Annotated in this window: 54 protein-coding genes (1 of these 54 cut by a window edge); 28 read left to right on the top strand and 26 right to left on the bottom strand. The window is 61.0% G+C overall.

The window, feature by feature from the left end; genetic code table 11:
- Both PMI11_RS15990 and PMI11_RS15985 read right to left on the bottom strand, forming a co-directional pair.
- Positions 1-143, bottom strand: partial view of a glutathione S-transferase family protein gene (locus PMI11_RS15990; protein ID WP_007818834.1) — the beginning only. It extends 523 nt beyond the left edge of the window; 143 of the gene's 666 nt are visible here — the first part of the coding sequence; its start codon is at positions 141-143; its stop codon lies beyond the left edge, outside the window.
- 96 nt (positions 144-239) lie between these two features.
- Positions 240-1,622, bottom strand: coding sequence for a TIGR03808 family TAT-translocated repetitive protein (locus PMI11_RS15985; protein WP_007818833.1), 1,383 nt, complete (start codon positions 1,620-1,622; stop codon positions 240-242).
- A gap of 225 nt (positions 1,623-1,847) precedes the next feature.
- Here PMI11_RS15985 and PMI11_RS15980 point away from each other — a divergent pair, with 225 nt between their 5' ends.
- A complete protein-coding gene (locus PMI11_RS15980; protein WP_037071509.1) occupies positions 1,848-4,145 on the top strand; it encodes a putative bifunctional diguanylate cyclase/phosphodiesterase in 2,298 nt (765 codons plus the stop codon).
- On the opposite strand, the gene PMI11_RS15975 is transcribed toward PMI11_RS15980, so the two are convergent.
- Positions 4,146-5,117 carry a glycerophosphodiester phosphodiesterase family protein gene (locus PMI11_RS15975; protein WP_007818831.1) on the bottom strand — a complete coding sequence of 324 codons (972 nt, stop codon included), beginning with the start codon at positions 5,115-5,117 and terminating at the stop codon, positions 4,146-4,148.
- 110 nt (positions 5,118-5,227) lie between these two features.
- On the opposite strand from PMI11_RS15975, the gene PMI11_RS15970 reads away from it, so the two are divergent.
- Positions 5,228-5,824: a dienelactone hydrolase family protein gene (locus PMI11_RS15970; RefSeq protein ID WP_081493254.1), complete on the top strand. Its 597-nt coding sequence runs from the start codon at positions 5,228-5,230 to the stop codon at positions 5,822-5,824.
- A 5-nt stretch (positions 5,825-5,829) separates the two neighbouring features.
- Here PMI11_RS15970 and PMI11_RS15965 read toward each other — a convergent pair whose 3' ends face one another.
- Positions 5,830-6,426 carry a DUF922 domain-containing Zn-dependent protease gene (locus PMI11_RS15965; protein WP_037071517.1) on the bottom strand — a complete coding sequence of 199 codons (597 nt, stop codon included), beginning with the start codon at positions 6,424-6,426 and terminating at the stop codon, positions 5,830-5,832.
- Between the two features lie 128 nt (positions 6,427-6,554).
- Here PMI11_RS15965 and PMI11_RS15960 point away from each other — a divergent pair, with 128 nt between their 5' ends.
- From PMI11_RS15960 to PMI11_RS15940, 5 genes are all read left to right on the top strand, one after another.
- Positions 6,555-7,565 (top strand): ligase-associated DNA damage response exonuclease, encoded by a 1,011-nt coding sequence (locus PMI11_RS15960; RefSeq protein ID WP_037071515.1) that lies wholly within the window; start codon positions 6,555-6,557, stop codon positions 7,563-7,565.
- A 3-nt stretch (positions 7,566-7,568) separates the two neighbouring features.
- Entirely contained in the window at positions 7,569-9,194 is a 1,626-nt protein-coding gene (locus PMI11_RS15955; protein WP_007818824.1) for a cisplatin damage response ATP-dependent DNA ligase, read from the top strand.
- A gap of 115 nt (positions 9,195-9,309) precedes the next feature.
- Positions 9,310-10,233 carry an alpha/beta hydrolase family protein gene (locus PMI11_RS15950; protein WP_037071507.1) on the top strand — a complete coding sequence of 308 codons (924 nt, stop codon included), beginning with the start codon at positions 9,310-9,312 and terminating at the stop codon, positions 10,231-10,233.
- Positions 10,234-10,377: 144 nt separating this feature from the next.
- On the top strand, positions 10,378-11,190 hold the full coding sequence (locus tag PMI11_RS15945) for a L,D-transpeptidase (protein ID WP_007818820.1): 813 nt from the start codon (positions 10,378-10,380) through the stop codon (positions 11,188-11,190).
- Positions 11,191-11,466: 276 nt separating this feature from the next.
- Positions 11,467-12,192 (top strand): L,D-transpeptidase, encoded by a 726-nt coding sequence (locus PMI11_RS15940; protein WP_007818818.1) that lies wholly within the window; start codon positions 11,467-11,469, stop codon positions 12,190-12,192.
- A 144-nt stretch (positions 12,193-12,336) separates the two neighbouring features.
- On the opposite strand, the gene PMI11_RS15935 is transcribed toward PMI11_RS15940, so the two are convergent.
- Positions 12,337-13,299 carry a LysR family transcriptional regulator gene (locus PMI11_RS15935; RefSeq protein WP_007818817.1) on the bottom strand — a complete coding sequence of 321 codons (963 nt, stop codon included), beginning with the start codon at positions 13,297-13,299 and terminating at the stop codon, positions 12,337-12,339.
- A 123-nt stretch (positions 13,300-13,422) separates the two neighbouring features.
- On the opposite strand from PMI11_RS15935, the gene PMI11_RS15930 reads away from it, so the two are divergent.
- Entirely contained in the window at positions 13,423-14,823 is a 1,401-nt protein-coding gene (locus tag PMI11_RS15930) for an MFS transporter (RefSeq protein ID WP_007818816.1), read from the top strand.
- Positions 14,824-14,885: 62 nt separating this feature from the next.
- On the opposite strand, the gene PMI11_RS15925 is transcribed toward PMI11_RS15930, so the two are convergent.
- Entirely contained in the window at positions 14,886-15,362 is a 477-nt protein-coding gene (locus PMI11_RS15925) for a MarR family winged helix-turn-helix transcriptional regulator (RefSeq protein WP_037071505.1), read from the bottom strand.
- A 127-nt stretch (positions 15,363-15,489) separates the two neighbouring features.
- On the opposite strand from PMI11_RS15925, the gene PMI11_RS15920 reads away from it, so the two are divergent.
- Positions 15,490-15,912: an organic hydroperoxide resistance protein gene (locus tag PMI11_RS15920; protein ID WP_007818814.1), complete on the top strand. Its 423-nt coding sequence runs from the start codon at positions 15,490-15,492 to the stop codon at positions 15,910-15,912.
- A gap of 58 nt (positions 15,913-15,970) precedes the next feature.
- On the opposite strand, the gene PMI11_RS15915 is transcribed toward PMI11_RS15920, so the two are convergent.
- A complete protein-coding gene (locus PMI11_RS15915) occupies positions 15,971-17,269 on the bottom strand; it encodes a cytochrome-c peroxidase (RefSeq protein ID WP_007818813.1) in 1,299 nt (432 codons plus the stop codon).
- A gap of 211 nt (positions 17,270-17,480) precedes the next feature.
- Here PMI11_RS15915 and PMI11_RS15910 point away from each other — a divergent pair, with 211 nt between their 5' ends.
- Positions 17,481-19,025, top strand: a complete 1,545-nt coding sequence (locus tag PMI11_RS15910; protein WP_007818812.1) for an acid phosphatase — start codon at positions 17,481-17,483, stop codon at positions 19,023-19,025.
- A 63-nt stretch (positions 19,026-19,088) separates the two neighbouring features.
- Here the strand turns inward: PMI11_RS15910 and PMI11_RS15905 are convergent, their stop codons facing one another.
- The 3 genes from PMI11_RS15905 to PMI11_RS15895 form a co-directional block, all read right to left on the bottom strand.
- Positions 19,089-20,084 (bottom strand): aldo/keto reductase, encoded by a 996-nt coding sequence (locus PMI11_RS15905; RefSeq protein WP_037071503.1) that lies wholly within the window; start codon positions 20,082-20,084, stop codon positions 19,089-19,091.
- A complete protein-coding gene (locus PMI11_RS15900; protein WP_007818807.1) occupies positions 20,053-20,460 on the bottom strand; it encodes a MerR family transcriptional regulator in 408 nt (135 codons plus the stop codon). The genes PMI11_RS15905 and PMI11_RS15900 overlap by 32 nt, the downstream gene beginning before the upstream one ends.
- Before the next feature lie 110 nt (positions 20,461-20,570).
- Positions 20,571-21,017 (bottom strand): MarR family winged helix-turn-helix transcriptional regulator, encoded by a 447-nt coding sequence (locus PMI11_RS15895; protein WP_007818805.1) that lies wholly within the window; start codon positions 21,015-21,017, stop codon positions 20,571-20,573.
- Between the two features lie 90 nt (positions 21,018-21,107).
- Here PMI11_RS15895 and PMI11_RS15890 point away from each other — a divergent pair, with 90 nt between their 5' ends.
- The 3 genes from PMI11_RS15890 (at position 21,108) to PMI11_RS15880 (ending at position 23,293) form a co-directional block, all read left to right on the top strand.
- Positions 21,108-21,851: a DUF899 domain-containing protein gene (locus PMI11_RS15890; protein WP_007818803.1), complete on the top strand. Its 744-nt coding sequence runs from the start codon at positions 21,108-21,110 to the stop codon at positions 21,849-21,851.
- A gap of 89 nt (positions 21,852-21,940) precedes the next feature.
- Positions 21,941-22,405 carry a DUF1579 domain-containing protein gene (locus tag PMI11_RS15885; RefSeq protein WP_007818801.1) on the top strand — a complete coding sequence of 155 codons (465 nt, stop codon included), beginning with the start codon at positions 21,941-21,943 and terminating at the stop codon, positions 22,403-22,405.
- Between the two features lie 111 nt (positions 22,406-22,516).
- Positions 22,517-23,293, top strand: a complete 777-nt coding sequence (locus tag PMI11_RS15880; RefSeq protein WP_007818799.1) for a VOC family protein — start codon at positions 22,517-22,519, stop codon at positions 23,291-23,293.
- Positions 23,294-23,336: 43 nt separating this feature from the next.
- Here PMI11_RS15880 and PMI11_RS15875 read toward each other — a convergent pair whose 3' ends face one another.
- Positions 23,337-24,863: an ABC-F family ATP-binding cassette domain-containing protein gene (locus tag PMI11_RS15875; RefSeq protein ID WP_007818797.1), complete on the bottom strand. Its 1,527-nt coding sequence runs from the start codon at positions 24,861-24,863 to the stop codon at positions 23,337-23,339.
- Between the two features lie 383 nt (positions 24,864-25,246).
- On the opposite strand from PMI11_RS15875, the gene PMI11_RS15870 reads away from it, so the two are divergent.
- From PMI11_RS15870 to PMI11_RS15860, 3 genes are all read left to right on the top strand, one after another.
- Positions 25,247-25,750 carry a GNAT family N-acetyltransferase gene (locus tag PMI11_RS15870; protein ID WP_007818796.1) on the top strand — a complete coding sequence of 168 codons (504 nt, stop codon included), beginning with the start codon at positions 25,247-25,249 and terminating at the stop codon, positions 25,748-25,750.
- A 51-nt stretch (positions 25,751-25,801) separates the two neighbouring features.
- Positions 25,802-26,302, top strand: coding sequence for a metal-dependent hydrolase (locus PMI11_RS15865; protein ID WP_007818794.1), 501 nt, complete (start codon positions 25,802-25,804; stop codon positions 26,300-26,302).
- Between the two features lie 169 nt (positions 26,303-26,471).
- Complete coding sequence (locus PMI11_RS15860; RefSeq protein WP_007818791.1) at positions 26,472-26,774, top strand: alkylphosphonate utilization protein; 303 nt, start codon at positions 26,472-26,474, stop codon at positions 26,772-26,774.
- A 108-nt stretch (positions 26,775-26,882) separates the two neighbouring features.
- On the opposite strand, the gene PMI11_RS15855 is transcribed toward PMI11_RS15860, so the two are convergent.
- Positions 26,883-28,436, bottom strand: coding sequence for a helicase HerA-like C-terminal domain-containing protein (locus PMI11_RS15855; protein WP_007818786.1), 1,554 nt, complete (start codon positions 28,434-28,436; stop codon positions 26,883-26,885).
- Between the two features lie 231 nt (positions 28,437-28,667).
- Between PMI11_RS15855 and PMI11_RS15850 the strand changes: the two genes are divergently transcribed.
- The 5 genes from PMI11_RS15850 to PMI11_RS15830 all read left to right on the top strand — a co-directional run bounded on the left by PMI11_RS15850 (position 28,668) and on the right by PMI11_RS15830 (position 34,529).
- Entirely contained in the window at positions 28,668-29,063 is a 396-nt protein-coding gene (locus PMI11_RS15850) for a hypothetical protein (protein WP_007818781.1), read from the top strand.
- An 85-nt stretch (positions 29,064-29,148) separates the two neighbouring features.
- Complete coding sequence (locus PMI11_RS15845; protein ID WP_007818780.1) at positions 29,149-30,507, top strand: metallophosphoesterase family protein; 1,359 nt, start codon at positions 29,149-29,151, stop codon at positions 30,505-30,507.
- Between the two features lie 81 nt (positions 30,508-30,588).
- The gene (locus tag PMI11_RS15840; protein WP_007818779.1) at positions 30,589-31,467 is read left to right on the top strand and encodes a MurR/RpiR family transcriptional regulator; all 879 of its coding nucleotides are present in this window, start codon (positions 30,589-30,591) and stop codon (positions 31,465-31,467) included.
- Between the two features lie 347 nt (positions 31,468-31,814).
- Positions 31,815-33,983 (top strand): TonB-dependent receptor family protein, encoded by a 2,169-nt coding sequence (locus PMI11_RS15835; protein ID WP_007818776.1) that lies wholly within the window; start codon positions 31,815-31,817, stop codon positions 33,981-33,983.
- Positions 33,984-34,235: 252 nt separating this feature from the next.
- The gene (locus PMI11_RS15830; RefSeq protein ID WP_007818771.1) at positions 34,236-34,529 is read left to right on the top strand and encodes a hypothetical protein; all 294 of its coding nucleotides are present in this window, start codon (positions 34,236-34,238) and stop codon (positions 34,527-34,529) included.
- 23 nt (positions 34,530-34,552) lie between these two features.
- Here the strand turns inward: PMI11_RS15830 and zwf are convergent, their stop codons facing one another.
- Entirely contained in the window at positions 34,553-36,061 is a 1,509-nt protein-coding gene (zwf, locus tag PMI11_RS15825; RefSeq protein ID WP_007818763.1) for a glucose-6-phosphate dehydrogenase, read from the bottom strand.
- Positions 36,062-36,210: 149 nt separating this feature from the next.
- Here zwf and PMI11_RS15820 point away from each other — a divergent pair, with 149 nt between their 5' ends.
- A complete protein-coding gene (locus PMI11_RS15820; protein ID WP_007818761.1) occupies positions 36,211-36,828 on the top strand; it encodes a LysE family translocator in 618 nt (205 codons plus the stop codon).
- A gap of 60 nt (positions 36,829-36,888) precedes the next feature.
- Here the strand turns inward: PMI11_RS15820 and PMI11_RS15815 are convergent, their stop codons facing one another.
- From PMI11_RS15815 to PMI11_RS15800, 4 genes are all read right to left on the bottom strand, one after another.
- Positions 36,889-37,596 carry a hypothetical protein gene (locus PMI11_RS15815; protein WP_007818760.1) on the bottom strand — a complete coding sequence of 236 codons (708 nt, stop codon included), beginning with the start codon at positions 37,594-37,596 and terminating at the stop codon, positions 36,889-36,891.
- A gap of 218 nt (positions 37,597-37,814) precedes the next feature.
- Positions 37,815-38,585, bottom strand: coding sequence for a trans-aconitate 2-methyltransferase (gene tam, locus PMI11_RS15810; protein WP_007818758.1), 771 nt, complete (start codon positions 38,583-38,585; stop codon positions 37,815-37,817).
- Between the two features lie 501 nt (positions 38,586-39,086).
- A complete protein-coding gene (locus tag PMI11_RS15805) occupies positions 39,087-40,223 on the bottom strand; it encodes a hypothetical protein (RefSeq protein WP_007818756.1) in 1,137 nt (378 codons plus the stop codon).
- A 155-nt stretch (positions 40,224-40,378) separates the two neighbouring features.
- Entirely contained in the window at positions 40,379-40,846 is a 468-nt protein-coding gene (locus PMI11_RS15800) for a cupin domain-containing protein (RefSeq protein WP_244430583.1), read from the bottom strand.
- Between the two features lie 281 nt (positions 40,847-41,127).
- On the opposite strand from PMI11_RS15800, the gene PMI11_RS15795 reads away from it, so the two are divergent.
- Positions 41,128-41,946: a sugar phosphate isomerase/epimerase family protein gene (locus tag PMI11_RS15795; RefSeq protein WP_007818754.1), complete on the top strand. Its 819-nt coding sequence runs from the start codon at positions 41,128-41,130 to the stop codon at positions 41,944-41,946.
- 56 nt (positions 41,947-42,002) lie between these two features.
- Here the strand turns inward: PMI11_RS15795 and tet are convergent, their stop codons facing one another.
- Positions 42,003-43,181 carry a Tet(A)/Tet(B)/Tet(C) family tetracycline efflux MFS transporter gene (gene tet / locus PMI11_RS15790; RefSeq protein WP_007818753.1) on the bottom strand — a complete coding sequence of 393 codons (1,179 nt, stop codon included), beginning with the start codon at positions 43,179-43,181 and terminating at the stop codon, positions 42,003-42,005.
- A 90-nt stretch (positions 43,182-43,271) separates the two neighbouring features.
- On the opposite strand from tet, the gene tetR reads away from it, so the two are divergent.
- A complete protein-coding gene (gene tetR, locus PMI11_RS15785; RefSeq protein ID WP_007818752.1) occupies positions 43,272-43,883 on the top strand; it encodes a tetracycline resistance transcriptional repressor TetR in 612 nt (203 codons plus the stop codon).
- 3 nt (positions 43,884-43,886) lie between these two features.
- Here tetR and PMI11_RS15780 read toward each other — a convergent pair whose 3' ends face one another.
- Together PMI11_RS15780 and PMI11_RS15775 are read right to left on the bottom strand one after the other, a co-directional pair.
- Positions 43,887-44,792, bottom strand: coding sequence for an adenylate/guanylate cyclase domain-containing protein (locus PMI11_RS15780; RefSeq protein WP_007818751.1), 906 nt, complete (start codon positions 44,790-44,792; stop codon positions 43,887-43,889).
- 105 nt (positions 44,793-44,897) lie between these two features.
- Positions 44,898-45,938 carry a zinc-dependent alcohol dehydrogenase family protein gene (locus PMI11_RS15775; protein WP_007818748.1) on the bottom strand — a complete coding sequence of 347 codons (1,041 nt, stop codon included), beginning with the start codon at positions 45,936-45,938 and terminating at the stop codon, positions 44,898-44,900.
- Between the two features lie 252 nt (positions 45,939-46,190).
- Between PMI11_RS15775 and PMI11_RS15770 the strand changes: the two genes are divergently transcribed.
- Complete coding sequence (locus PMI11_RS15770) at positions 46,191-47,078, top strand: branched-chain amino acid aminotransferase (protein ID WP_007818747.1); 888 nt, start codon at positions 46,191-46,193, stop codon at positions 47,076-47,078.
- A gap of 11 nt (positions 47,079-47,089) precedes the next feature.
- Here PMI11_RS15770 and PMI11_RS15765 read toward each other — a convergent pair whose 3' ends face one another.
- From PMI11_RS15765 to PMI11_RS15755, 3 genes are all read right to left on the bottom strand, one after another.
- On the bottom strand, positions 47,090-48,289 hold the full coding sequence (locus tag PMI11_RS15765) for an adenylate/guanylate cyclase domain-containing protein (protein WP_007818745.1): 1,200 nt from the start codon (positions 48,287-48,289) through the stop codon (positions 47,090-47,092).
- Between the two features lie 26 nt (positions 48,290-48,315).
- On the bottom strand, positions 48,316-49,938 hold the full coding sequence (locus PMI11_RS15760; protein ID WP_007818743.1) for an MDR family MFS transporter: 1,623 nt from the start codon (positions 49,936-49,938) through the stop codon (positions 48,316-48,318).
- Between the two features lie 77 nt (positions 49,939-50,015).
- The gene (locus PMI11_RS15755) at positions 50,016-51,230 is read right to left on the bottom strand and encodes an HlyD family secretion protein (RefSeq protein WP_007818742.1); all 1,215 of its coding nucleotides are present in this window, start codon (positions 51,228-51,230) and stop codon (positions 50,016-50,018) included.
- Positions 51,231-51,367: 137 nt separating this feature from the next.
- Here PMI11_RS15755 and PMI11_RS15750 point away from each other — a divergent pair, with 137 nt between their 5' ends.
- Positions 51,368-52,270, top strand: coding sequence for a LysR family transcriptional regulator (locus PMI11_RS15750; RefSeq protein ID WP_007818736.1), 903 nt, complete (start codon positions 51,368-51,370; stop codon positions 52,268-52,270).
- A gap of 42 nt (positions 52,271-52,312) precedes the next feature.
- On the opposite strand, the gene gstA is transcribed toward PMI11_RS15750, so the two are convergent.
- Positions 52,313-52,996, bottom strand: a complete 684-nt coding sequence (gstA, locus tag PMI11_RS15745; protein ID WP_007818734.1) for a glutathione transferase GstA — start codon at positions 52,994-52,996, stop codon at positions 52,313-52,315.
- Positions 52,997-53,107: 111 nt separating this feature from the next.
- On the opposite strand from gstA, the gene PMI11_RS15740 reads away from it, so the two are divergent.
- Entirely contained in the window at positions 53,108-53,716 is a 609-nt protein-coding gene (locus PMI11_RS15740) for a TetR/AcrR family transcriptional regulator (RefSeq protein ID WP_007818733.1), read from the top strand.
- A gap of 3 nt (positions 53,717-53,719) precedes the next feature.
- Here PMI11_RS15740 and PMI11_RS15735 read toward each other — a convergent pair whose 3' ends face one another.
- On the bottom strand, positions 53,720-54,949 hold the full coding sequence (locus PMI11_RS15735; RefSeq protein ID WP_007818732.1) for an MFS transporter: 1,230 nt from the start codon (positions 54,947-54,949) through the stop codon (positions 53,720-53,722).
- A 193-nt stretch (positions 54,950-55,142) separates the two neighbouring features.
- On the opposite strand from PMI11_RS15735, the gene PMI11_RS15730 reads away from it, so the two are divergent.
- Positions 55,143-55,490: a nuclear transport factor 2 family protein gene (locus tag PMI11_RS15730; RefSeq protein ID WP_007818731.1), complete on the top strand. Its 348-nt coding sequence runs from the start codon at positions 55,143-55,145 to the stop codon at positions 55,488-55,490.
- On the opposite strand, the gene PMI11_RS15725 is transcribed toward PMI11_RS15730, so the two are convergent.
- Positions 55,487-55,984, bottom strand: a 498-nt coding sequence (locus tag PMI11_RS15725; protein ID WP_007818730.1) for a sulfite exporter TauE/SafE family protein, incomplete at its 5' end; no start/stop codon positions are given. The genes PMI11_RS15730 and PMI11_RS15725 overlap by 4 nt on opposite strands.

The raw sequence follows: 55,984 nt of genomic DNA, 5'->3' as shown, positions 1-55,984 counted from the left end.
TTGACAGGCGCATCCGGCGAAAGCGGGTTCGCAAGTCGCTTGGCCTGCAGCACCGGTACCGACTGGAATTCGATCCCCAGTTCCTCGGCCATCCAGTAAACGCGCGCGGAGCGCGAGCGATAAACCCCGTAGATTGTCAACATGGCATGTCCCCTTCCGTTTCACGCCGACCCTAAAGCCAGCGCCGGACTGAAGAAAGCACCTGCGGATGATATGTCGATGAAAGCTTTTGATAGCGCTCAGGAAATCCGGTTGCGGCCGACGGTCAACTGGCCGTAGCGGGAGCTATCGTCCGCAAGCTCATCCGAGACCTGCTTCTCCCATTCGAAACCCAGTACAGCGCCCTTGCCCATCTCCTGGAAGATGTTGTCGGTGATGACGGCCGAACCTGCGCCTTCAGCAACCGAGACCGCGCAGCCGACCGGGGACTTGCGCACGACATTGCCGTTGACGACGACGTTGCGCAGGTAAGGCCCCCAGCCGATCTGCAGCCCCCAGCGCGGCGCATCTTCGATGACATTGCCTGACACCAGCGAATCGGCCTCCGCCGCAATACCGATGCCGAAACCGACCTCGTGTTTGTAAGGCCCTTTGAGCGTCAGGTTGCGGATGACGTTGCCCGTCACACTTGCCAGCCGGCCGCCCTGGTCGAAATTGGCAATCGATATGCCGTTCGCCGCCCCGTCGATCACGTTGCCTGACACGACCGCGCCGACGAATTCGAACTCCACATAGATGGCCGTCTCGCCCGAGCGGTGGCACTGGTTGTTGCTGATCAGGATGTTGGAGCCGGAATTGGCACGAACCGCGGTAAAGGCGCAGTCGGAGATCTGGTTGTTTGTCACCGTTACGCCGTCGGCGCGGAAGATATTGATGCCGTTGCCGTTTTCGCCGGTGCCGCCATCATTGGCGCGGATATTGGAAACGCGGTTGCCGGAAACGATCGTGCCATCCTCGGCCTTTTTCCAGCGATGCACCAGAATGCCGCCATTGCCGCAGTCCGAAACCGTATTGCCTGATATCGAAAGCCCCGCAGATTCCACGGCATAAATGCCGGACTGCCCTGCGCCGGAGATCTTGCTGCGCTCGATCCGCCCGCCGCAGCGCTCGAGCTGCAGCGCGTGCTTGCGGCTGCCGACGATTTCACAATTGTCGATCAGCACCTCACCGACACCGGTGAACTGGACAAGGGCACCCGCATAGTCCGCAAGCCAATGGTTCGATCCGTCGATCACGAGGTTGGAAAGCTCGATACGGCCGACATTGTCAGCTGCAAAGAGGTGGCCTTCACCGGTATAGACGATCCGTGTCGCACCGGGCACGCCTGATATGCGCGTATTGTCCGGCAATGTCAGGTTGGAAATGCGATAAGTGCCAGGCGGCAGAAAGACCGGCACGTTCTCACGCGCCGCTTTCTCGATCATCTGCTGCAGGTTGCGGTTTTTCTTGTCGCCGCTTTCGGGAATGGCGCGGTACTGCACCGCATCGATCGAGCCGCGCATGTCGGGCTGCTCCGCACTGAGCGGAGCCGCAAAAGCGCGCGGCGCCGTCATGGCCGCTGCGGAGGCCGCCAGCACGCCAAGTATATCCCGTCGGGAGACTTTGCTGAAATCCTTCTTCATAGCGGTGTCCACGCAGGATTCATGCCAGCAGAAATGCCTCTTTTCGACACATACCCGCAGAAAAAGAAGAACCATCGGTCGAGTAGCAAACGCAACCTCTCGAATATTGTCGTCTTGTTCACCTTTCCATTTAAACACCCCGAAGGAAATACTCGCTATTTTAGAAAGCGGTTTCAATTATGACTATTGTGGACAGGCCTGCGGTTACCGGGAGAGAACAGCGTCATGAATGGAATGGGGGTCCGACGTTGGGAATCTGGTGATAACTTCAGTGCCGAGACACAACGTATCGTAGCTGCCACGGAGGCAATGATGGCGGCGACTGCCCATCATCTTTCCGAAGGCATTGAGAACCTCCGCCTCAAGGCTATCGTCCACGAGCTTCCCGATTTTCTTTACGTCAAGGACCGCGACGGCCGCTTCGTCTTCGCCAATGCTGTCATGGCGCGCAGCCACGGGCTGGAGAACGCTGCGGAGATCGCCGGCAAGCGTGACTTCGACCTGTTCGATTTTGAGACGGCCCGCCGGTATTTCGATGTCGAGCAGGAGATCATGTCGGGTGGAGAGCCCCGCATCGACATGGAAGAACTCGTGCCGCAGCCGGATGGCGGCATCATGTGCCGCCTGACCTCCAAGATACCGCTGCGCAACGATCGCGGCGAGGTCGTCGGCCTCATCGGTGTGTCCCGCGATATTACCGAGCGCAAGCGGCAGGAGGAGCTCTATCGAGGCCAGGCGAACCTTCTGGAAATGATCGCCCGCAACGAACCGCTGCCGATGATCCTCGAGGCGCTGGTGCTGATGATCGAGCGCCAGATGACCGGCATTTCCGGCTCCGTGCTGCTGCTCGACAGCGAGGGCACGCGGCTTTACCACGGCGCGGCGCCCAATTTGCCCGGCGCCTACAGCCGCATGATCGACGGCGTTGCCATCGGCCCGAAGGTGGGCTCCTGTGGCACGGCAGCCTGGCGTGGTGAAACCATCATCGTCGAGGACGTCATGGCCGATCCGCTCTGGGAGGATTTCCGGGCGATGGTCAGCCAGTTCGGCTTCCGCTCCTGCTGGTCTACGCCGATCTGCACCTCGCAGAAGAATGTGCTCGGCACCTTCGCGCTTTATTCGAAAGAGACGCGACGCCCGACTGAACACGAGATGAAGCTGGTGGCGCTCGCCACCCATATCGCCGGCATCGCCATCGAGCGTAAGCGCGTCGATGACCGCATCCATTTCATGGCCCATCACGACGATCTTACGGGCCTGCCGAACCGCGCCTTCCTGAAGGAGCGCATGGCGAAGATCCTCGATCAGGCCCGGCGCAACAACCGCAAGGTCACGGTCGCCTATATCGATCTCGATAATTTCAAGGAGATCAACGACACGAGCGGCCACGCCGCCGGTGACGAGGTGCTCAAGGAGACCGCTGCCCGCATGGCGAACTGCGTGCGCGCCTCTGATATGGTCGTGCGGCTCGGCGGCGACGAATTCCTCGTCGTGCTCGTCCACCAGTCCGGCCACGATGCCGGCATCATGCGGCGCCTGCGTGACCTGCAGAAGGCGATTTCCAAGCCAGTGCGCTCCGGGGTCACTGAGATCGCCGTCACCTCGAGCATCGGCATTGCAGCCTTCCCGTGGGATGGTGCGACGCCTGAAGAGTTGCTCGCCAATGCCGACCGCGCCATGTACCGTGCCAAGCAGCTCGGCCGGAACACGCTGCAATATCACGACGGCGTCGTCAGCAGTTCCGTCGACCTCCCGCTCAGCGAACAGGAGGAACTGCGCCAGGCGATCGTCGCCAACCAGCTTTTCCTGCTCTACCAGCCGCAGGTGGATGTCGCCACCGGCCGCATCACTGGCCTGGAAGCCCTGGTGCGCTGGAACCACCCGACGAAGGGCGTGATACCGCCCGTCAATTTCATTCCCCTTGCGGAAGAAACCGGTCTCATCGTGCCGCTCGGCCTCTGGGTGTTGAATGAGGCCTGTCGCCAGGCTCGTGCTTGGCAGGACATGGGCCTGACGCCACTGACCATTGCCGTCAATGTCTCGCCCAAGCAGTTTGCCGATCCGGATTTCGCCTCCCACGTCGCCGAAGCGATCGATAGCCATAGGCTCGATGCGCGCTGGCTGGAGCTGGAGGTGACCGAAAGCGTCATCATGCATGATGCCGCCCGTGCGCTCGCCATCATGCTGTCGCTGCGTGCGCTCGGCCTCCGCCTGTCGATCGATGATTTCGGTTCCGGCTATTCCTCGCTTGCCGCACTGAAAACCTTTCCTTTCGACAGGTTGAAGATGGACCGCTCATTGGTCGAGGCATTGCCTGCGGATAAGACCGCCGTCGCCATTGCGTCCGCCGTCATTTCGCTCGCCCAGACTTTGAAGCTCTCGGTGCTCGCCGAAGGGGTGGAAACCGATGCGCAGCTGGAATTCCTGCGCCATGCCAGATGCGAGGAGGCGCAGGGCTATCGCTTCTCGAGGCCTGTCGCGCCGGAAGAGATCGTCGTCATGCTGCTGGCGCGAGGCGCCTGATCACTTCACCAGATCGGCGATTGTCTCGATCTCGTTCGTCCATATGCCGCCTGAATAATTGGCGGGCAGTTGTGCGAAGCGTTCGGCATTGTCGATGCCGGTCGAGAAGCCGCCGCCGTGATAGGGGCCGATGACGAAGACCTGCGTATTTGCGTCCTGCATGCGGTTGAGGAACCTGTCCGGCCAGCCCCACAGCCATGGCGCATAATTGATCGGAACCAGCATCATCACATTCTTGCAATCATCAGGCAGAATGCCCGTCCAACCGTAGCCGATATAGCCGGTGAGGCAGCCCATCAGGCTGGCGCGTGAAGCCGTGCGGATATCGGGCGCCAGCTGCCGGATCCGGTCGATCGGCTCGTTGCCGCCATAGACGATGATCTTCGCGCGCCGTTCAGCCGGCAGGCCGTTCAGCACGACCGCGAGCTTTTCGCCTTCCGAGGGATCGCGGCTTTTGACGTTAATGAGCAGATGTTTGTCTGGAAAGGTGGAAAACACCTCATCCAGGGTTGGCATCAGGCCGATGCCTTTGCCGCGGAAGGGGAAACTCTTGCCACCGTCGGCGGTATAGCCGTAACCGATGTCGAGCAGCTTCATCTCGGTCATCGAGTGTTGGCGCGTGACGCCATGCCCGTCCGTGCGGCAATCGAGCGTCCAATCGTGGAAGACGGCGAACCGCCCGTCGGTTGTCGGATGCACGTCGACCTCCACCACATCGGCACCTGCATCGAATCCCGCCCGCATGGAGCGGATCGTATTCTCCAAAAAATCATGCTTCGCTGGCAGCATGCGCGTGGCCGTGCAGGTATCGTTCTTCAGATCCGTCTCGTCGAAACGCTGGGCGATGCCGCGATGCGCCAGAAGCAGAGGTTTGCCCTTCCGTTGTTCGGCTAAAAAGCTGGTATTGTTGAGATAAATTGCGGCGGCAAAGGCGAGAACCGCCACGCCTGCATATGTGAGCTTCCGTCCCATCATCCCCTCCGGTCGTACCTCGGCAAATGGCTAGAAAGCGATTCCGGTGGTTCTTTGGCTCATTTGGGGCTTTTGTGGGTTAAGGCTCGCCTTCACGTTGCAGAAACCCTATGTTGACCCCGCAAAACAGGGAGGTAGCGATGGCGGCGATTGCACTTTTTCATTCGGTCTATGGATTTCGGTCTCTTGAACGAAGTGCCGCGGAACTTCTGCGCGCAACGGGCCATCAGGTCGTAACGCCCGATCTCTACGGAGGCAGGGTAGGGCAGACGCTTGAGGAAGGGTTCTCCATTCGCAAGGAGATTGGCTGGGCCGAACTTTGCAGGCGCGCCGAAAAGGCGGTCGCCGACTTGCCGGCATCCGCCGTCCTCGGCGGCTTCTCCATGGGCGCAGGCATCGCCGCAAGCCTCTGGCCGGGCCGACCGCAAGCGACCGGCATTCTCTTGCTGCACGGTATCGCAGACATTCCGGCCAATGCGCGCGAAGGCATTCCTCTGCAGGTCCATCTGGCAGAGCCCGACGAGTTCGCGCCGGCGGACGAGATGGCGGCGTGGCGTGCGCATGCTGCGAGAGCCAATATCAGCCCGGAGGTCTTCCTCTATCCCGGCGTCGGTCATCTCTATACCGATCAGTCGCTGCCTGACTACGATGCAAAGGCGGCGGAGGCCACCTGGAGCCGCGTCGACGCTTTCCTCGCCGCGCTCTGAACCGGTCAGGGACCGTTCACCAGCTTCAGGATGAGCTGCTGGATGTTGCCACCCTCGCTCATTTCCACGCGGTCGAAATCCCGGCCGCGCTGGCGTTGCTTGTTGGAGAGCTCCCCGAGCCGCACCGTCAGTTCAGGCCTGATTTTCTTGCAGCCGGGGTCATCGGGCACGGAGAAGCCGTTGCTCAGCGTCTCGATCTCCTTGACCATTTCGATGATCGTCTGGCCATGCCAGCGCTCATGCGTGCGCACACCTGATATGAAGCTTTCCCAGCTTGCCTTGGTGGCCGCCGACAGGTCGCTCGGCGCTTTCGGCAGCGTGTAGATGATGGTGAGCTTCGGTCTCGCGAAGGTGAGTGTGCAGGCGCCGCCCTGTTGCTCGTATTTGCGCGTCCAGGTCAGCTTGAAGGTCGTATGCGCGATCACCCGCCCCGGGCCGGCCTGCGGTCCGCGTTCGCCGATGGAGCGGTAAAGTTCCATGCCGGTGCGGCCGCTGATTGCGTAAGCCTTTACTTCTTCACTCGGCTGCCAGTCGGTTGCCGAGGCGGCGGCGGGCGGCATCAGCCCGAGCGCCAGTAGTCCAAATCCGAAAACAGTCCGCATGCGCCCCATTCGCTTCCTTGCTGCAGCGCGGGCGAAGCTAGCGAGCCTGACGGGATGATGCAATGAAGGAAAAGACGTGTCTCGCCATCCCTCTGGCGCAAAACGCAATTCCCACTATCTTTGCTGCCATGAGACCTGATGCGCTCCTCTATCCTGCCCCCGAAGGGCTCTATTGCCCGGAAGGCGGCTTTTATGTCGATCCGGTGCGGCCGGTGAAGCGGGCGTTGATCACCCACGGCCATTCCGATCATGCCCGTCCGGGCCATGCGAATGTGCTCGCCACCCGCCAGACGCTCGACATCATGCGCATCCGCTACGGCGACGGCTTCTCAGCCAGCGAACAGTCGGTCGCTTTCGGGGAGGAACTCGTCGTCAATGGCGTGAAGGTGAGCTTCCATCCCGCCGGCCATGTGCTCGGTTCGGCCCAGATCGCCATCGAGAAGAATGGTACACGCATCGTCGTGTCAGGCGATTACAAGCGCCGCCCGGACCCGACCTGCGAGCCCTATGTGCCGGTGCCCTGCGATGTCTTCATCACCGAGGCGACCTTCGGCCTTCCGGTCTTCCACCATCCCGATCCGATCGACGAGATGGGCAAGCTGCTTGCCTCCTTGCGCCAGTTTCCCGAACGCACGCATCTGGTCGGCGCCTATGCGCTCGGCAAGGCGCAGCGCGTCATCCGCCTGCTGCGCGATACCGGCTACGGCGAGCCGATCTATATCCACGGCGCCATGGAACGGCTCTGCGATTATTACATCAGCCAGGGCATCGATCTCGGCGAATTGCTGCCGGCCACCATCGAAAGCCGCGACAAATCCGCTTTCAAGGGCGCCGTCGTCGTCGGCCCGTCTTCGGCTTTCGCCGACCGCTGGGCGCGCCGCTTCAACGATCCGCTGCCGTCCTTCGCCTCCGGCTGGATGATGGTGCGCCAGCGCGCCAAGCAGCTCGGCGTTGAACTGCCGCTCGTCATTTCCGATCATTGCGACTGGCCGGAACTGACCGAGACGATCACCGAGCTTGGCCCCCAGGAGGTCTGGGTTACCCACGGCCGCGAGGAGGCGCTGGTGCGCTGGTGCGAGTTGCAGGGCATCAAGGCCAAGCCGCTGCATCTGGTGGGTTATGAGGACGAGGGGGATTGAAGCATGAAAGCCTTCGCCGACCTCCTAGACCGCTTGGTCCTCACCCCCAGCCGCAACGGCAAACTGAAGCTCCTGACCGACTATTTCCGCGACACACCGGACCCCGATCGCGGTTACGGCCTTGCTGCGATTGCCGGCACGCTGGAGGTGCGCAACGTCAAGCCCGCCATGCTGCGCGAACTGGTTCTGGAGCGCATGGACGAAGTGCTCTTCCGATATTCCTACGACTATGTCGGCGACCTCGCCGAAACCATCTCGCTGGTCTGGGACAATGAGCGCGATATCGACCGCTCTGCACTCGCCCAGCCGCGTCTTGGCGAAGTCGTCGTCAGGATGAATTCGCTTGGCCGCACCGAGGTGCGCAGCTTCGTGCGCGACCTGCTCGACCGTTTGGATTCTTCCGGCCGCTTCGCCTTCATCAAACTCGCGACCGGGGCGCTGCGTATCGGCGTGTCTGCGCGCCTTGCCAAGCAGGCACTCGCCGATCTCGGCGGCAAGGACGTCACCGAGATCGAAACCCTCTGGCACGGCCTGCAGCCGCCCTATGAATCGCTCTTCAAATGGCTGGAGGGCGGCGAGGAAAAGCCGGTGCTTGCAACGCCTGCCATCTTCCATTCCGTCATGCTCGCCAATCCGGTGGAGGAGGGTGATCTTGATAGCCTCGACCCCGCCAATTATGCCGCCGAGTGGAAATGGGACGGCATCCGCGTCCAGCTCTCCCGCTCCGGCGAGACGCGCAGGATCTACTCCCGTTCCGGCGACGACATCTCAGGGGCCTTTCCGGATATCCTGGAATCGATCAGCTTTTCCGGCGTCATCGACGGCGAACTTCTGGTCGGCGGCACGGCGCGTTCGAATAATCCGACCCGCACCTTCTCCGACCTGCAGCAGCGCCTGAACCGCAAGACGGTGACGTCAAGGATGCTGGAGGAATATCCGGCTTTCATCCGCGCCTACGACATGCTTTTCGACGGCGAGCAGGACGTGCGCGGCAAGAACTATATCGAGCGTCGCGATCGGCTCTCGGAAATCATCGACCGCGCCCCGCATGACCGCTTCGACCTCTCGCCTCTGGTGCCTTTCTCCACCTGGGAGCAACTGGACGATCTGCGCGCCGCCCCGCCCGATCCTGTCATCGAAGGCGTGATGATCAAGCGCCGCGACAGCATCTATCAGGCCGGCCGCATGAAGGGGCCGTGGTTCAAGTGGAAGCGCCATCCCTACAATGTCGATGCGGTGCTGATGTATGCCCAGCGCGGCCACGGCAAGCGCTCCAGCTATTATTCGGATTTCACCTTCGGCGTCTGGGCGGATGACGAGGATGGCGAACAGCTCGTCCCCGTCGGCAAGGCCTATTTCGGCTTCACCGATGCCGAGCTCGAAGTGCTGGACAAGTTCGTACGTAACAACACGACCGAGCGCTTCGGCCCGGTCAGGGCAGTGCGCGCGGATAAGGAGTTCGGCTTCGTCGTGGAGGTCGCCTTCGAGGGAATCAATCGCTCCACTCGCCACAAGTCGGGTGTCGCCATGCGCTTTCCACGCATCGCGAGATTGCGCCCCGACAAGCCCTCCTACGAGGCCGATCGCCTGCGCACGCTCATCGCTATGATCGACGCCAAGGCGGGTTGACGATATCTGCCTGCGCAAAAATGACGCAGGCCCCCGGTTTTCAACAGCATGTGTATTGGCGGCAACGCTCTTCCGGTGCAGATTTTTTGAGCCGGGGAAATGATGGGTGACGCGTATGAGCTCGCAAGAACGAAATGCCTTTTTCCGTCAACGCCGCGGCCTGCTTGCAGGCATGGCAGGCTCTCTTTTGCTGCCTCGCCTTGCGAATGCCTTCGATGTTCCCGAAGTTCCGAGGCTCGCCAAACATGACTATGCCGGTGTCCGTCATCACTTCCGCACCAAGCTGCTGCAGAAAGGGCCGGCGCCGGACAAATACGAGCCGCTGACAGCACCCGCCGATGCTGACCGGATCTTCTATCGTTCCGGCTATGGCGGTGAGCTGGAACTGACGGCCTGGGTGTCCAAATACAAGCGCGAGAGTAAGCCAAAGCCCGGCATCCTCTTCCTTCACGGCGGCAATGCCATGGGCATGGGCCACTGGCAGCTCATGAAGCCCTACATCGATGCCGGTTATGTGGTGATGATGCCGTCCGTGCGTGGCGAAAACGGCCAGATGGGCAATTTCTCAGGCTTCTATGACGAGGTGGACGACGTGCTCGCCGCGACCGAGCGCCTGCGCCATCTGCCGGGCGTCGATCCCGGGCGCCTCTTCATCGCGGGTCACAGCGTCGGCGGCACGCTGACGATGCTGACGGCCATGAGTACACATCATTTTCGGGCGGCCGTGCCGATTTCAGGTAACGCAGATGCCTTCCGTTTCTTCAACCGCTATCCTGAAGACATTCGCTTCGACGATTCGAACGCGCATGAGTTCGAGGTGCGCACGGCGCTTTGCTATGCACATAGCTTCAAGTGTCCGGTGAGGGTGCTGCACGGCACCGAAGAATCGCATTTCAACGACCGGGCCGATCTGCTCGTCTCGCGTGCTCGCGCGGCAGGCACTCATATCGAGGCGGATACGGTTGACGGCAACCATACCTCGGCGCTGCCGGCGGAAATCGCACAAAGCATCCAGTTCTTCCATGGCGTCGCGGCCTGACAGCCGCCGGATGCAGGTCCGGCAAAGGCCTGCATCCACTGCTTACGGGGCCGTTCCGCCCTCTGCCACCAGCCTCGCGCCAGCCGCGAATGCCATCCTGCGAGCAGATATGCTGTCTCGACGATCGCTGATGAGGATGGTTTCATGAATTTTCTGCGCCGGGCTTTCCCGTTTGCCGGGCTCGCGGCTGCTGCAATGACGCTCAGCGGCTGCAACATTCTGGTTCCGGATGTCGCGGCCGATTCCCCTGCGCGCTTCGTGCAGGAAATCTCGCCCGTCTTTTACGAGCCGCCGGGCGTCGATCCGCGCCGCGTCAAGCCGATCCCCGATCAGCCGGTGCCGCAGACGCGCGAACTCTACAAAACGCAGTTCCACCAGACTTACGGTCTGCCGGTCAGTAACCCGCTGAACCTGGATATGGGCATGTATGGCCAGTTGAAGGATGGCGACTTCACGCTGCCTGCAATCCCCGCCACTCGCATCCATCCGGAATATCTGCGCCAGGAGGTTGATTACCAGACCAACGAGCGCCCGGGCACGATCGTCGTCGATACCAAGGATCGCTTCCTCTATTTCGTCGAAGGCAACGGCAAGGCGATGCGCTACGGTGTTGGTCTCGGCCGCGAGGGCTTTGCCTGGAAGGGCCGCGGCGTTATCCAGTGGAAGCAGAAGTGGCCGCGCTGGACACCGCCGGTCGAGATGGTTTCCCGCCAGCCGGAAGTTCGTCCCTTCTCTGCGGAAAATGGCGGCATGAATCCGGGTCTTGCAAATCCGCTCGGCGCCCGCGCCATGTATATTTTCAAGAACGGCCAGGACACGCTTTATCGCATTCATGGCACGCCCGACTGGCAGTCGATCGGCAAGGCGGTTTCCTCCGGCTGCGTCCGCATGCTCAATCAGGATGTCGTCGATCTTTACGACCGCGTGCCGGCCAAGTCCGAGATCGTTGTGATGTAGGGCTGCAACAGGCAGGCGAGATCGTCTGCCTGGAGCTGGACACGTCTGCGTGATGCTATGGTTTATTTAGTATAAGCCGATAGATTTTTTCCTACTGCATAATTCCTTAAATCGGAATCGCTTTAAGGATAAAATTATGCAGCAGTTTAAAGTGCTACAGCGTCCTTTGCGCGTCTGAAGACGCGCTGCGCTGTAGTCGATTTCGGCATTGGACGAATCAGGGGTGAGCTGCGTTTATGGCAAGCCCCGCATCACGAAGGAAATCAGTCCCGCGTCATGAGCCTCGATAACCCTCTCTCCCGTCGTAGCTTTCTTTCCTTTTCGGCTTTGACAGCGGCTTCCGCGCTGGCAGGCTGTGCCTCCACTTCGAATACGGTCGAAAATGGCGGCATGTCGATCAGCTACCGTTCGCCCTTCCGCGCGTTCCAGACGACGAGCGCGCCCGGCGAAGCAGAACTTGCCGTCATGTACGGCCCAATCGAAGATGGCGGTTTCCTCATCCCCGCCGTTCCCTACCAGCAGATCGATCCGCGCTATTATCGCCAGCAGGTCGTGGATCCCACGGGCCAGCCGCCCGGCACCATCGTCGTCGATACGCCCTCGCGCTTCCTCTATCTCGTCCAGCCCGGCGGCATGGCGATGCGTTACGGCGTCGGCATCGGCCGCGAAGGTTTCGCCTGGTCAGGTAACGGCGTGATCCAGTGGAAGCAGAAATGGCCGCGCTGGAAGCCGCCGAATGAGATGGTTGCCCGCCAGCCGGAGCTTGCGAAATATTCGATCGACCGCGGCGGCATGGAGCCAGGCCTCCTGAACCCGCTCGGTGCGCGCGCGCTCTACATCTTCTCGAACAACGAAGATACGCTCTACCGCCTGCACGGCAATCCGGAATGGCGCTCCATCGGCAAGGCCGTCTCGTCGGGCTGCGTGCGCCTGCTCAACCAGGACATCATCGACCTCTACGATCGCGTCCCGAACAAAACCCCGATCGTTGTTTGGCAGTGAGGAACGGTCGGGCGAAGCCCGAGCAATCGATCCAGTGAATCGATTGCAGTGACGAACGCCCGAAGCGCAAGCGCAGGGCCAGAGGGTGCCTCGCCCAAAACACAAAAACCGCCCAACACGGGCGGTTTTCTTTTGACTTGATAGTTACGCCGCCTCGGCGCAAATCCCAGCCTTGCATCCCGAAGCAAGCAGCGCCTTGTCCGCCACCTCGACAAACAACTGCCGAAACCAAGACGCCCGCTCGTCCGCCCTGTCCACCCGCCGATACAGCATCGACACTGGGTCGGCCGGCAGCTTGATCGGCGGCATCGACACCTCGAGATTATGAAGCTGCGCCATGCAGCGTCCCAGCGATTCCGGCACGACGGCGATCGACGGCATGGCCCTCAGCGCCGGCGGCACGGCCGAATAGCGGGGAACGGTCGCCACGACGTTGCGGCTCAGGCCCACCTTGTCGAGCGCAGCATCGACCGCCGTCGTCGCACTGCCGACGAAGGAGATGGCGATATGCGGTGCTGCGACAAAATCTTCGACACTGATGGGCGGCTTCAGCTTCAATTGCTGCGGATCGTAAATGGCGATCGAGCACTGCTCGAACAGCGGCATGCGGATATGCCAGGAGGCCGGTTCGCCATGAACGGAGATGCTGAATTCATACGCGCCGTCATCGAGCATCTGCGCCGCATCGCGCTTGTCGGCAGCGACGCCCACGAGCCGCGCGCCCGGCGCAAGTTGGCGCAGCCGCGCGACCAGAGGGCCGAAGAAGGCCGTTTCCAGATTGTCGCACATGCCGACGCGGAATTCGCCCTGCCAGGTTGACGGGTCGAAGCCTGTGGGCGGGCGGATCGCCCGTTCGATGCCGGAGAGCGCATCCTCGATCGCCGGAGCGATGGCGAGCGCCCGCGCCGTCGGCTGCAGGCCGCGGCCGACGCGCACGAACAACTCATCATCAAGTGCCTCGCGCAGCCGCTTGAGAGCGGCCGAAAGTCCGGGCTGGCCGAGCAGCAGCCTTTCGGCAGCGCGGCTGACATTGCGCTCCTGCATCAACACCGAGAAGGCGAGCAGGAGGTTCAGGTCAATTTTGCGAAGGATAGCGTCATTCATCATTATCAGTAATACCTGACATGGGTACTATCAATTTGCAATAGGGTTGGAAGCTGTACATTTTCTCGTTCCCTGCCGCCGGCCAGCCTCCCGGCAAGAGCGGCAGCAAAGAAGGAACTGAGATCGATGACCAATTCCCCATCTCCACGCGGAGCCGGCCTGGCGTTGCTGCTGCTCTGCGCTGCGAATTTCCTTGACGCCATGGATGTGTCCACCATCGGGGTCGCCCTGCCTGCCATCCAGACCGAACTTGGTATGCCCGCAACCTCGCTTCAATGGGCCGTCAGCGCCTATGTGCTGGGTTATGGCGGATTCCTGCTGCTCGGTGGCCGTGTCGCCGACCTCTTCGGCCACCGCCGCGTTTTCCTCTGGTCGCTCGGCATCTTCGCGGCCGCCAGCATTGCCGGCGGCTTCGTGGATAGCGGGCCGACGCTGATCGCTGCCCGCCTAGTGAAGGGCATCGCCGCAGCCTTCACCGCCCCGGCGGCCCTTGCCCTGCTGCTCTCCGTCTTCGGCGAGGGCGAGAAGCGGGCAAAAGCGCTCGGCGTCTTCGCCTCCACCGGCGCCACCGGCTTCGTGCTCGGCATGGTGCTCGGCGGTGCCGCCACCCTGGTGAGCTGGCGGGCAACGCTCGTCATGGGCGCTCCGGTCGCCATCCTCACGCTGGCGATCGCTCCCTTTGTCCTGCCCCCGGATGCGCGGCGCGGTGAGGGACGCAAGCATTTCGACTGGGCGGGCGCCTTGACGATCACCCCCGGCCTGCTGCTTTTCGTCTTCGGCATCACCAATGCTGCCGCAGCCGGCTGGAATGACTTCTTCACCTGGGGCTCGCTCGTTGCCTCCGTGGTGCTGATCGCACTCTTCCTGATCGTGGAATCGCGCCATGCCGATCCCATGGTGCCGCTGCATATCTTCCGCAGGGCAAAACTCAGCCATGCCAATGCCATCGCCGCTTTGTTCCAGGGCGCCTATGTCGGCTTCCAGTTCATCGCCACGCTCTATTATCAGGATGTCATTGGCTGGTCGGCCTTTGCCACCGGCTTCTGCTTCGCCTTCGGCGGCGTCTGCGTCATGTTCCTGGCACCGCGTTTTGCCACTGTGGCGCAAAACCGCGGCACGACGGGCCTGATGGCTGTCGGCGTCGGTCTGCAGGCGACAAGCTACATCCTCTGGGTAGCGCTGGTCGGCCATATCGATCCGATCATCCTGGTTGCCCTCAACCAGATCCCGCTCGGCGTCGGTTATGCCATGACCTATCCGGCGATCCAGGTTGCCGCACTGTCTGATGTTGAAGAGGACAAGTCCGGTCTTGCCTCCGGCCTGCTCTTTGCCTCTTTCCAGATCGGCGGCGGCATTGTGCTGGCGGCGGCCTCCGCAATCTTCGCCGCAGCCCCGCACGTCGGCTGGGATCCCTATGTCGGCGGCATCGTCTTCGTGGCGCTGCTGGCGATCCTGATCACTCTGCTTGCCGCCGTCGGCCCGAAGACCGCCACGCTTCGCCCGCAGGCCTATCAGGCAGCAGAATAATGCAAATTGCCCGCGCCAGGGTGGCGCGGGCATCCTCTTTCAGCCCATCATCAAGTCCCGGCCTATATGCTTGCGTTGAGATTCCCCCTGAGTCGGCTCAGCATGTCGCGCATGACGGCCATTTCCTCCAGTGTGCAGCCGATCGCCTCGCCGATAGAAGACATGATCGTATTGACCTCGCCCCTCATCGCCTGACCTTTCGGCGTCAGCGACACGATGACCTGCCGCTCGTCGCGGGAATCGCGGGTGCGCTTGATGAGGCCGTTCTGCTCCAGCCGCTTGAGGAGGGGCGAGAGCGTGCCGGAATCGAGATCGAGCTGCTCGCCGATCGTCTTGACCGGCAGTTCGGCTTTTTCCCATAGAACCAGCATGACGAGATATTGCGGATAGGTGAGGCCCACCTTGTCGAGTATGGGCTTGTAGGCGCGGGTAAAGGCATGCGCCGTCGCGTAAACCGCGAAACAGAGCTGCTTCTCCAGTCGCTTTTCCTCTTCCGGTATTTCCATCACTTTCGCCGTTCTCGCTTTCATCGCTGTCATCCTCAGAGGTCTCATTGTCCTCTTTTCAAATTCCGAATGCAATTTGCAAAATTCACTTGCGTACAATTTAATTGGGCGTTATTAAAAACTCAACCCGAACGAACGGGGCCAACCAAAGGAGATTGTCATGCCTATTCTCTATACGACCAAAGCTTCCGCCACCGGTGGCCGCGCAGGCCGAGCCGTTTCCGAAAACGGCGTTCTCGACGTCACGCTGACCGTGCCGAAGGAACTCGGCGGCGACGGCGCAACGGGCACCAATCCCGAACAGCTCTTTGCGGCCGGTTATTCGGCCTGCTTCCTCGGTGCTTTGAAATTTGTGGCCGGCAAGGAAAAGGTCAAGATTCCCGAGGAAACCACCGTCTCCGCAACCGTCGGCATCGGCCCGCGTGAGGATGGCGGCGGCTTCGGTATCGAAGTGGCCCTGACCGTAAACATCCCGGGCGTCGACCGCGAAACCGCTGAAAAGCTCGCTGCTGCGGCCCACATCGTCTGCCCTTACAGCCACGCCATGCGCACCTCGACCGAAGTACCGGTCACGGTCGCCTGATTATTTTGCAGTGCCAGTGAAGAAAGGCCGGGGCAACGCTCCGGCCTTTTCTTTTGAATTAATGTGCTGCCTGCTGCGTTGAGCCGGGCAGCTGGTCCGCGTCAGTCAGCGTGCCTAAGAAGGCGACGATGTCGTCGATTTCCGATTCCGTCAGCGCCGGCGGGTCGCCGGGCTTGCGGCCGAAGGGCGGATCCTGGTTGAGATTGTCCCAATAGACCTGCGGAACGTCATCATATTTGCGGATCGTGCCGTCTGCATTCTTCGGATACCAGCGGCCGGGATCACTGTCGCGCGTGGCGTAGAAGGAGACGACGTCACGCAGCGAATGGAAATAGCCATTGTGGAAGAAGCTCTTCTTCAGCGCCACATTGCGCAGCGTCGGCGTGCGGAACAGGCCGCAATATTCCGGCCGGTTGCTGAAGTCGGTACGCTGAGGGCCGCAGAGGCCGAGATCGTGATAATCAGGGTCGCTGTTGGCGGGGATCGCCATGTTCCGCGGCACCGCCAGCCCCAGGAAGCCGAAGTCGGAAAATTGCGGCGGCTCGCCATCATTGGCGGGCTCGCTCAGATGACAGCTCGAACAGTTTCCCTTGGCCGGATCCTCGAAGAGTTCGCGCCCATGCAGCTCCTGCGCCGTCAGCGTTCCCTTGCCGGCAAGGAAGGCGTCATAGCGGCTGGAGTAGGGGTAGAAATCCGCGCCGCTCTGCTCGAAGGTGCTGAGAGCCTCGACCGCACCCTGGAAGGCATCCCCGGCACTACCGAATATGTCCTGGCCGAAAATCTCCCGGAAATCCTCCGCATAGACCGCCTTGCGGAGCGAGGCGACGACCTGGGCCTCATCCTTGTTGCCCATTTCGAAGGGCGAAAGCAGGGGGATCTTCGCCTGGTCGGAACCGTGGTCCACGCGCCCGTCCCAGGTCAGGCCGCCCGTTGGCCCGTTGTCGACGCTCTCGTCGCCTTCGTCTTCGGAATCGTAGAAATGCTCTGTGAACGAGGGTATCGCCTGCAGGTAGCGCAAGGTTGGCACGGCGCGCTGTCCCGGCTGATCCATATGCGGCCCGCCCATTTCGACCGGTGTCGCGGTAGCAGGTGCAAAAGCATGATGCGGATCGTGGCAGGAGGCGCAGGCCTGTACGCCGGAGGCGGAAAGCGAAGTGTCGGAGAACATCTTGCGGCCGAGTTCCGTCAGCGCTTCGGCGCGGGCATAAGCTTGCGTCCGTGACATGGGGCCAGGATGCACGCCGCCGGTGACGGCCGCGCTGCTTTGCCGCAGGGGCAGAATGGCAAAACCGATCGCCGTCGCCGCCAAACCGAGCGCCATACCAGACCGGAGGAGCCAGATAATCTTCGTCGCCATGCCAGGGATTCCAATGGGTTAACATTGTGGGCCCTCATGATCGAACCTGACTGCAACAGATTGATGACGGGCGCGTACCGGCCGCAGGCGCAACCCGCTCGATGTCACAAAGTTGATAGATGGCGGGAATAGCGTCTCGCCTGCGCTTGGCCATTCCACGTCCGCCCGGCGCCCCTCTAGCCACGCCCCCTTAGCCATGAGGTATCCCGCCATGACCAGACTGAATCTCCTCCGCAATCTCTCGTTGGCCGGTTCGGCCATGCTACCGCTGGCGCTTGCCACGGCCGCCCATGCAGCACCCGCCGGCATGGACAAGATCCAGAATATCGTCGTCATCTACGCCGAAAACCGCAGTTTCGATAACCTCTATGGCAGCTTTCCGGGTGCCAACGGCCTTGCCAATGCAAGCGAAAACCAGGCACGTCAGCTCGATCGTGACGGCGCGCCGCTTGCAGAATTACCGCCGGCCTGGGGCGGCCTGACCGCCAAGGGTGTCACGCCCGCCATCACCGAGGCCCAGTCTGCTCACCTCGCCAACGCCGTCTTCTCGATCGACGATCCCAAGGGCTTTGCGCAGGCGACAAACGTCATCACCCGCGACCTCTGGCACCGCTTCTACCAGGAGCAGATGCAGATCGATGGCGGCAAGAACGATAAGTTCGTTGCCTGGGCCGATTCCGGCAGCCTCGTCATGGGCCATTATGACGGCTCGATCCTGCCCATGTGGCAGGTCGCCAAAAAATACGTCCTGGCCGACAATTTCTTCCAGGGCGGCTTCGGCGGCTCCTTCTTCAACCACTTCCAACTGGTCTGCGCCTGCGCGCCCTATTATGCCGATGCCGACAAGAGCCCGGCCAAGCCGACGATCGCCAAGGTCGATGCCGACGGCATTTCGCTGACGGTTGCCGACAATGCACCGAAGTCCGCCCTCGACGGTGCTCCGAAGTTCGTCTCCGACGGCAACCTCACGCCGGATTTCTACGCGGTCAACACCATGCAGCCGCCTTACCAGCCGAGCGCCAACGCCCCGGCCAAGGACGGCGATGCCGCCTATGCCGATCCCTCGCAGCCGAACACGCTGCCGCCGCAGCACGAGATCACCATCGGCGACCTGCTGTCGCTGAAGGGCGTCACCTGGGCATGGTATGGTGGCGCCTGGCAGGCAGCCCTCGATGGCAAGAATGCCACGCCGGTGCCGAACTTCCAGTTTCACCACCAGCCGTTCAACTACTTCGCCAATTTCGCGCCGGGCACATCAGCCCGCGCCGAGCACCTGAAGGACGGCGGCCTCGGCGGCGAGGCCTTTATCAAGGATATCGACGACGGCAAGCTGCCGGCCGTTTCCTTCTACAAGCCGCAGGGCAACCTCAACGAGCATGGCGGTTACGCCGATGTTTCGAGCGGCGACCAGCATCTTGCCGATCTGGTCTCGCATTTGGAGAAGAGCCCGCAATGGGGCCACATGCTCGTGGTCGTTACCTATGACGAAAACGGCGGTTTTTGGGATCACGTCGCCCCGCCGAAGGCCGATCGCTGGGGGCCGGGCAACCGCATTCCTGCTTTCATCATTTCGCCTTACGCCAAGGGCGGCATGGTCGATCATACGCAGTATGACACGACCTCGATCCTGCGCCTGATCACCACCCGCTACGACCTGCCGGTTCTGCCGGGCCTGCTCGCCCGCGACAGGGCGCTGGCGCTGAACAACGAGCCGCCGATGGGCAACCTGACGGCATCGCTCGACCTGACCCGCTGATCGTCGCGACAACGCTATGTCTTCTCCCCACAGATTGGGGAGAAGACTTCGACTTCCGGATGTTTATCCGTTGAGCGTCCGCATGCCGATTTCGCCGTAGCGATCTCCGACGGCGCGGGGCAGGGCCCTCGCGATTTCCTCGATATCTCCAGGTGTAAGATCAACGCCAGCCGCTCCAAGATTCTCGTCCAGTCGCGCGCGGCGGCGAGTGCCGGGAATGGGCACGATATTTTCGCCCTGAACCATCACCCAGGCGAGAGCCAGTTGCGCCGGTGTAGCGCCCTTGCGGCGCGCAATCTCTTCGAACACGGCGACGAGTTCGAGATTGCGCCTGAAATTGTCACCCATGAACCACGGCGAGGTCCGCCTGTAGTCATTGGGCGCAAGTTCGTCGACGGACTTGATCGCGCCGGACAGGAAGCCGCGTCCGAGCGGCGAATAGGCCACGAGCCCAATCCCGAGTTCACGAAGCGTCTGCAACACGCCGTCTTCCGGATCGCGTGACCAGGGCGAATATTCGCTTTGAACGGCGGTAATGGGATGCACGGCATGTGCCCGGCGGATTGTGTCAGCGCGGGCTTCCGACAGACCGATATGTCTGACCTTGCCGGCTTCGACGAGTTCCTTCATCGCGCCCACGGTCTCTTCAATCGGCGTATCGGGATCGACACGGTGGAGATAGTAGAGATCGATATGGTCGACGCCGAGCCGCCGTAGAGACCCTTCGCAGGATGCTTTTGCATATTCGGGCCGTCCGTTGGCCGTCTGGGCGCTGACGCCTGGTATCGCTCCAGCTGCGCGCACGATGCCGAACTTGGTTGCCAGTACCACTTGATCACGCCGGCCCTTGATCGCCTCCCCCACGAGTTCTTCGTTGGTGTGCGGGCCATAGCTGTCGGCCGTATCGAGCAGGGTTACGCCACGATCAAGCGCATGGTGGATCGTGGCGATTGCCTCGCCCCTGTCGGCGGCGGTCGCGCCATAGGCCCAATTCATACCCATGCAGCCGAGGCCGATCGATCCGACCTCAAGTCCTTGCCCGAGCCGGCGTGTCCGCATTGTTGAGTCTGTCATCTCTCATCCTTTCTTCCGCCTCTTCATAGGAGGCGATTTTGCCGTCGAGGACGCGAAGGCAGGTTTCGAGATCGGCCACGTGGGCCCGGACACGCTCACGATGCTCCCTGAGCATCTCGCGACGCTCGCTGAAAGTGGCTTTCCCGTTATCGGCAAGCTTCGCATAATGGAGCATGTCGCGGATCGGCATGCCGGTCGTCTTCAGACGGCCGACAAACTCGATCCAGGAAAGGATGGAAGCGTCGTAGTCGCGTTGTCCGGATCGGTCGCGATCGGCATAGGGGAGCAGGCCGATACGCTCGTAATAGCGCAGCGTATGAGCCGACAAACCGGACCGTTTCGCAAGGTCACTGATCTTCATGAGACACCTGTTCTCGTCACGACGCCAAGGAAGCTACGGCTTTGAGCGCACTCTAAGTCAAGAGGCTTTTTGCGGCTAATTTCGCGACCACCCATGCAGACTCTGCAGGGTCACGTTAGGTATTGCAGGTCGCGTCTCAGGTGATCGCCGTTGCCCTCAGGCAATTTCGTCTCGAGTGCCGCATGCGTGCTTTCCCAGATTGGCAGCGCCTGTCGCAGGACTGCCCGCCCGTCATCCGTCAGGCGCAGAAGACGGCCACGCCGGTCCCTCGGGTTCGGTACTATATCGACTAAACCCTTGCGTTGCAGTGGCTTCAGTGCCGCCGTCAGCGTCGTCTGATCCATGGCGAGCAGGCTCGCGACCGGTCCCATCGGTGGCGGCTCCGGCCGGTTCAGGGACATCAGCAGGGAGAACTGGCCGTTGGTGAGGCCGACGGGCCGCAGCGCATCGTCGAACAGCCTTGCGAGCGCGCGCGCCGCGCGCTGCACATGCAGGCACAGGCACGTATCCCGCACCAGAAGCGTCGTGGAAAAAGGAATCGCGATCGAGTTTGACATGATCTATTTCTATTGATATCAATGTATTTAGTCAAGAAGAGGAGACTATCTGCCGGAAAATGCCGGCCGCGCCGGAGGAGGGCGTAGATCATGTTGAACAAGGTTACCCAAAATCCCGTCGTTTCCCGCGAGGAATGGCTCGAAGCCCGCCGAGCTTTGCTCTTGAGGGAGAAGGAGGCGACCCATCTCAGAGACAAGGTGAATGCCGAGCGCATGACGTTGCCCTGGGTGAAAGTAGACAAGAACTACACGTTCGACACGCCGCAGGGGCGGAAATCGCTCGCCGACCTTTTCGATGGCCGCAGCCAGCTCATGGTCTATCACTTCATGTTCGGCCCCGAATGGGAGGCCGGTTGCCCCGGCTGCTCATTCCTCGCCGATCATCTCGACGGCACGCTGCCGCACTTGAACCACCACGACGTTACACTTGTCGCCGTCGCCCGCGCACCGCTTGCCAAGATCGAGGCCTACAAGCAGCGCATGGGCTGGAAGTTCCCCTGGGTCTCGTCCTTCGGCAGCGATTTCAACTTCGATTATCACGTATCTTTCACGCCTGAGGACCTTGCCAAAGACAAGGTCTTTTATAATTTCTCTCCGACAGCGCCCTCTGACGCCAATGACGAGCTGCCCGGACTTTCGGCCTTTTACCGGAATGAGAAGGGCGAAGTGTTCCATACCTATTCGAGCTATGCCCGCGGCGCGGAAGAAATCCTTGGTACGCTGATGATCCTGGATCACGCACCCAAGGGCCGCAACGAAGATTCGACCATGGATTTCGTAAAGCGCCACGACGAATATGAGGAAAGCCCCCAGGCCTCGTCCTGTTGCCACTGACGCAATTCCAGCAAAAGTGCTGCGCGGTTTTGCGTTCGGAATTGCGTGAAGCATCCAGCCAGCCATCCATCATCCGCAGGAGAAGGACGATGAAGACTGCAGAAGTGCTGAAGGAGCATGCTTTCCTGGAGAGAATGGTCGGTCGCTGGACCGTCGCCGCTTCGGACATGACCGGCGACAAGCCCTGGGAAGAGACCGTGCGCTCCCTGCAAGGCATCTGGTTCGTTGCCGAAGGAGCCGGTGAAATGACCGACGGCAAGCAGGCAACGACGATCCTGACGCTCGGCTACGACTCGGCCAAGGGCAAATATGTCGGCAGCTGGATCGGCTCGATGATGGACTACATGTGGACCTATGAGGGCGAGATCGAGCCCTCGGGCAATGTTCTGTCGCTCTACACCAAGGGCCCGGCCTTCGAAGGCGATGGCCTTGCCGACTATCGCGAGCAGATCGCCTTTCTCGACGATAACGTCAGAACCTTCACATCGAGCGTCAAGGAAGCTGACGGCACCTGGAAGCAGTTCATGGAAGTCAAATATACCCGCAAGGGCTGAAATCGCCGGGGCACATCAAGAGCAATTCCCGCAAAAGTGCGAGAGTGGTTTTGCGCCGGAATTGCGTAAAAACCAAGAGACAGAACTCAAGCGTGGACCGAGGAGAACACGATGTCCAATACGCATGGCAAGTTCATATGGTGCGAGCTGATGACGCCGGACCCCGATGCGGCGGCGAGATTCTATGGCTCGGTCGTCGGCTGGACCTGGAGCAAAATGCCGGCGGCAGACCAGCCGGAATACACCATCTTCGAAGCAAACGGCGTCAGGGTCGCCGGCATGATGCCCTTTCCCGCAGAGCTGGAGGGGCAGGGCATTCCGCCGAATTGGACCGGTTACGTCGCCGTCGACAATGTCGATCAGTCGGCACGCGACTTCTCGGCAAACGGCGGTACCGTCCGCCGTCAGCCGGCGGATATTCCAGGCATAGGCCGCTTTGCCGTGGTAGCCGATCCTGATGGAGCGGTGCTCTGCATCATGACGCCGCTGCCGATGGAAAATCCGCCACCGGAGCTGCCCTTCGACACGCCCGGCCATGTCGGCTGGCGCGAACTCTACGCCAATGACGGCGCCAAGGCCTTCGCCTTCTATGCCAAGCTCTTTGGCTGGACGAAGGATCAGGACTTCGACATGGGTCCGATGGGCGTCTACCACATCTTCGCCGAGCACGGAAAACAGACCGGCGGCATGATGACCCGCCCGCCGGAAGTCGGCATGTCTTTCTGGTCCTATTATTTCACCGTGCCGACGCTCGATGCCGCCATCGACCGGATTAACAGCGGTCGTGGCAAGGTTATCAACGGTCCGATGGAGGTTCCTGGCGGCTGGGTCTGCCAGGCGATCGATCCACAAGGCGCCTATTTCTGCCTGTCCGCGGCGAAGCGTTAGGGTTCATTGAAAAAAGGGTCGCGAGCAATCTCGCTTGCGACCCCTATCCAGCTCCCCTTACACTCGCGAAGAATCCTTCCGGGCTCTCTACCTCCACAAGCTTCTTGCGCTCGATCAGCCAGAAGCGATTGCCGACGGCCCGTACGAAGCTGCGGTCGTGGGAGACGAGCAGGCAGCTCGCCTCATGTGCCATCAGCTCGCTTTCCAGCGCCTCCTGCCCCTCGATGTCGAGATGGTTGGTGGGTTCGTCCAGCAGGTAGAAATTCGGCTGCGTCAGCCGCAGCACCAGCATGCCGAGCCGCGCCTTCTGACCGCCGGAGAGGAGTTTTACCGGCTTGCCCTGCATCTCGATCGTCATACCGGCGCCGGCAAGCAGCGAGCGTGCCCGCTGGTCGCCGACATCGAAGCGGCGGATGATCGTCTGCAGCGGTGTGTCGGCATCGCTGAGATCGGCAAGCAGCTGGTCGCCATAGCCGAGCACCAGCGAGGGCGTGGCCTTGATGCCGGCCTTTGCCGTTTCCGGCTCGGCAATCGCCGCGCGCAGCATGGAGACGAGCCGCGACTTGCCGGCACCATTGAGGCCGAGCAGCACGATGCGGTCGCCCTGGCAGATGAACTGCTTTCCCGTGCGGAAGAGCAGCGTGCCGTCAGGCGTCCTAACCTCGGCATCCTCGAGCGTCACCAGAACCTTGGCATGCGTGCCGCGGTTGGCGAGACGGATCGCGCCTGCCGAACGCTCCAGATGGGCGGGCTTTGCGGTTTCCTCCAGCTTTTCGGCGCGTTGCTTCAACTGCTTCGTCTTGACCACCAGCAGGTCGCTGCCGGAATTGATGCCGATATTGTTGAGCTTCGCCGCCTGCTTGCGCAACTGTTCGACCGTCTTCATATCCTTCTCGTAGCGCCGCGCATCGGAGGCATCCGCCTCGTCGAGCGCGGACCGCGCCCGGCTATAGGGCAGGGCGAAGACCGGCGATTGCTCCGGCCGCAGGAAGAGCGTCCGGTTGGTCGTCGCATCGAGGAAGGCGCGGTCGTGGCTGGAGATGATCACAGGCGTATCGCGCGGCAGTGCGTTCAGCCAATTTTCCACCTGCGCGATCTTTTCGAGGTCGAGATGGTTGGTCGGTTCGTCGAGCAGCAGCACGTCGGGTTCGTTCACTGAGGTGCGGGCGATCAGTGCCAGCCGCTGCCAGCCGCCGCTGAGCTGTCGGAGCGGCCGCTCGCGCAACTCCTCGGGCACTTCGAGCGATTCCAGCACGACATCCGCACGCCAGCTTTCGCCGTCAGCCTGGTCAGGAGGAAGGGCGAGAAGCACGGCTTCACGGAAGGTCACGTCAAGAAGTGCCGGCGGCACATTCTGCTCCATATGGCCGATGGTGAGCCCCCGCGCCTTGGTGATCTCGCCTTCGGTCGGTTCCAGCTTGCCCGTCATGAGGTTGAGCAGGGTGGATTTGCCGCGCCCGTTCGCCGCCACGAGGCCGATCCGGTCGCCGGCATTGACGACGAGATTGAGTTTCGAAAACAGCGGCGCGGACAGCACGATGCCGAGATTGCGGATATTGATGAGGGTCATGATCGTATCCTGGTCTTGCCAAGCGATCGCGCATATCCGGGGGCTTCCAGCCATCAACGGAAAAGCGCGTTATGCTTGGCGGATTATGAAATGCTTGCAGCTTGAACGGTGGGCATTCAGGTGCAGCAGTGCCACAAGGGGCGGACCAGGAAGAGATTTGTGAGAAACGGTCTCTGGTCAGCCCTGCAAACGCATCTGCAGGGCGTTGACTGGGCCACGCTGGCGATGATGCCGGAAATACATATTCACGCGCAGCCCTCCTTCTTTCTCGGTTGCAGCGGAGAAATACCATTGCTCGCGGCTGGAAACAAGGGATCACGATGGCAGTAAACACGCTCAGATGGTATGAAAGGCCTTCATCATCCGGGATCGGGGGACGCGGGATGATTTCCGTTTCAAGGGCAGGCAGCACAGAGGATTTCGTCATTGCCGCCGGCTTCTGCGAGGCGCTCGGTGCCCTGGATGTGGAGATGGGACGTGATCATGGCGTTCCTGCCGAGATTGTCATGACGCTTTTTCACGGCGAAAATCATGAAAGCCTCGCCCGGAAATACAGTTCCAACGAAGCGATGATGTTCCTCGCCAGATGGGAGGGAGCACCGGCAGGCTGCATCGCGCTCGCACCATTCGAGACTGCTGCCATGGAGATCCATAAATTCTACGTGGACCCCGCCTTTCGCGGTCGGGGCATCGGCAATGTGCTGATGCGGCGGGTGTTCGAGGAAACAAAAAAGAGCGGCCGCCCCACTATGCTCGTCAATACCGCCGCCTATCTGAAGAGCGCGCTTTCCCTCTACGAAGCCTTCGGCTTTACCCATTGCCCGCCTTTTCACACCGTGCCAGCTGAAATCAGCCACACTGAAGTCTTCATGTCGCGGCCGCTTTGATCCCGACACAATCGCTTCTTAGCGATGTCAGGCATCACAGGGAGGCACGGCATGCTCATCGCTCATCTGCCGGCAGGCTATATTCTCGGAACTGCCGCGCGACGCAGGGCGTCGTCCATCACCATCATGGCGGCAGCGCTGATCGGCAGCGTCATGCCGGATTTTGACATGATCTATTTCTACGCCTCCGGCGGTCGGGTTCATCACCATGCTTATGTTACGCATTGGCCGCTCTTCTGGCTGGTCTCGGCGATCCTGATCCTGCCGCTCCTCAAATGGCTTCGTCCGGCCTGGCTCGCTGCAGGTTGCGTCTTCTTCGCAGCCGCCATGCTGCATATGGTCATGGATACGATCGCGGCGCCGCTCTTTTGGTTGGCACCTTTTTCCTTTCATGAATTCGAGCTGGTTCGAGTCCCCGCAACCCATGCCAGCTGGATCATGAGCTTCCTGCTTCACTGGACATTCCTGCTGGAAATCTCGATCTGCCTTTCGGCGCTCGCACTCTTCCTGATGCGCCGCCGCCGTGCCGAAGCTGGTCGATCTGCGGCCTGACCACAGAGAGGATGGTGCGCAGGTCAGCGGTTATCGCAAAGGCTGGAACTCCTTGATCGTGGCCAGACACATTTCGCCTGCCTGTTTGCCACTATAGTTGCACAGCATCGTGTGATCGTTATAAGCGGCCGTCTATGGACTGAGGAAATTCCTGATCGAGGGCAAAGTGATGGCAGGCGGTGACGACGAATATGTTTATGACGAGGCGACAGGCGAATGGCGCGCTCCCTCCGAGATGGCTGCGGCCGCACAGGCTGCGTCCGAGGTTCGCGACGCCTCTGGAAACGTGTTGAAGGACGGCGATTCCGTCACGCTTATCAAGGACCTGAAGGTAAAGGGCGCCAACCAGACCCTGAAACAGGGCACGGTCATCCGCTCGATCCGTCTGACGGACAATCCCGAAGAGATTGACTGCCGTCACGATACGATCAAGGGTCTCGTCCTGCGCACGGAATTTGTCCGCAAGCGATGACTAAAGCATGCCGCGCAAGAGTGTGAAGCGGTTTTGCGATAACGACATGCGTAAAAACAAAGGTCTAAAGCGTTGCGCGAGTCTGAAAGATCGCGCCACGCTTTAGACTTACCGCTTCAAGCTTCCCAATATGCCGCGTACCAGCGCCCGGCCGACCTGCGTCGCCACCGTGCGCGCCACGCTCTTCATCGCCGCTTCCACCACCGTTTCACGCTGATAACCGGAGCGGCCGCGAGGCTGTGCCTTGTCGTCATCGCCGCCGCCAAAGCCGGGCAGCGTCCAGCCTGACGTGGTGCTGCCCTCCTGTGGCGCCGGGACCTCTTCTTGCGCTCGCTTGGCGGCGTCGGAATCGGCGGCCTTCTTGGCGCGTGCCGTCAGCATTTCGAAGGCGGATTCGCGGTCCACGTCCTCGTCATAGACGCCGAGAACCGGGCTGCGGTCCATGATTTGCTGGCGCTCGGCGTCGCTTACCGGTCCTACGCGGCCGGATGGCGGGCGGATCAGCGTTCGCTCGACGATCGACGGCGCGCCCTTGGCTTCCAGCGTCGAAACCAGCGCCTCGCCGGTGCCGAGAGTGGTGATGACGGTGGCGCAATCGAAGGCGGGGTTGGGGCGGAAGGTATCGGCGGCCGTCTTCACCGCCTTCTGCTCGCGCGGCGAATAGGCGCGCAGCGCATGCTGCAAGCGGTTGCCGAGCTGGGCGAGTACCGTTTCCGGCACGTCGAGCGGGTTCTGCGTCACGAAATAGACGCCGACGCCCTTGGAGCGGATGAGGCGCACAACCTGTTCCACGCGTTCGGTCAGCACCTTCGGCGCATCGTTGAAGAGCAGATGCGCCTCGTCGAAGAAGAAGACGAGCTTCGGCTTGTCGGGGTCGCCGACCTCAGGCAGTTCCTCGAAGAGCTCGGAGAGCAGCCAAAGCAGGAAGGTGGCGTAAAGGCGCGGGTTCATCATCAGCTTGTCGGCGGCAAGCACGGAGATCTGACCGTAGCCATTGTTCGACGTGCGCATGATGTCTGAAATCTTGAGCGCCGGCTCGCCGAAGAAATGTTCTGCACCCTGCTGTTCCAGCACCAGCAGCGCACGCTGGATGGAGCCGACGGAGGCTTTGGAAATCAGGCCGAACTGGCTGGAAAGTTCCGACGCATTCTCACCCATGTAGTTGAGCAGCGCCGTGAAATCCTTGAGGTCGAGCAGCGGCAGGCCGGCCTTGTCGGCGATCTTGAAGGCGATGTTGATGACGCCTTCCTGCGGCTCGGAAGCGTCCATCAGGCGGGCAAGCAGCAGCGGCCCCATCTCGGCGACGGTGGTGCGCACGCGGTGGCCCTTCTCGCCGAAGAGATCCCAGAAGATGACCGGGAACTGCTCGAATTCGTAGTCGGTAAAGCCGATCTGCTCGGCCCGCTTGGTGAGGAAATCCTTCGGCTCGCCCTTGGCGGAGATGCCCGAAAGGTCGCCCTTGATGTCGGCGGCGAAGACCGGCACGCCGGCTCTCGCAAATCCCTCGGCCAGCACTTGAAGCGTCACTGTTTTACCCGTACCGGTGGCACCCGTCACCAACCCGTGGCGGTTGCCGAATTTGAGGTCGAGATATTCGCCCTTGTTGATGCTGTCATCAGGATTGCGGCTTGCGCCGATGAAAATCTTGCCGTCCTCGAGCATGTAAGAATATCTCCCTCGGGCGATGCCGCCGCTTCATTCCAGAATATGCGATAATCCTCTTTCCGCACATTCATGCAAATATCGTTTGTCTGTTATAAGCAGGCGACAGGAGACGGACAACTGTCTGTGTTAAAACGAAAAGCAGGAAAGAGGCGCCTCACAAAGCGCCGCTTGAGTTGCCGCCTTGATTCGATTACGTTGACGTTAACGTCAAAAAACAGGAGGCAGACGATGAATGAGATTGTGACTGAAATCGCCAATCGTGTGGGCATTGCGCCTGATCTGGCCGAAAAGGCGCTCGGTATGATGCTCGGCTTCCTGCAGCGCGAAGCAGCCGACGGCCCGGTCGCCGAAATGATCGAAAAAATCCCCGGCGCCACCGAACTCGTCGCCCAGTTCAACGGCGAAGGCTCCAGCAGCGGCGGCGGTCTTCTCGGCGGCCTCATGAGCGCGCTCGGTGGCGGCGGCATCATGGGCCTCGGCCAGCAGCTGATGAGCGAAGGCCTCGGCATGAGCGAAATCACCTCGCTCGCCAAGGAAACCATCGCCATCGCCAAGCAATATGCCGGCGAAGAGGTGGTCGATCAGGTCGTCGCCTCCGTGCCCGGCCTCAGCCAGTTCGTCTAAGACGGTCCATTATTTCCTTAAGCCCCCGGCATCGTCCGGGGGCTTTGTTTTTTAAAGTTTTTCCCTCTTTTCTCCGCGTGTTTTCATGGCCGACACATCCCCGATCAAAGCCTTGCTGCCCAGGCCGGGCGGCCATCAATTCGTGCTCTACGGCGATTCCTGCTCGGGCGTTGCCGGCGCTCTGCACGAGCGTACCTTCGCATCCGTGAACGCTGTCCTGCGCCGGCTTGAGCCCCAGCCGCAGTTCATCCTCTTTCCAGGCGACGAGATCATCGGCCTGACGGCGGATGAAGCATCGCTGCGCGCCCAGTGGCGGCACTGGTTCGATGTCGAGATGGCCTGGCTCGACCGCGAAAACATTCCGATGTGGCATACGACCGGCAATCACACGACCTATGACGAGATGAGCGAGGCCGTGTTCCGCGACACGCTCGGCCTTCCGGCAAACGGGCCCGCGGGGCAGGAGGGGCTGGCCTATTGGGTTCGCCGCGGCGATCTGCTCATGGTCTTCGTCCATACGCTCTGGACCGGTCTCGGCGGCGAGGGCCACGTCGAAACCGAGTGGCTTGAGACGACCCTGAAGGCCCATGCCGATGCCCGCTACAAGCTGGTGCTCGGCCACCACCCGGTCTTTCCGATCAATGGGTACGCGGGCGCCTATCAGCGCGAGATCGGTCGCGAATATGCCGATCGCTTCTGGGATATTCTCGTGGCGTCAGGTGTTTTCGCCTATTGCTGCAGCCATATCCTCGCTTTCGACGTGCAGGCCCATCGCGGTGTGCTGCAGATATGCACGGCTGGCGCCGGTACCGCGCACAGAATGCCGGAGGGTGTCGAATATCTCCACGGCATTCAGGCAGCCCTCGATGAGGACGGCCTGCGCTATCAGGTTCTCGATACCGAAGGCGTTGCACGGGAAAGCCTGCAATGGCCGCCTGTTCTTGCGAGCGAGGATAAATGGTGCAGCGTTGCCCATGGCGTCAGTGACGCTCTCTGGGCGGGTCCGACGGGGTCCGACCGGGTCGTCGAACTCCGCCTGAGCGGTCGGATGGCCTCGGACGCCTGCGCGTCCCAGCAGACGATCTTCTCGGCTTTCGGCGATGAAGGCTTGGCGCCCCTATGGCTTGGCCTGCGCGGCAAGCAGCAGCAGTTGACGCTTATCCTCGGCCGCGACCCCGGTCGCAGCCCCTACTATTTCTTCGGGCCGGACCTGCCGCCGGGCGAGGATTTCGATCTCCATATTCTGTTGCATGGCGGCATGGGGCCAGGCGGCGTGCTCTGGCGCTCAAAGGACAGCGAGGCTTGGTCGTCCTTCGAGGCGATCGCCTCAACGGGGCTTCAACGCCTTGTCTGGCCGTCACGCTGGAGTGTGGGCCATGGCCAGAAAGGCGAGGGCGACCGGCCGTTCATGGGCGAGAGCCTGAGCCTGAGTATCGCGGGTTGAGAAACGCCTGATCGGTTTCTTGTTTCGCTACGCACCAAAGTCGGTTATTCGGCCTTCTGAATATCATCTAGGGAAGGGCGGATGAACGGAAGCGATCGATCCTCGTCGGTGCTCAGAGAGCATTTCGAAGAGCACAGGACCAAGCTCAGTCGGTCGGAACTGGCCGTGGCCGAGCATCTGGTGAAGATGCCGATCGATGTGCTGATTTTCCGCAGCGCCGAGGAGATCGCCGCCGAGACCGGCACCAGCGATGCGACCGTCATCCGGACCGCCAAGCGCCTTGGCTTTTCCGGCCTGCCGGAGCTGAAGCGGGTATCGGGCCGCGTCATGGCGCGCACCATTTCCACCAGCGATCGTCTGGAACAGCGTTTCCGCGCCACCGGCGGCGATCTTGAAAAGGTCGCCGGGCAGATGTTTGCGACCGCTCGCGAAGTGCTGACCTCCACCGAGGAGCAGATGGATGGCGCAATGCTCGCATCCGCCATTTCGCTCGTCGAAGAGGCCGATACGGTCTGGTGCATCGGCATGGGCACTGCCGAGGTGGAGGCGCGCCATTGTTCGATTGCGCTCAGCCGTGCTGGCGTGCGCACCCGCTGTTCCGGCGCCTCGGGTTTTACGCTTGCCAATGAGCTGATCGATCTGCGTCCCGCCGATGTCATCATCATGTTCCATGCCGTGCGCGAGACCGCCGAATTCAAGCTCATCGTTCGGCAGCTCCGGGATATCGGCTGCAAGGTCATTCTAGTCTGCGGCGTGCAGCTCCGCGCCACCTATGCCGACAAGGTTTCGGCCATTTTGACCTGCATCGGTTCGCCCTCCAAGCTGGCAAGCTGGAGCATCGGTGCCATCGTTATCGCCGATCTCCTTGCCTATGGCGTTGCGGTCCGCAACCAGCAGCAGGCGACGGATGCCAAGAAGCGCCTTGCAGACCTGCGCGATCAGGCGCTCGGCAACGACTGATCTTCGCGATCTCTTTGCAATTCCACCTGCATGAAAATAAACATGAGAAATTCAGTTATGTTTATTGAAATACAAACTACAATATTGTAGTCACCACGACATTGCGCCGTGCCGCAGCGGCGTTGACTATCGGGGTTATTGCATGACGCGCCTGTTTCATCGCAGCAAGACGGCTGAAGTCCGTCCTTTCTCCCATAAGACCGTGCCCAGACGCCGATACCGGCGTGACGGCTGATATTATCCAATAATCATTCAACAAAAACAGTCTCTTGCGTCGGAATGCCCAGGGCATTTCCGGCAAGGTCCCCTGTTGCCCTGACTTCTCGAACGCCTACGGAAAATCCTCCATGTTTGCCCCCAAATTCCAAGGAAAGCAGCTCGCTCTCACCGTTGCCCTTCTGGCATCTGCCACATCGGCGCTGGCGCAGGAGGCCGCCAGCGGCCCTGTCACCCAGCTCGAAACGATCAAGATCACCGGCAATTGGCTGGAAGAACCGAACGAGGAGAAGGTGCTGAAACACCCAGGCGCCCGCACGATCCTCGATCGCGAACAGTTTGAAGAGCGTGGTGCGCAGGATATCCGCGATGCGCTGAACCAGATCCCCGGCGTCCAGGTGCAGGAAGCCAATGGCACCGGCGGTAGCGATGTGTCGCTGAATCTCGGCGTGCGCGGCCTGACCTCACGCCTGTCGCCACGCTCCACTGTATTGATGGACGGTATTCCCTTGGCTTACGCGCCCTATGGCCAGCCGCAGCTTTCACTCTTTCCGCTGACGCTTGGAAATGTCGAAACGATCGACGTCGTGCGCGGCGCCGGTTCGGTGCGCTACGGGCCGCAGAATGTCGGCGGCATCATCAATTTCGTCACCCGTCCAATACCGGAGGATTTCACCGCTCGCTTCTCCTCCGGCGCGGAGATCGCCGGCAATAACGGCCACGTCAAGGCGACGCCGAATTTCCTGATCGGCGGCACCAATGATGACGGCCTTGGCGCCGCGATCCTCTACTCGGGCATCCATGGCGAGGGCTATCGCGCCGCCAACGACCGCACCGATATCGACGATATCATCGCCAAGGGCGCTTACGAGTTTTCGGATACGGACAAGCTCGGCATCCAGTTCCACCACTATGAGGGCGAGGGCAAGATGCCCGGCGGCCTGACGAGCGCCGAATATGATGCCGATCCCTACCAGTCCACACGCCGCTATGACGATTTCAGCGGCCGCCGCAACGATATCTCGCTGCGCTACCAGCATGACGACGGCGACAACAATTTCGAAGTGCTGACCTATTACGTGGATTCCTTCCGCGGCAGCCATGTGGAGCAGCAGGGCACAGGCGCCAGCGCCGGCCTCTATCGCCTGACGTCTGCTCCGCGCAGCTACAGCTATTTCGGTATCGAGCCGCGCTATTCGCGCCTGATCGAGCTCGGCGGCATTACCCAGGAGGTGACCGTCGGCTATCGTTATCTCTGGGAAGAAAGCTCGGAAATCGCGTCCCGAACGGGTTTCTACAACAGAGCCTCGGGCATCGATCCGACCACGCGTATCTCGCCGACCTACCAGACGAGCGATGGTGGCACGATTGCCCATGCTTTCTACATTGACGACAAGATCGAGATTGGCGACTGGACCATCACACCGGGCATTCGCTACGAGATGATCAGCACGCACAACGATGTCGTGAATTTCAGCACCAGCGGTGCGGTCACCAGCACGCTCTCTCCCTCGGTCGATGCGAACGAGGCCCTGCCGACGCTGTCGGTTGCCTACAGGCTCACCAATGAGCTGACCGTCTTCGGCAATGTCGGCGTTTCCTTCGGCCCGCAGCAATATAGCCAGCTTGCCTCCACCACCGACGGCCTGCACCCGGAGAAAGCGACCACCTACGAAATCGGCCTGCACTATGAAGGCGACAACTGGAATGCCGAGCTGACGGCCTTCAATATCGATTTCGACAAGGAGCTTTATCTCGGCCGCACCATCGTCGGCGAGGGCATCTGGACCGATCTCGGCGCCACCCGCCACCGCGGCATCGAATCCGCCATCAATTACGACATCGGCGATGTAATGCCTGCGCTCGACGGCCTGTCGCTGTCTGCGAGCTACACGTATACGGAAGCGACCTATCAGGCCGGCGCCTTCGAAGGCTGCGACCTGCCCTTCTATTCGCGTCAGGTGGCTTCGCTGGGCGCGCGTTATCGCTACAGTGACTGGATCTTCAATGCCGACCTGCAGGCGCAGTCGAAGCAGCATTCGCCGGGTTCGGCCGATGCGGGCGCGACCTATGTGACGGAAGAGGATGCGACGGGCCGCCTCGGCGATATTCCCGGCTACGGCACCGTCAACCTGCGCGTCGCCTATCAGCCGGAAGACAAGAAGAATGCCCCGCAATTTGCCTTCGGCGTGAAGAACCTGTTCGACAAGGAGTATTTTACGCGCTCGACGGACAATAATGGCGGCAAGTTCGTGGGCCAGCCACGCACATTCTTCGTCAACGCATCGATCGCCTTTTAAAGCATGTCGCGCAAAAGTGTGCCGCGGTTTTGCGGTAACGACATGCGAAAACAAGAGCCTAAAGCGTGGCAAGCGAATCCTAGAGATCGCGACACGCTTTAAGGGCCTGATCAATCCATCCGCCGGATGGAAATCCGCACTGACCTTTCCTAGATTAAGAGGTGCCGGATTTTTTCACCGACGGCCGGATCGGCTGGAACGATGGATACCCAAATCTCGTTTCATATCGGCCAGATAAGAAGGAATATGGTCATGCGTACGGTCATTGCAGCAGCCTCGATCATTCTCCTCGGGTTCGCCGCTCCGGCCTTCTCCCAGGCCCTCGGTGATATGGATTATTCCGGACGCTTCGGCGGCATGCCGCCCGGCACGGTGCCGGACGCGGAAGCAAGTAATACTTTTTCGATTCCGCTCGATCCCGTCGAGAGCGACAATATCACCGTCGTCATTCCGTCCGACCGGACGGCTTGCCCGCGGCCCGGCACGCGCGCCTATCGCACGGCCGAGCGTGACGGCACGCTGGCTACCGCCTGCCGCCCACGGTAAGTTAAATTCCAGTGCAGGAACGGCTATTTGCCGTTCCTGTGCAGGATCACGCCCAACTCATGCCACTCACGGCCGTCACGCTGGATCAGCTCGTCCGCGCAGACAGGTCCCATGCTGCCTGGAGCGTAAGAATCCGGAATGCGGTCGTCCTTTGCCCACTCATCCAGGAAGGGCTGTACCGCCGCCCAGCCGGCCTCGATACCGTCAGCGCGCTGAAATAGCGTCTGGTCGCCGATGAAGAGGTCGTAGAGCAGGGATTCATAGCCGGTCGTCTTGCCGATATCGAATTTGTCGGCATAGCGGAAATCCAGCGAGACCGGCACGGTGTCGACGGATTGTCCCGGCGACTTGATGGAAATCTCCATGCTCATGCCTTCATCGGGCTGCACCTGGATGACGAGCCTGTTCGGCGGCAGACGGCGGTTGACCTCCGTTTCACGAAACTGGGCGAAAGGAACGGGCTGAAAGGTGATGACGATTTCCGTATCGCGTGCCGTCATCGCCTTGCCGGTGCGCAGATAGAAGGGAACGCCGGCCCAGCGCCAGGTATCGGCATAGAGCTTCAGCGCCACATAGGTCTCGGTCTTGCTGGTGGGCGAAATATCCTTCGTATCGCGATAAGCGCGCAAGTCCGTGCCGTTGAGCGGACCGGCAGTATAAGCCCCGCGTACGCCATTCGCCTTGGCTTCCTCCGGCGTGTAGATGCGCAAGGCCTTCAGCACCTTGCTCTTCTCGTTGCGGATCGCCTCGGCGTCGAAACTGTTCGGCGGCTCCATGGCGATCATTGCCAGAAGCTGGAAGAGATGGTTGGGGATCATGTCGCGCAACGCGCCGGTCGCGTCGTAGAACTTGCCGCGCGTGCCGACATCGACGATCTCCGAGGCGGTGATCTGCACGTGATCGATATAGCGATTGTTCCACAGCGACTCGATCATCATGTTGGCGAAACGCGCCGTCATCAGGTTCTGCACCGTTTCCTTGCCGAGGAAATGGTCGAGCCGATAGACTTGGCTTTCCTCCACGCGGGCGAGGATGCGCGCATTCAAAGCGCGGGCAGAGGCGAGATCGGTGCCGAAGGGCTTCTCGATCGCAACACGACGGAAGCAACCGCCGCTTTCGTCCATCAGTCCGAGATCCGCAAGTTTCTCGACGATCGGCCCGAAGAAGCTTGGCGGCACGGCGAGATAGAAGGCTGCATTGCAGGTCGTGCCAAGGCGCTTGCCGATTTCGAGGAAGATATCATCCTTGGTGAAATCGCCCTGCAGATAGGAGATGCGCGATCGCAGGCTCTCCCAGACCTCATCCTTGCCAGTTGTTTCCTCGCCGTCGAGATGGGCGAGGAAAGCGTCCAGCCGCTGGCGCAGGAATTCATCGTCACCAGGTTCGATGCCGACACCGAGGATGTTCAGGTCCCCGCCGACGAGGTGGCTGCGGGTGAGATTGATGATGGCCGGAACCAGCAATCGCCGTGTCAGGTCGCCGGTGGCGCCGAAGATGACGAGAGTGACGGGCGGGGTGGGGTGAGCGTCCATGCGTGTCATCTCCAGCTTAATTCTCCCGGCAGAATATAAAGCGCTCGGGTTCTGCCGCAAGCACCTTGCAGTTCAAGGATAACAAGCGTTTGACATGGTATCAAAAATATATAAAGACATAAAGATATCATTATATCTTATGGTGATCCGTGATCGATCTTGTCAGCGCCGGCTTCTTCCTCATGGCGGCTCTCGCCCTTCTCGGCTCGCCCGGACCCGCGATTGCCGCCCTTCTGGCAATTGGTCGCCAGCATGGCCTGACATCAGGGCTGCGCTTCTATTTCGGTCTGCAGATCGGCCTGGCGGTTGCGGCGGCAGCGGCTGCCGCCGGCCTGATGTCATTGATCGCAACAATTCCCCTTGCGATGATGGTGATGACGGTCGCAGCCGCCCTCTATCTCGTCTGGTTGTCATGGAAGATTGCCTTGGCACCGGTCGGTGCCGATCTCTCGGCCGCACGCCGGGCGGCTTCACCAACTGTTGTTGGTGGCATCGTGCTCGGACTTACGAATCCCAAGGCCTATATCGCCTTCGCTTCGCTCTTTGCTGCTTATAGGCTCTCACAGGATGGCGCGCTGGATATGCAGGCGAAATGGGCGCTCTGCGTCTTCGTCATGATCGTCGTCGATATTTTCTGGCTATGGCTCGGCGTCGTTCTGGGCAAGGTGCGCCTGGAGCCGTCGAGCGAAAGGCTGCTCAACATCTGCTTCGGCCTCGTCATCCTCGCGACGGCTGTCCTGTCACTGGCCGAACTTGCCGCTGCCTGAAACACTTACGGCCATTGCGGAAGGTCTTTCCGCAATGGCCGTTTTGGAATGCCGATTGCCTTATGCCTCGGAGGCGGACTTGTCGGTGGTCGTATTGGCAACCGGTTTCGAGTCCGTGCCGTCCGTCGCGGGCTTGTCGCCTGTGCCACTGGCAGGCTTCGTTTCGGTCTTCACCGGCCAGGTGATGTAGTAGTTCTGCGAGCCGACCTGTCCGAAATAGACTTCGTTGCCGGTGCCTTTTTCGATGAAGCTGCCGTTTTCGCTTCGGACGAGGCGCCCGTGGGAATCGCGCTGCAGATGGTCGCGCAGGAAGTCGTTCCAGTCTTCCGTCTTGATCGCCGTGCCCTTCTTCTGGTCGACATCGGCTTCCTTGGGATCGGTCACGTCCCAGGCCTTGATCGAAACACCCTGGGTCGGATCGGTGACCGCCAGCTGGCCCTTCTTGAAAGCGACAAGCATGGCGGCTTCCTGGCTGTCTTCGCCTTTGGCATCAGCCGCGGCCGTCATGTTCTGGCGCAGCAGCGCCATGAAGGAGGCGGTGGTGATATCGGTGCTGGCGGTGGTGTTGCCGGAGGTATCAGTCGATCCGGCCTTGCCGGCATTGATCTTGTCGAGCATGACCGACAGCGCCGAGCGCGTCTGTGAGGGAAGGCTGGAATAGTCGTGATCGGTCGTGCCGCTGGAGCTGCTCTCCGAGGAGCCGCCCTTGATCGTCTGCAAGGCTATCTGCGCCGTCATAAGCCTCATGGTGGAAACGGAAGAAACCATCTGAAAATCTCTTTGTCGGGCCTCGCACTGGTGGCGCAAAGGCGTTTAAAGGATAGCGATCGACGCTGGCGGCGTCGCGAAAGCACGTCTGGATTGAGAAATCCCAGGGCGAACCGCTACACTTCAAACTTTGCGTGTGGCTTGCGGATGGCTGACACAGTTTCGCCGGCAGCGATCAAGCGGACTGCTGCCGGCGTCATGGAAATCAGAATTTCTGGTCAGGCCTTCACCGCCACCATGAACAAGCGCGGGAACTTGAGCAGCACCTTGCCGTCGGCCGCCTTCGGATAGACCCTGTCGATACGTTCGAGATAGTCGGCCAGAAACGCCTCGCGATGCTCTTCGCCGGCATGGTCGAGATAGGGGCGAAGGCCTGTTCCCTTGACCCATTCGACGATCGCAGCCGCATTGTCCATCGGATGATTGTAGATCGTGTGCCAGATATCGACGCGGGAGGATTTGGCGATCAGCCGGCTGTAATAGGTCGAGGGTGGCGGAAGCACGTTGCGGCGCACGCTCTTCTTCTCGAAAGCCGTCTTCCACGGGCCGGCATGGGCCGTCTCCTCCATCATCAGATGGCTCGGCTCGCCGAGATTGTCGGGCATCTGCACCGCGAGCACGCCGCCCGGCGCCAGCCCGTCCATCAGCCTGTCGAAGATGTCGAGATGGTTGGGCAGCCACTGGAAGACGGCATTGGCAAAGAGCAGGTCTGCCGGCTGCGAGGGCTGCCAGGTCGAAAGGTTGGCCTCTACGAAAGCCGTGCCCGGCAGGCGCTTGCGGGCCGCCTCCAGCATGTTGAGGTCGCTGTCGAGGCCGGAGACATTGCCTGCTCCATAGCGGTCTATGATCAGCTCGGTCGAATTACCCGGGCCGCAACCGAGATCGACCGCGTGCCGCAGCTCCGTCAGCGGTACTTGCGCCAGCAAGTCGCGAGCCGGGCGGGTGCGTTCATCCTCGAATTTCACATATTGGCTGGCTGACCATGCCATCGTCTTTTCTCCTCATGTCAGGCCACGTCCTTCGACGCGGCGGATGCAAATTTTGTCTATGTCGCCGCCAACAGCGTTATTATCTCGAACGCTAGACCGACCCGGTGGGAAAAGTTGGATATCCAGTTGAAAAGCATCAGGTGTTAATCCGGCCGCTGACATGACGTGTCGCTCCCCGCGGATAAAACGACGGGTCACCAGACGGATCGAGCGTGTGTTCCGTAAGCCGCCAACGGCGGTGGGCCACGCGCACGCTGTGTCTCTCATGCAGGCTGAAAATATCTGGAACGCACCGAAAAAAGGTCACACCGCCGACAGCCGGAAGCTCCTGGATGGGATGGCCGAAATTGGTACTGGGCAGGTTGCTTTCAGGCATGCCATAATTCTGTCGATGAACCGGGGTTGGCGTAAGGCGCGCGAAGTTAGGACGCTTATAGATGCACTATATGACAATTTTCCATGGAAAAGAGCCGGCCGATTGCAGCGGCCTGGATCGCCGCATCAACGCCCTTCATTGAATTTTTTTTGCATGCGCTTGGCACAGACTTCGATGTCTTCCACGTAGGGTTTGCCGATGGGCTTCCACGTATTTCGATCGAGATCGAAGAATTCGATGATGCATGTATTGGCCTTATAGTCTTGCCATTGGGTGGTAACAAGTCGGCTATCGAGTCGGTAATCCAGATCCAAATACAAGTTGTTTTCCCCACCACGAGGGAAAGATGCTGGGCGGCCTGTGTTGTTGTCGGCGACGATGACGGAGGTACACCCGGTTCCGCAACCGATCTGGATAAGCGTATAATGACCGGCAAAGTTAGGCCCCTCGCGCATCCCCTCACTAATACGTGTCCTGAAATTGTTGAAGTATAGGTCACGTCCGTTAAAGTCCGGCAATACTGTCTTTCCGGCAAACCGGCCCTGAACAGGGAAATCGGCCGCATTTGGCCATTTGATCAAGATCGGCAGATACCTTCCGTCTTGTTGAGTTGATGTGGTCTTTTTCGGCGACGGGGCAGTGCTTGGAGTCGGCTCGGCGGATGTAACTCGTTCCGGCAAAGCGGCCAGACTGCCCCACGTTACCTTATAGTCCTGCATTTCGTTTGCGGTGAGATATCGCATGTCATCGCTAGGAACTGATAGGCTAAGCTGGAGCAGCTTCGGATCGACGCCCATTTCGATGAGATATGCCATGATCTCGGCGGTCATCGACTGAATAGCGGCAACGGCGGCACTGCCTTCGATATCGCTGTCCGGCGAGAAAGAGGACTGATGAACGCCTATCGCGCCCGGATCCGCTTCTCGGTTCACGCCTCCCACGAACGCCAACGCACAAGCTGAGGCGCATTGAAAGGAGCGAAGCTGAAGGGTTGATAGTCCTAAGGACCGGATCATTCGCCCATAGGCCATCGCTGAGACAACTTGGCCGCCATTGCTGTCAAAAATGATTACGCTGGCTCCGCTTGCCTTGACTTCCCTGGCAAGCAGTTCGGGATTGTCGGCTTGACTGAACTTGCCTTTGAGCAGCAGAACGGGGACCGAGTTGTCAATCGGCACACGCTCTATCGCAATATCTGCGGATGCATTTCCGAACCAGGTAGTGAATGCAAAGAACGCTAAAACGATACTGCGCAGAAACACGATTACAGATCCCCAACCACGGCGAAGCGCATGCTAACCTATCAACTGCTGCGCGCAATATTGAAAGCAGCAGTTGGGTCGTCAAATGGGGAATGTGTTTAACGTCGGCGTGATGCCCCGACGGTCTCTTCGCCCGCAACTGCGGCACATTTGACCTATGCCGCCAGTATCGTGATCCCGTGGGCGTTTGCAGCGGCCCGCATACGCGCCACCGTTTCCGGTGACGGGCTGCCCTGCGGCTGTTCGGTGACGCCCTCGGTCTCGATGAATTCGGCCATGCCGCGATCGACGATGGCAGAAAAGACCGCCGGGACGGTTCCGTTATTGGAATAGCCGTGCACCATGAAGGGCGCGATGGTGACGATGTCGCCTGCGCTGGCCTCGATCTCTTCCGGCCCGGTATCGGTGAGCCGCCAGATCGTCAGCGTGCCCTCGATGATCCGGAAGACTTCCGGGCTTGCATGGGCGTGGCGCGGCGTCTTGCCGCCGGGCTCAACGGTCACGTCGAAGATGTTGAGCCAGGTGCCTGTAAGGCGAGCCCGTCGCCCGACCTTGTCGCCCAGCACGAAGAAGCTTTTTGCCTCCGTCCGGGCATCTGTTTTCACAAATGAGTTGGACATGATGTCTCTTTCTTGTTCTTGCGGGGCGGTCCGATAGACCTTTGCGGCCGTTTTGGCAACCGCCGTAAAATCAGGGAAGGGCGAGCGGAGGTGGCTTTTGCGCGCTCTCGGGCCCTGAAACCGACGACGGTCATATCGGTATGGCTTCTCCGCTTCGCAAGTGCGACAGGTTGGCAGCCGCTGCTTCCATGATACCGGCCTGTAATATCGGCGACACAGAAGAGGCGCATAGAACGCGCCGATCCTTCCCCGCCATTCAGGCATACCATCAGCGGAGCAACCCCATGTCTTCACTTCCCGTCGTCGGCGCAGCCATGACGATCGACGAACTCGAAACCCATCGTGACTGGCTCTTCGAAAAGTCCCGCGATCTCGAGCTGCAGAGCTTCGTCAACGCCGAGGTGCTGAACGGCGACTGGACGCCGCGCGCCGATCGCGCCCGGAAGCTGCTCGACGGCTACAAGGGCCGCGTCGGCATCCATGGCCCGTTCTGGGGCTTCATCATCGCCTCGCAGGATCCGGATATCCGCGCCGTCGTCTCCCGCCGTATGCTGCAGGGCCTCGATGTCTGCGCTGCGATCGGCGGCACGCATATGGTCGTCCATAGCCCCTACACGACCTGGAGCTACAACAACCTCGACAACAACGAGGGCGAACGCGAAAAGATCGTTGAATACTGCCATCAGACGATGCGCGAAGCGGTGAAGCGTGCCGAGGAAATCGGTTGCACCCTCGTTATCGAAAACATCGAAGACAAGGATCCGCATATCCGCGTAGCATTGGCTGAAAGCTTCAACTCGCCGGCCGTCTCCGTCTCCATCGACACCGGCCATGCGCATTACGCCCACGGCTATACCGGTGCTCCACCGGTCGATTATTACGTCCATGCGGCCGGCAACCGCCTCGGTCACATTCATCTGCAGGATGCCGACGGCTATGCCGACCGCCACTGGGCGCTCGGCGAAGGCACCGTCAACTGGCGTGCGGTTTTCGCAGCGCTTGCCAAGGTCGAAAGCAATCCGCGCCTGATCATCGAGATCAAGGACAAGTCGAAGATTATCGCTTCGGCCGAATACCTGGCTTCGCTCGGTCTCGCCCAATAACAGCGTCAAGTAATCGGAAATGGGCGGCGGGATGATCCTCCCGCCGCCATCCGCTTTCAGGCCGTTGCACCCTTCGGTCGGCGCGTGAAGGCGACCGGCAGGCAGAGCACGTAGAAACCTGCGCCCAGCACCCAGACAAGCCCCGGAAAGACATCGCGCGAGGCAAAATAGACAGTGCTGATCGCCAGCGGACCGATGATCGAGGCAAGGCTCGTCATGCTCGCAAGCAGGCCCTGCGCACGCCCCTGATGATCGTTATCGACGCGCCCCGTCACCAATGATTGCAGCGCCGGTGCTCCGATGCCGCCGAGGCAGAAGAGCGGCATCAGCAGGAATGCCATCCAGCCCTGTGTCAAAAGCGCGATGATGATATAGGCGGCGCTGTCGGCAATGATGCCGATCAGCAGCGCCCGATGCTCTCCCCAGCGCTCGCTGATCGGCCCGGCAATGAAGGCCTGCACGACGGCGTGGAAAAAGCCGAAGGCGGCAAGCGAGATGCCGACCATCATCGGCGACCAGGAAAATTTGTCCTGCCCGTAGAGAACCCAGACCGTACCGCCGACTTCGCCGACAAGCGCCAGAATGAAATAAGCGCCAGCGAGCGGCAGAAGTATCCGGTAACCCATCAGCCAGCGGAAATGCGCAAGCGGCGAGAACTCCTGTTCTTCGGCTTCCGCACCGGTCTTGCGCGTTTCCGGAAGGAGGAACAGCGCCATCAGCAAATTGGTCGCATTGAGCGCCGCAGCGACGATGAAGGGCAGGCGAACGGAAAATTCGCCGAGCACGCCGCCGATCGCCGGTCCGGCGATGAAGCCGATGCCGAAGCAGGCGCTGATCTGGCCGAAACGGCGCGTGCGCTCGCTATCCTCGGTGATATCGGTCACGCAGGCGGCGGCCACGGCATTGCTGGCGCCGGTGATGCCGGCGATCGCCCGACCGATGAAGAGCAGCCACAGCGACGGCGCAAGAGCCATGAACACATAGTCGAACGCCGCGCCGCCGAGCGACAGCATCAGCACCGGCTTGCGGCCGAAGCGGTCCGACAGTGAGCCGAGCACCGGCGAGAAGATGAACTGCATCAGTGCATAGAGCGCCAGAAAGGCGCCGAACCGCCAGCCGAGATTGTCGGTGTGGCCGACATCCTCCAGCAGCCGCGGAAAGATCGGCAGCGTCAGCCCGATGCCGGCAGCATCGAGGATCACGGTGGCATAGATGACGGCGAGCGCTTTTTTCATGGGATTGCCCGAAAATTTATCACTGATAAGTTCCTTATCGATGATAAATTGAAATGGCAACAGGAAATGGCAACAGGAAATGGAAACAGGATGAAGGTGGACCGGGCGCAGATCGTCGACGAAGCGCTGAAGCTCTTGAACGAGGTGGGCATAGACGCGCTCTCCACACGGCTGCTCGCTGATCGACTGAATGTGCGCCAGCCCGCGCTTTACTGGCATTTCAAGAGCAAGCGGGCGCTCATAGAAGCCATGGCCGAGGAGATCATGACGCGCGGCCACACCCACGACTGGCCGGTCGTGCCTGAGAACTGGCGGGACTTCATGCTCGAAAACACCCGTGATTTCCGTCGCACGCTCCTGAGCTATCGCGATGGCGGCCGCGTGCATGCCGGCACGGAAACCAGTCCGCAGGACCTTCCCAACGTCGAAGCCCATATCGCTGTTCTCGTCGAAGCGGGCATGGAAGCGGAATTCGCCATGGAACTGCTCGTCGCCCTTGCCCGCTACACCGTCGGCTGCGTCATCGAGGAACAGACAGAACCGCCGCCGGAGCAGGAAAAGCTCGACGCTGCCGCAGCCGATTTCCCGCTGACACGCCGGGCAATTACGCATTACCGCAAATCTGGCCACGAAGCTTTCTTCGAAGCCGGGCTGCGGATGATGATTGACGGTGCTGAACGGCGGCTCGCAGAACGCGCCTGAATTTCAGTCGCGCATGGCCCAGCGAATACCGGCGGCGACCGACAGCCCCAGCAACGGCCATATTGCCCAGAATGTCCCGTGCCATGTCAGCATGTTGATGGCGACGATGCCAACCCCGATGACGGCGAACGCGGCGACGCGCGGGTCGAAACGGTCCTGCATCCGCACCCAGGTCATGGCCGCGACGAAGGCGAAGGCGAGCAGCGGCCATACAGCCCAGAACTCCCCCTGCCAGCTGGCGATATTGATGATCACGAGCATGGCGCCGATGACAGCCAGAATGGCGCCAAGCTTGCGCAGCCTGCCGCGTGGTGCCACCGGTCTTGGTTTTGGCATCTCGACGGGCCGTTCGGGAGCGGCTGCCGGCTTCTGCGGCTCCGCACCGACAGTACCAATGCGCACGGCATAGCTTGGCACCGCGTCGGCGATATTCTTCATCTCCAGGGCCCCCAGGAAATCGAATCCGACCGCCACCTTGTTACGCACCTGGTCATAGACCGTGTTCGAGATCACGATCCCTCCGGCCGGGGCAGAGGCCTGCAGGCGGGCAGCGATATTGACGCCGTCGCCGTAGATATCCTCGCCTTCGACGATGACATCGCCGAGATTGATGCCGATGCGGAAGAGCATGCGCCCATCCGTGGGCCGCGCTGCATTCTTGCCCGCTAGCTCGTTCTGCACGTCGATCGCCGCCCGCACCGCTTCGACCACGCTCGGGAAATCGGCCAGCAGCCCGTCGCCCCAGGTATTGACCACGCGTCCGCCATGCGAGGCGATGAGGCGGGACATGGCATCGCGATAATGCTTGAGCATGGCGAGCGTGCCTTCCTCATCCGCGCCCATCAAGCGCGTATAATCCTGCACGTCGGCTGCAAAGATCGTCGTCAGCTTGCGTTGTGTCTCGCTCATGAAATCCCCTATCGCCGCCGGCCGAAACTGGCTTCGTTATTCTATAAGTGGGATCGCAGTCTTGTTTCGGTAGTCCGCCCCAGCGCGGGTTACCATCCCACGTTGCTAGAATTGCGTAATCACGCTGATGCCCGTGCCTTCGGCCTTGTCGAGCGTCATCAGTGCCGGCACTGCCTCCGCAAGGCTGATGCGCCGGCCGATCAGTTTCTGCGGCGCGATCTTGCCGGCGGCGAGCATGGAAAGCATCGCGTCGTAGCGCCATGCCTGCATGCCGTGGCTGCCGTAGATTTCCAGTTCATGGCCGATCACCTGCGCCATCGGGATCTGCGGCGTCGAATGCTCGCCGAGCATCAGCCCTACCTGCACATGCCGGCCACGCCGACGCAGGTTCTTGATCGAGTTGAAGCAGGTGACGGGGTGGCCAAGCGCATCGATGGAAACATGCGCGCCACCCTTGGTGATCTCGCGGACCGCTTCCGCCACATCGGCGACCGCGGAGGCATTGATCGTCGCCACAGCCCCGCACTCGCGCGCAAAAGCAAGCTTCTCCTCAGAAATATCAACGGCGATGGCGTTGGCTCCAAGTGCAGTCGCGATCATGATCGCCGAAAGCCCGACGCCGCCGCAGCCATGTACAGCGATCCATTCGCCGGGGCCGGTGCGTGCCTGGTCGGCGACGGCGCGAAAGGAGGTGGCGAAGCGGCAGCCAAGGCTTGCCGCCGTCGCATCGTCCACACTTTCAGGCAGATGCACGAGATTGGTATCGGCATAGTCGATGCCGACATATTCGGCAAACGAACCCCAATGGGTAAAGCCTGGCTGGAACTGGTTCGGGCAGACCTGCTGGTTGCCGGAATGGCATTCGCTGCAATGGCCGCAGCCGGAAACGAAGGGCACGGTCACGCGGTCGCCGACCTTGAAGCGCACCACGCCCTTGCCGGTCGCGACGATCTTGCCGGCAAGCTCATGCCCCGGCACATGCGGTAGGCGAATATCCGGGTCATGGCCCATCCAGCCATGCCAGTCGCTGCGGCAAAGCCCGGTCGCGCCGACCTGGATGACCACCCCGTCTTCCGAAGGCGTCGGGTCCGGCACTGCGCGGATGTCAGGCGCCTGTTCGAAGGCTTCGTAATACATGGCTTTCATCTGTTCATCTCCTTGCCGGCCCGCGTCTTTCCGTCTGCCATGATGGCACGCGGCAGTGGCATCCATCCAGTCGGCCTTTCATCATTTTCCTTTATGGACCCATCGTTTTAGCACCATGACACGCGCATCAATATTTCAATCGTAGTGCGGTCTCCGGCATTTTCTTGCTTCGATGTTTCAACCGTCAATTTACGCTTGACCACCCCCGAAAGGGAGGATTTTGCTTTGCCGACTTCATAAGGAGAGCCGCAAATGCCCGTCGATACGTCACCTCGCACGACCACCTGGACCTATGTCGACGGAGAGTGGATTGCCGGCAACCCGCCGCTGATCGGGCCGACCTCGCATGCCATGTGGTTGGGCTCCACCGTCTTTGATGGTGCCCGCTGGTTCGATGGCATCGCGCCCGATCTCGACCTGCATTGCCAGCGTATCAACCGTTCTGCTGTCGCCATGGGCCTGAAGCCGGTGAAGACTGCTGAAGAGATCGAGGCGCTCGCCTGGGAAGGCGTGAAGAAATTCGACGGCAAGACTCCGATCTACATCAAGCCGATGTATTGGGGCGAGCATGGTTCGCCGGGCAGTGTCGTGGCCGTTGATGGCGAATCCACCCGCTTCGCACTCTGCCTGTTCGAAGCCGCGATGGGTGGCCATGGCGGCTCTTCGCTGACCGTCTCGCCCTACCGCCGCCCCACGCCGGAAACCGCGATGACCGATGCCAAGGCCGGCGCGCTCTATCCGAACAGCGGCCGGGCGATTGCCGAAGCGAGAAGCCGCGGCTTCGACAATGCGCTGATGCGTGACATGAACGGCAATGTGGTCGAAACCGCTTCCTCGAATGTCTTCATGGTCAAGGACGGCGTCGTCTTCACGCCGATTGCCAACCGTACCTTCCTCGCCGGCATCACGCGGCTCCGCGTCCTCGGCCTGCTGCGCAAGGCCGGCTTCGACGTGCGCGAGGCCACACTTTCTGTCGAGGATTTCATGGGTGCCGACGAGATTTTCACGTCCGGCAACTATTCGAAGGTCGTCGGCGTCAACAGGCTCGACGGCCGCAATTTCCAGGAAGGCCCGATTACCCGCAAGGCGCTGGAGCTCTACATGAACTGGGCCTATGGGCGCGGGGGGAATGAAGAGTAGTGCGCAGCTGCTTAGCGTCTCACCGCATAAAGCTCTACGCCATCCGCGAAGCCTTTCAATCTGTGGCTTCCCGCTGACACGGCATCCTCAGGGCGCACCTCATTGAAAAAGTCCTGCGACATCAGCAGGGCTTCCCCAAGCTCGCTGCACACGCCCTGAATACGGCTGACGAGATTCACATCCCCGCCGATCAGCGTGAAATCCAGCCGGCGGCCTGAGCCGATATTGCCGTAGCTGACCTCGCCATGATGCAGCGCGATGCCGGCTTTCGCGCCGATGCCGTTGTAGTTGAAACCATCCAGCGCCTCGAGGATCGCTCGGGCAGCCGAAAGCGCCGCGTTACAGGTTCGCGCCGCATCATAGCCGGGGAAGAAGGCGAGCACCGCATCGCCCATGAATTTCAGCACTTCGCCGCCTTCTCGCGTGATCGCCGGAATGACGTGGTCGAAATAAGCGTTCAGCAACCCGAGCACGGTTTCGCCCGGCAAGCGGTTGGAGAGTTCGGTAAAGCCGCGCAGGTCGCAGAGCAGCAGGGCTGCCTGCATGGATTCGATCTCGCCCTGGCGGATGCGGCCAGAAAGGATGCGGCTTGCCGTCAGCGGCCCGATATAGGTGTCCAGCAGGCTGAGCTCGACCTGGCGCAGAATGCGGAGTTCGCTGGTATTGCGCAGCGCCGGCACGATACGTTCGATCACCTGCATTTCAGGGGCAGTGAAGCCGCCCGGCCGTTTGGTGCCGAAGATGGCGGCGCTGACCGGGCCGTCGGCATTGCAAAGCGGCGTGATCATTAGCTGCACGAGGCCACGCCCGGCGAAGACGTCGATATGCTGCCAGCGGCCATGTGGGTTCTGGCCCGGGCCGACGACGAGCATTTCACGGCTTTCGAAAACCTTCTGCAGCGGCGTGTTGGCAATGGCGAGCCGCGTTCCGTGCTCGCGGTCATGGATCTCCACCGGTTCGCCCGGCGCCCAGGCGATGGTGCGGCCGATATATTCCGGGTGCAGCGTCATCAGATGCAGCGTCAGCCGGTCGACGGGAACACCGAGCGCCCGAAGGCGGCGCCCGAGGCCGGAAACGAGACCGACCTCGTCGAGAGCATGACATTCGTCGCCGGTCAGCCATTCAATGAGGCCGAGTACCGCAGTCGTGTTGAGGCTGTTGGCGGGTGCCCTGGTTTCAACGGCGTAGTCGATATCGAGCAGGTCGTTCATGGGTGTTATCCTCCTGATGGCGGCGTTTAGTGAGCGCCGCCGCCTGAGATCTGACCGGGTTTCTTGAGAAGCAGGGAGGCGAGCAGGGCGATGACGAGGGCGACGCCGAGCAGGAAGAACGTGTCGCTGAAGGCCATGATATTGGCCTGCTTGCGCAGCTTCAGTGCAATGGCGACGACCGCCTTGTGCGTGGCGAGGGCCTGATCGCTGACGCCGTGGCTCATGAAATAGCCCGTGAGCTTTGCGACGCGATCGTGCGTGGCTTCCTCGAAGACGGAGACCGAATTGGTCAGGATATTCGAGTGGAACTGCTCGCGCTTCGACAGGAAGGTCTGCAGCGAGGCGATACCGACCGCGCCGCCGAGATTACGCATCATGTTGAAGAGAGCGGAAGCCGAGCCGGCATTCTCCGGTTCTATGCCTGCCGTGGCGATCGCCGAGAGCGGTGTGAAGACCAGCGCCTGGCCGACGGCACGCACGACATTCGGCCAGAAGAGCTGATCGCCCGCATAGTCGCCCGTCATATGCACGTTCATGAAGTTCGAGGCGGCAAAGAGCGCAAAACCGATGACGATCAGCAGGCGGATGTCAAAGCGCTTCATCAGGCGCGGCACCAGGGGGATCAGCAGCAGTTGCGGGATGCCGGTCCAGGCAAGCACAAAGCCGATCTGCTCGGAATTATAACCCTGGATGCGGGTCAGGTAGATCGGCAGCACGAAGACCGAGCCATAGAGCGCGATACCCAGCAGGAAATTCGCAAGGATGCCGAAGCCGAAGTTACGGCGGGCAAACAGGCGCAGGTTCAAGAGCGGATTGGCGACCTTCAGCTCGATGATCAGGAAGAGAGTCAGCGAGACGGCGGCAATAATGGAGAGGCGGACGATGAAATCCGAGCCGAACCAGTCTTCCTTATTGCCCTCTTCGAGCACGGTCTGAAGTGCGGCAAGCCCGATCGCCATGGTGACGATGCCGGGCCAGTCGCCCTTGGCGAGCAGGCCGAGGTTCATCGGCGCGCGGTCGAGCGAGGCCCAGAGCATGCCGACCATCAGGGCGCCGGGAACGAGGTTGATATAGAAGATATATTCCCAGCCCCAGTTTTCGGTGAAGTAGCCACCGATGGTCGGGCCGATGGCCGGTGCAAAGGTGGCCGAAAGGGCAAAGAGCGCAAGGCCGATCGGCTGCTTGGGCTTCGGCAGCAGCGTGATGATGATGGTGAAGGCCATCGGGATCAGCACGCCGCCTGTAAAACCCTGGATGGCGCGCAGGATGATCATCTGCTGCAGGTTGACCGCAAAGGCGCAGGCGACCGAGAAGATCAGGAAGAGCACCGCATTGACCAGCAGATAGTTGCGGACCGAAAAGACCCGGGCAAGCCATGCGCTGAGCGGAATGACGACGATCTCGGCGATCAGGTATGAGGTCGAGATCCAGCCGCCATCGTCGGTGCCGGCGCCGATGGCGCCCTGGATGTCGGCAAGCGAAGCATTGACGATCTGGATGTTGAGGATCGCCATAAAGGCGCCGAGCGTGGAGCCGACCACGGCCGTCCACATGCGAAGCGGGCTCATGACGGGTTTGACAGCGGGGACGGCCGCTGCGGTGGGGCGCGCGACCGAATTGCTGTTTGCGGCGATCTGAAGCGTAGCCATGACTTTTCTCCTTCCGTCTCTGCGGAAAACTGTCTCATGACGCTGTTCGGGTGATGTCAGAGGAAGAAGCGGAAGGATCATCCAGCGGGAGTGGATAATCCTTCCTCCGCGGCCGCGGAGGTCTGAGCGGCCTTGGTATCGATATCGGGGATAACAGACATGCCCGAGCGCAGCAGGCCGGCAAGGCGTTCGTCATCGATGACGATCTTGACCGGGATGCGCTGGACGATCTTGGTGAAGTTGCCGGTGGCATTGTCGGGCGGCAGCAGCGAGAATTCGAGACCGCTCGCCGGCGAGACGCTGTCGACGTGGCCCTTGATGGCAACATCCGGGAAGCTGTCGACCTTGATCTCGACTGTCTGGCCGGGGCGAACGAAGGTCAGCTGCGTTTCCTTGAAGTTGGCGACGACATAGACCGCATGCAGCGGCACGACCGCCATCAACTGGGTGCCCGAGGTGACATACTGGCCGACGCGGATCGAGCGCGCGCCGACCGTGCCGTCAACGGCGGCGACTATATCCGTATAGGAAAGATTGAGCTCGGCCTGGCCGGCGGCGGCTGTGGCCCTGTCGCGCTGGGCGAGCAGTTGCTCGCGCTGCGTCTGCAGCACCGGCACCTTGTTCTCGGCGGCAACGAGCGCCGCCTGATCGCGTTCAACAGCAGCGGCGGCCTGATCTTTCAGCGACTGGCTCTGCTCGGCGCGAGATTGCGTTCCGGCGCCGTTGGTGATCAGCCGACTGGCGCGGTCGGCATCGGACTGGGCGAAGGTCAGCGAGGCCTGCGATGCATTGAGCGTGGCGCGTGCCTGCTCAATGATCGACTGCTGCAGCGAGATCTGCGCATCGAGGTTGGTGACGGCAGCTTCGGCGGCCTTCACATCGGCCTTGGCCTGCGAAAGCGCCGCCTGGAAGTCGCGATCGTCGATGCGGGCGAGAACCTGACCGGCCTTGACCGTATCATTGTCGTTGACGAGAACCTGCTTGATATAGCCGGCGACCTTCGGGGCGACGGTCGTATAATCTGCCTTCACATAGGCATCGTCGGTGGATTCGATGAAGCGGCCGACCGTCCAGTAGCGGTAGCCGAAATCGCCAGCGAAGGTGACACCGGCAAGCAGCGCTGCGGCAATGACGGCGTGCTTGATGAGCTTACGGCCGGACTTCTTCGGGGTCTCTACGGCCGCGGCGGCTGCAGCCATCGCTTCCGCAGTCGGTGCTGCAGCTTCTGTGGTAGGGGCGATCCCGCCCTGCTGGGCATTCTTGAAAGCGTCATTGCGGGGCAGTTCGACCATTGTCCTTCTCCATTCGTCTGGGCTTCATCAGTACGAAGCCCTGTTCGATGGGAGGAAGATGGACCCATCAGTGCTTTCTGATAATCTGCTGTTTTCGGGAAAGATCATCAACTCTCAGCGGATAATCGAGGAACGATATGGATCGGCTGACCAGCCTCACAGTTTTCGGTCGGGTAGTGGAATGCGGCGGCTTCTCGGCGGCTGCGCGGCGGCTCAACATGTCCGTCACCATGGTGGGCAACCATGTGCAATCATTGGAAGATCGCCTCGGCGTGCGGCTCCTGAACCGCACCACGCGCAAGGTCAGCCTGACCGAAACCGGCAAATATTATTACGAGCGCTCGTCGCAGATCCTCGCCGATCTGGAAGAGGCGGATCGCGCGGCCGGCGCCCTGAGTTCGACGCCACGCGGCACGCTGAGATTTTACACCAGCAGCGCCATCGTCCGCTTCCTGCTGCCCGTCATCAACGAGTTCATGACGCTCTATCCGGCCGTCCAGATCGATTTCAGTATCGGCGAGCGCTCGGTGGACATGATCGAGGATGGCTATGATCTGGTGATCCGTACGACGCCATCGCCGGATTCGAGCCTCGTGGCGCGTAAGTTGACGCCATGGCGGCATTTCCTTGTCTGCTCGCCAGATTATCTGAAAACTCACGCCATGCCGACGACGCCGGCCGAAGTCGCCGAGCACAATTGCCTGCAATACGCCTATTATCCCTTTGGCGAAGAATGGCGTTTCGAGGATGCCGAGGGACGGCAGGAGAGCGTCAAGGTGGGCGGCAGCATCATTTCCAACAGCGCGGAGACCCTGCGCTATCTGGTGCTGAACGGGCAGGGCATCTTCCTCGCCCCAAGTTTCGTCGTGTCAGAGGATCTGGAGGCCGGTCGTCTGGTGCAGATGATGCCTGATTATCGCGGCGTCGAGATCCATATCAACGCCGTCTATCCGAACCGAAGCCATCTTCCGACCAAGGTGCGGCTGTTCCTCGACATGCTGGTGGATCGCTTCGCCGAACATCGCAAATGGATGGCGTGAAAGGCGTCCGCCGGGACTGTTTCCCGCCGGACCAGTGCTTCATTATGGCTGGACTGGAGAGCCGACATATCCGGCAGACTGGATATAGGCGATGGGCGCAAAGAAGTTGCCGCCGGCATTGAAGGTCATCAGCCCTTCCTCGCTCAACGCCGCCTGCACGGCCGGGCGGGAACCGACACGCTTCATGAAGGCAGGAAGGGCGGGAAAACGATCGAGATCGATCTCTATCCACGGCGACCAGTTGAGGCAGACGAAGAGATAGGCATCCGCGACCGTGAAATTCTCGCCGGTGAGATAGGGACCGGCAAGCCTTCCGTTGATCCAGTCGAGGCGCTTGTTGACCACTGCACGTATCGCCTCATGTGCGGTGGCGTAATCGGCATTGAAGAGCATCGCCATCGGCTTGTGCAGCTCCGAAGTGATGAAGTTCAGCAGGGATTGTACCTGATTGCGGCCAAAGCTGCCGATCTCCGGCAGCATCCTCCTGCCCTCAGGAGCGCTATCGGCAAGAAACTGCACGATCGCCGGCCCCTCCGTCAGCACTTTGCCATCGTCGAGCATCAGCGCCGGCACATAGCCGTTGCCGTTGATGGCGAGATAGTCCTCTCCGTTGCTGGTGCGATGCGTCTTTCGATCGACCGTGACGAGCTCGATATCGATACTGAGCTCCCGGCAGACGATATGCGGCGAAAGCGAACAGGCGGCCGCATGCATATATAGCTTCATGACTTTCCTCCTCCAGCGGCCGTGTGAAGCCGCCAGCATCAATCCGTTGGACATTTGTACTATTTCGCATAAAATTCTCCTGGTCAATTATTTTATGCGAAACGGTACAAAATGAGCGAGAAGAAGCGCGGCCGTCCGAGGGCCTTCGATGCGAAGGTGACATTGGAGAAGGCGAGGGAGGTGTTCTGGGATCGCGGCTTTGCCGGCACGTCGCTGGACACGCTGAGCGCCGCCACCCAGCTCAACCGCCCGAGCCTCTATGGTGCCTTCGGCGACAAAGAGGATCTTTATATCGATGCCCTCGAGGGCTACCGCGCAGAAAGCATGGGCGTACTGGCAGATGCGCTCGACCCGTCGCTGCCGCTGCGCGAAAACCTCGCGCGTGTTTATCAACGTGCTCTGGCCATCTATCTCCACGGGGAAACCGCCGCCCGTGGCTGCTTCCTCATCGGCACAGCAACGGCTGAAGCGATCCAGCATGAGCGGGTCCGGGAAGTATTGAGCCGCAGCCTCGACGATTTCGACGGGGAGATCGAGAAACGTATGAAGCTCGCGATAGAACGGGGCGAATTGCCCGACGGAAGCGATCCTCACACGCTTGCAAGGCTCGCTTCCGCCGTCATGCATTCGCTTGCCGTCCGCGCGCGGGCCGGCGACAGCCGCGAGACACTGGAGGCCTTGGCGCAGTCCGGCGTGGATATGATCTGCGGAAAAGCCTGAGGTTCAGGCTTCCTCTTCTTTCGTCCGCACCAGCCATGTGAAGGCCGCGCCCGCAAGCAGGAGGACGCTGGTGCCGAGAAAGACCGCCGGCATGCCGATATGCCCGCCGACAAAGCCGCCGAGAACAGGCCCGACGACCTGGCCCACATATTGCGAAGAAATGGACAGGCCGAGAATGCTGCCGGCCGCACTATCCGGCACACTATGCCGGATGACGGCGGTAATGCAGGGCAGGAGCCCGCCGAGCGCCAGACCCATCAGGAAACGAAGGCCAATCAGCTGCCACGACACGGTCACGAAGGCCTGTGGAATGAGCAACAGCCCCGCAACCGCGAGCGCACCGGCAATGACCGGCCAGTGGCCGATTCGGTCGGCCAGCTTGCCGAGCCGCGAGGCGGAGAGGATGCTGCCGAGCGCTGCCGCCGACATGACGATACCGGCGACCATCGTCACCTGTCCCTGATCGGGCACCAACTGCGCCACATAGACGGTGATGATAGGCTCGATCGACATATTGGCAAGCATCAGCAGCAGGCCGGTCGCAAGCATCGCGACCACCGGCCCCTTGTCGGGAATGGATTTCCAGCCGCCGGACGCCTTGGCCGCCTGTTTGCGGGCCGCCGATTTCTCCTCCTTGATGAGGAACGTGGTGGCGAGGAAGGCGAGGAAGATCATGCCGCCGGCCGCCATGAACGTGCCGCGGATGCCGATGATAGGCGGCAGCGCCCCGCCGATCAGCGGGCCGACGAGATTGCCGGCCATGATGCCTGACGAAAGCACGCCGAGCGCCCAGGCGGACCGGTCCTTTGGCGTCTGTGTCGCCACCAACACCATCGAGCCCGAGGCATAACCGCCCGCCAGGCCGACGAAGAGGCGCAGTGCCACGAGCTGCCAGACGCTGCCGGCCATGCCCATTAGCGAGATCGCAATGGTCATGCCGAGGCTCGCGCGTACCAGCATCAGCTTGCGTCCATAGATATCGCCGAGCCTGCCCCAGAGCGGCGCCACGCAGGCGGCGGCAAAGAAGGTCGCGCCATAGGCGATACCAGACCACTGCACGATCGCCGCATGGTCATTCACGCCAAGCTCCTCCACGTAAAGCGGGAGGAAGGGAAGCAGCAGCGTCATCGCCACGATGGTCGTGAACGAGCCAAGCAGCGAGATGACGAGATTGCGTTTCCAGTAGGCGGAGCCCGGCGCCACCTTTGCGGCGTCCCATTGAGTGTCGGTCATTGCGGATCTTCTTCGGTGCAGTCTGGCCGCGGCCAAGATGAGGAGACCCTCACTTTATGCATCGCACTGAGGGCTGCCAAGGACGGATTCCACTCAATCAGACCTGCCGGCAGAGGGAAAAGCGGATTGAAAGCCATGATTTCGCCCTCAACTGATTGCAATATGCAATCGGAATTCCAAAGGAGGAGCAATCATGAGCGACAGAGATGACGATCGCGCAAAAATGCTGCGCAATCTCTACGCAGCCTATCTGGATCGGCGGAAGGATATCGTCGGCGCAATGCTGACGGAGAATTTCACCTTCTCCAGCCCACAGGATGATCATATTGACCGCGCCACCTATTTCGAGCGCTGCTGGCCGAACGAGCCGGCGCTGAACGCCTTCGACATCGAGTTCCTGGTGGTCCGTGGCGATGAGGCCGTCGTGCGCTACAAGGCCGAAATGACCGATGGTAAAGCCTTCCGCAACATCGAAAGCTTCCGTTTCGATGGCGACAGGATAGCGGCGGTCGACGTCTATTTCGGCCGCAACATCGGTTAGAAGAAGCGTATCGCCGATGTTGCGATGATGATGATCGAAACCGCGATCATCAGCGGCTTGACCGGCAGCCGCTTGACGAGGATCGCCCCGAAGGGCGCGGCGATCACGCCGCCGATGATCAGACCCACCGCCGAGCCGAGTTCCGACCAGCCGAGCGTCAGTACGAAGGTGATCGAGATGATCAGCGTCACCGCGAATTCGGTGAAATTGGTCGAGCCGATCACCCGCTTCGGATCGTGACCTCGGCCAACGAGCGAGCTGGTGACGATCGGTCCCCATCCACCGCCACCGATCGCATCCAGCACGCCGCCGCAAAGCCCGACGGGCGGCACCATCCAATCGCGGACATTGCGCTTCGGCGTCGGGTGGAAGGCTTTCCAGAGGATCACGAGACCGATGGCGATCAGATAGGCCGAAACGAAGGGCTCGATGACCTTGCCATCGACATTAGCAAGCAGGAAGGCGCCGGCCGCCCCGCCGATCATGCCGGCGGG

Origin of the sequence: Rhizobium sp. CF142, assembly GCF_000281145.1 — a bacterium.
Taxonomy (GTDB): Bacteria; Pseudomonadota; Alphaproteobacteria; order Rhizobiales; family Rhizobiaceae; genus Rhizobium.
Note: the sequence above shows the minus strand (reverse complement) of the source record. Positions and strands in the feature narration are given on the sequence as shown.

Excerpts from the sequence above, each read along its gene's own strand:
- PMI11_RS15985 (WP_007818833.1), bottom strand. The coding sequence starts at position 1,622 with ATGAAGAAGGATTTCAGCAAAGTCTCCCGACGGGATATACTTGGCGTG.
- PMI11_RS15980 (WP_037071509.1), top strand. The coding sequence starts at position 1,848 with ATGAATGGAATGGGGGTCCGACGTTGGGAATCTGGTGATAACTTCAGT.
- PMI11_RS15975 (WP_007818831.1), bottom strand. The coding sequence starts at position 5,117 with ATGGGACGGAAGCTCACATATGCAGGCGTGGCGGTTCTCGCCTTTGCC.
- PMI11_RS15970 (WP_081493254.1), top strand. The coding sequence starts at position 5,228 with ATGTTGACCCCGCAAAACAGGGAGGTAGCGATGGCGGCGATTGCACTT.
- PMI11_RS15965 (WP_037071517.1), bottom strand. The coding sequence starts at position 6,426 with ATGCGGACTGTTTTCGGATTTGGACTACTGGCGCTCGGGCTGATGCCG.
- PMI11_RS15960 (WP_037071515.1), top strand. The coding sequence starts at position 6,555 with ATGAGACCTGATGCGCTCCTCTATCCTGCCCCCGAAGGGCTCTATTGC.
- PMI11_RS15955 (WP_007818824.1), top strand. The coding sequence starts at position 7,569 with ATGAAAGCCTTCGCCGACCTCCTAGACCGCTTGGTCCTCACCCCCAGC.
- PMI11_RS15950 (WP_037071507.1), top strand. The coding sequence starts at position 9,310 with ATGAGCTCGCAAGAACGAAATGCCTTTTTCCGTCAACGCCGCGGCCTG.
- PMI11_RS15945 (WP_007818820.1), top strand. The coding sequence starts at position 10,378 with ATGAATTTTCTGCGCCGGGCTTTCCCGTTTGCCGGGCTCGCGGCTGCT.
- PMI11_RS15940 (WP_007818818.1), top strand. The coding sequence starts at position 11,467 with ATGAGCCTCGATAACCCTCTCTCCCGTCGTAGCTTTCTTTCCTTTTCG.
- PMI11_RS15935 (WP_007818817.1), bottom strand. The coding sequence starts at position 13,299 with ATGATGAATGACGCTATCCTTCGCAAAATTGACCTGAACCTCCTGCTC.
- PMI11_RS15930 (WP_007818816.1), top strand. The coding sequence starts at position 13,423 with ATGACCAATTCCCCATCTCCACGCGGAGCCGGCCTGGCGTTGCTGCTG.
- PMI11_RS15925 (WP_037071505.1), bottom strand. The coding sequence starts at position 15,362 with ATGACAGCGATGAAAGCGAGAACGGCGAAAGTGATGGAAATACCGGAA.
- PMI11_RS15920 (WP_007818814.1), top strand. The coding sequence starts at position 15,490 with ATGCCTATTCTCTATACGACCAAAGCTTCCGCCACCGGTGGCCGCGCA.
- PMI11_RS15915 (WP_007818813.1), bottom strand. The coding sequence starts at position 17,269 with ATGGCGACGAAGATTATCTGGCTCCTCCGGTCTGGTATGGCGCTCGGT.
- PMI11_RS15910 (WP_007818812.1), top strand. The coding sequence starts at position 17,481 with ATGACCAGACTGAATCTCCTCCGCAATCTCTCGTTGGCCGGTTCGGCC.
- PMI11_RS15905 (WP_037071503.1), bottom strand. The coding sequence starts at position 20,084 with ATGCGGACACGCCGGCTCGGGCAAGGACTTGAGGTCGGATCGATCGGC.
- PMI11_RS15900 (WP_007818807.1), bottom strand. The coding sequence starts at position 20,460 with ATGAAGATCAGTGACCTTGCGAAACGGTCCGGTTTGTCGGCTCATACG.
- PMI11_RS15895 (WP_007818805.1), bottom strand. The coding sequence starts at position 21,017 with ATGTCAAACTCGATCGCGATTCCTTTTTCCACGACGCTTCTGGTGCGG.
- PMI11_RS15890 (WP_007818803.1), top strand. The coding sequence starts at position 21,108 with ATGTTGAACAAGGTTACCCAAAATCCCGTCGTTTCCCGCGAGGAATGG.
- PMI11_RS15885 (WP_007818801.1), top strand. The coding sequence starts at position 21,941 with ATGAAGACTGCAGAAGTGCTGAAGGAGCATGCTTTCCTGGAGAGAATG.
- PMI11_RS15880 (WP_007818799.1), top strand. The coding sequence starts at position 22,517 with ATGTCCAATACGCATGGCAAGTTCATATGGTGCGAGCTGATGACGCCG.
- PMI11_RS15875 (WP_007818797.1), bottom strand. The coding sequence starts at position 24,863 with ATGACCCTCATCAATATCCGCAATCTCGGCATCGTGCTGTCCGCGCCG.
- PMI11_RS15870 (WP_007818796.1), top strand. The coding sequence starts at position 25,247 with ATGATTTCCGTTTCAAGGGCAGGCAGCACAGAGGATTTCGTCATTGCC.
- PMI11_RS15865 (WP_007818794.1), top strand. The coding sequence starts at position 25,802 with ATGCTCATCGCTCATCTGCCGGCAGGCTATATTCTCGGAACTGCCGCG.
- PMI11_RS15860 (WP_007818791.1), top strand. The coding sequence starts at position 26,472 with ATGGCAGGCGGTGACGACGAATATGTTTATGACGAGGCGACAGGCGAA.
- PMI11_RS15855 (WP_007818786.1), bottom strand. The coding sequence starts at position 28,436 with ATGCTCGAGGACGGCAAGATTTTCATCGGCGCAAGCCGCAATCCTGAT.
- PMI11_RS15850 (WP_007818781.1), top strand. The coding sequence starts at position 28,668 with ATGAATGAGATTGTGACTGAAATCGCCAATCGTGTGGGCATTGCGCCT.
- PMI11_RS15845 (WP_007818780.1), top strand. The coding sequence starts at position 29,149 with ATGGCCGACACATCCCCGATCAAAGCCTTGCTGCCCAGGCCGGGCGGC.
- PMI11_RS15840 (WP_007818779.1), top strand. The coding sequence starts at position 30,589 with ATGAACGGAAGCGATCGATCCTCGTCGGTGCTCAGAGAGCATTTCGAA.
- PMI11_RS15835 (WP_007818776.1), top strand. The coding sequence starts at position 31,815 with ATGTTTGCCCCCAAATTCCAAGGAAAGCAGCTCGCTCTCACCGTTGCC.
- PMI11_RS15830 (WP_007818771.1), top strand. The coding sequence starts at position 34,236 with ATGCGTACGGTCATTGCAGCAGCCTCGATCATTCTCCTCGGGTTCGCC.
- zwf (WP_007818763.1), bottom strand. The coding sequence starts at position 36,061 with ATGGACGCTCACCCCACCCCGCCCGTCACTCTCGTCATCTTCGGCGCC.
- PMI11_RS15815 (WP_007818760.1), bottom strand. The coding sequence starts at position 37,596 with ATGGTTTCTTCCGTTTCCACCATGAGGCTTATGACGGCGCAGATAGCC.
- tam (WP_007818758.1), bottom strand. The coding sequence starts at position 38,585 with ATGGCATGGTCAGCCAGCCAATATGTGAAATTCGAGGATGAACGCACC.
- PMI11_RS15795 (WP_007818754.1), top strand. The coding sequence starts at position 41,128 with ATGTCTTCACTTCCCGTCGTCGGCGCAGCCATGACGATCGACGAACTC.
- tet (WP_007818753.1), bottom strand. The coding sequence starts at position 43,181 with ATGAAAAAAGCGCTCGCCGTCATCTATGCCACCGTGATCCTCGATGCT.
- tetR (WP_007818752.1), top strand. The coding sequence starts at position 43,272 with ATGAAGGTGGACCGGGCGCAGATCGTCGACGAAGCGCTGAAGCTCTTG.
- PMI11_RS15780 (WP_007818751.1), bottom strand. The coding sequence starts at position 44,792 with ATGAGCGAGACACAACGCAAGCTGACGACGATCTTTGCAGCCGACGTG.
- PMI11_RS15775 (WP_007818748.1), bottom strand. The coding sequence starts at position 45,938 with ATGAAAGCCATGTATTACGAAGCCTTCGAACAGGCGCCTGACATCCGC.
- PMI11_RS15770 (WP_007818747.1), top strand. The coding sequence starts at position 46,191 with ATGCCCGTCGATACGTCACCTCGCACGACCACCTGGACCTATGTCGAC.
- PMI11_RS15765 (WP_007818745.1), bottom strand. The coding sequence starts at position 48,289 with ATGAACGACCTGCTCGATATCGACTACGCCGTTGAAACCAGGGCACCC.
- PMI11_RS15760 (WP_007818743.1), bottom strand. The coding sequence starts at position 49,938 with ATGGCTACGCTTCAGATCGCCGCAAACAGCAATTCGGTCGCGCGCCCC.
- PMI11_RS15755 (WP_007818742.1), bottom strand. The coding sequence starts at position 51,230 with ATGGTCGAACTGCCCCGCAATGACGCTTTCAAGAATGCCCAGCAGGGC.
- PMI11_RS15750 (WP_007818736.1), top strand. The coding sequence starts at position 51,368 with ATGGATCGGCTGACCAGCCTCACAGTTTTCGGTCGGGTAGTGGAATGC.
- gstA (WP_007818734.1), bottom strand. The coding sequence starts at position 52,996 with ATGAAGCTATATATGCATGCGGCCGCCTGTTCGCTTTCGCCGCATATC.
- PMI11_RS15740 (WP_007818733.1), top strand. The coding sequence starts at position 53,108 with ATGAGCGAGAAGAAGCGCGGCCGTCCGAGGGCCTTCGATGCGAAGGTG.
- PMI11_RS15735 (WP_007818732.1), bottom strand. The coding sequence starts at position 54,949 with ATGACCGACACTCAATGGGACGCCGCAAAGGTGGCGCCGGGCTCCGCC.
- PMI11_RS15730 (WP_007818731.1), top strand. The coding sequence starts at position 55,143 with ATGAGCGACAGAGATGACGATCGCGCAAAAATGCTGCGCAATCTCTAC.